Annotated in this window: 57 protein-coding genes (2 of these 57 running past the window's edge); 34 read left to right on the top strand and 23 right to left on the bottom strand. The window is 71.3% G+C overall.

The genetic code is table 11. The features are described from left to right. Together CP970_RS40985 and CP970_RS40980 are read left to right on the top strand one after the other, a co-directional pair. Window positions 1-723 carry the 3' portion of a cytochrome c oxidase assembly protein gene (locus CP970_RS40985; RefSeq protein ID WP_055546774.1) on the top strand. The gene continues 228 nt to the left of window position 1, outside the view, so the window shows 723 of its 951 coding nt (coding positions 229-951); its start codon lies off the left edge, out of view; its stop codon occupies window positions 721-723. Window positions 724-810: 87 nt separating this feature from the next. Then, window positions 811-972, top strand: coding sequence for a hypothetical protein (locus CP970_RS40980; protein ID WP_107098911.1), 162 nt, complete (start codon window positions 811-813; stop codon window positions 970-972). 28 nt (window positions 973-1000) lie between these two features. Here the strand turns inward: CP970_RS40980 and CP970_RS40975 are convergent, their stop codons facing one another. Next, window positions 1001-1390 carry an SSI family serine proteinase inhibitor gene (locus CP970_RS40975; RefSeq protein ID WP_055546776.1) on the bottom strand — a complete coding sequence of 130 codons (390 nt, stop codon included), beginning with the start codon at window positions 1388-1390 and terminating at the stop codon, window positions 1001-1003. Window positions 1391-1595: 205 nt separating this feature from the next. Between CP970_RS40975 and CP970_RS40970 the strand changes: the two genes are divergently transcribed. From CP970_RS40970 to CP970_RS40960, 3 genes are all read left to right on the top strand, one after another. Continuing rightward, window positions 1596-2330 carry a lysophospholipid acyltransferase family protein gene (locus CP970_RS40970; protein ID WP_055546778.1) on the top strand — a complete coding sequence of 245 codons (735 nt, stop codon included), beginning with the start codon at window positions 1596-1598 and terminating at the stop codon, window positions 2328-2330. Between the two features lie 81 nt (window positions 2331-2411). Next, window positions 2412-3443 (top strand): NAD-dependent epimerase/dehydratase family protein, encoded by a 1032-nt coding sequence (locus CP970_RS40965; protein WP_224058989.1) that lies wholly within the window; start codon window positions 2412-2414, stop codon window positions 3441-3443. Further along, complete coding sequence (locus CP970_RS40960) at window positions 3444-3932, top strand: YbaK/EbsC family protein (protein WP_055546780.1); 489 nt, start codon at window positions 3444-3446, stop codon at window positions 3930-3932. A gap of 32 nt (window positions 3933-3964) precedes the next feature. On the opposite strand, the gene CP970_RS40955 is transcribed toward CP970_RS40960, so the two are convergent. Then, a complete protein-coding gene (locus tag CP970_RS40955; protein WP_224059389.1) occupies window positions 3965-5482 on the bottom strand; it encodes an alpha/beta hydrolase in 1518 nt (505 codons plus the stop codon). A gap of 483 nt (window positions 5483-5965) precedes the next feature. On the opposite strand from CP970_RS40955, the gene CP970_RS44490 reads away from it, so the two are divergent. The 4 genes from CP970_RS44490 (at window position 5966) to CP970_RS40940 (ending at window position 11409) form a co-directional block, all read left to right on the top strand. Beyond that, window positions 5966-6115, top strand: coding sequence for a hypothetical protein (locus tag CP970_RS44490; RefSeq protein ID WP_157877694.1), 150 nt, complete (start codon window positions 5966-5968; stop codon window positions 6113-6115). Window positions 6116-6243: 128 nt separating this feature from the next. Beyond that, entirely contained in the window at window positions 6244-8193 is a 1950-nt protein-coding gene (locus tag CP970_RS40950) for a B12-binding domain-containing radical SAM protein (RefSeq protein WP_079043448.1), read from the top strand. 12 nt (window positions 8194-8205) lie between these two features. Beyond that, complete coding sequence (locus CP970_RS40945) at window positions 8206-10749, top strand: RiPP maturation radical SAM C-methyltransferase (RefSeq protein ID WP_063806065.1); 2544 nt, start codon at window positions 8206-8208, stop codon at window positions 10747-10749. A gap of 18 nt (window positions 10750-10767) precedes the next feature. Further along, window positions 10768-11409, top strand: coding sequence for a class I SAM-dependent methyltransferase (locus tag CP970_RS40940; RefSeq protein WP_055546786.1), 642 nt, complete (start codon window positions 10768-10770; stop codon window positions 11407-11409). A gap of 9 nt (window positions 11410-11418) precedes the next feature. Here the strand turns inward: CP970_RS40940 and CP970_RS40935 are convergent, their stop codons facing one another. The 7 genes from CP970_RS40935 to CP970_RS40905 all read right to left on the bottom strand — a co-directional run bounded on the left by CP970_RS40935 (window position 11419) and on the right by CP970_RS40905 (window position 17004). Beyond that, window positions 11419-12216: an urease accessory protein UreD gene (locus tag CP970_RS40935; RefSeq protein ID WP_055546813.1), complete on the bottom strand. Its 798-nt coding sequence runs from the start codon at window positions 12214-12216 to the stop codon at window positions 11419-11421. Beyond that, window positions 12213-12896, bottom strand: coding sequence for an urease accessory protein UreG (gene ureG / locus CP970_RS40930; RefSeq protein ID WP_055546788.1), 684 nt, complete (start codon window positions 12894-12896; stop codon window positions 12213-12215). The genes CP970_RS40935 and ureG overlap by 4 nt, the downstream gene beginning before the upstream one ends. Before the next feature lie 181 nt (window positions 12897-13077). Then, the gene (locus CP970_RS40925) at window positions 13078-13752 is read right to left on the bottom strand and encodes an urease accessory protein UreF (protein WP_055546790.1); all 675 of its coding nucleotides are present in this window, start codon (window positions 13750-13752) and stop codon (window positions 13078-13080) included. Window positions 13753-13804: 52 nt separating this feature from the next. After that, window positions 13805-15526 (bottom strand): urease subunit alpha, encoded by a 1722-nt coding sequence (locus CP970_RS40920; RefSeq protein ID WP_055546793.1) that lies wholly within the window; start codon window positions 15524-15526, stop codon window positions 13805-13807. Further along, window positions 15519-15866, bottom strand: coding sequence for an urease subunit beta (locus CP970_RS40915; protein WP_055546795.1), 348 nt, complete (start codon window positions 15864-15866; stop codon window positions 15519-15521). Before CP970_RS40915 ends, CP970_RS40920 begins: the two co-directional genes overlap by 8 nt. Window positions 15867-15882: 16 nt before the next feature. Next, window positions 15883-16185 carry an urease subunit gamma gene (locus CP970_RS40910; protein WP_055546815.1) on the bottom strand — a complete coding sequence of 101 codons (303 nt, stop codon included), beginning with the start codon at window positions 16183-16185 and terminating at the stop codon, window positions 15883-15885. Window positions 16186-16383: 198 nt separating this feature from the next. Next, entirely contained in the window at window positions 16384-17004 is a 621-nt protein-coding gene (locus CP970_RS40905) for a TetR/AcrR family transcriptional regulator (RefSeq protein ID WP_055546797.1), read from the bottom strand. Window positions 17005-17183: 179 nt separating this feature from the next. On the opposite strand from CP970_RS40905, the gene CP970_RS40900 reads away from it, so the two are divergent. Further along, window positions 17184-18200 (top strand): ABC transporter permease, encoded by a 1017-nt coding sequence (locus CP970_RS40900; RefSeq protein ID WP_150494612.1) that lies wholly within the window; start codon window positions 17184-17186, stop codon window positions 18198-18200. Between the two features lie 840 nt (window positions 18201-19040). Here CP970_RS40900 and CP970_RS40895 read toward each other — a convergent pair. Together CP970_RS40895 and CP970_RS40890 are read right to left on the bottom strand one after the other, a co-directional pair. Then, a complete protein-coding gene (locus CP970_RS40895; RefSeq protein WP_055552176.1) occupies window positions 19041-19319 on the bottom strand; it encodes a type II toxin-antitoxin system Phd/YefM family antitoxin in 279 nt (92 codons plus the stop codon). 61 nt (window positions 19320-19380) lie between these two features. Beyond that, on the bottom strand, window positions 19381-20094 hold the full coding sequence (locus CP970_RS40890) for a GNAT family N-acetyltransferase (RefSeq protein WP_055552174.1): 714 nt from the start codon (window positions 20092-20094) through the stop codon (window positions 19381-19383). A 198-nt stretch (window positions 20095-20292) separates the two neighbouring features. Here CP970_RS40890 and CP970_RS40885 point away from each other — a divergent pair, with 198 nt between their 5' ends. From CP970_RS40885 to CP970_RS40875, 3 genes are all read left to right on the top strand, one after another. Further along, a complete protein-coding gene (locus tag CP970_RS40885) occupies window positions 20293-20949 on the top strand; it encodes an ATP-dependent Clp protease proteolytic subunit (protein WP_055552178.1) in 657 nt (218 codons plus the stop codon). A gap of 7 nt (window positions 20950-20956) precedes the next feature. Continuing rightward, the gene (locus CP970_RS40880) at window positions 20957-21262 is read left to right on the top strand and encodes a hypothetical protein (protein ID WP_055552171.1); all 306 of its coding nucleotides are present in this window, start codon (window positions 20957-20959) and stop codon (window positions 21260-21262) included. Window positions 21263-21853: 591 nt separating this feature from the next. After that, entirely contained in the window at window positions 21854-22327 is a 474-nt protein-coding gene (locus tag CP970_RS40875; RefSeq protein WP_055552167.1) for a C40 family peptidase, read from the top strand. 46 nt (window positions 22328-22373) lie between these two features. Here the strand turns inward: CP970_RS40875 and CP970_RS40870 are convergent, their stop codons facing one another. Next, the gene (locus tag CP970_RS40870) at window positions 22374-22991 is read right to left on the bottom strand and encodes a LysE family translocator (protein ID WP_055552165.1); all 618 of its coding nucleotides are present in this window, start codon (window positions 22989-22991) and stop codon (window positions 22374-22376) included. Between the two features lie 150 nt (window positions 22992-23141). On the opposite strand from CP970_RS40870, the gene CP970_RS40865 reads away from it, so the two are divergent. After that, a complete protein-coding gene (locus tag CP970_RS40865; RefSeq protein ID WP_055552164.1) occupies window positions 23142-24053 on the top strand; it encodes a LysR family transcriptional regulator in 912 nt (303 codons plus the stop codon). Between the two features lie 19 nt (window positions 24054-24072). Here the strand turns inward: CP970_RS40865 and CP970_RS40860 are convergent, their stop codons facing one another. Next, a complete protein-coding gene (locus CP970_RS40860; protein WP_055552163.1) occupies window positions 24073-24525 on the bottom strand; it encodes an ATP-binding protein in 453 nt (150 codons plus the stop codon). A gap of 275 nt (window positions 24526-24800) precedes the next feature. On the opposite strand from CP970_RS40860, the gene CP970_RS40855 reads away from it, so the two are divergent. Further along, complete coding sequence (locus CP970_RS40855; protein ID WP_055552162.1) at window positions 24801-25664, top strand: helix-turn-helix domain-containing protein; 864 nt, start codon at window positions 24801-24803, stop codon at window positions 25662-25664. 9 nt (window positions 25665-25673) lie between these two features. Continuing rightward, window positions 25674-25898 carry a DUF397 domain-containing protein gene (locus CP970_RS40850; protein ID WP_055552160.1) on the top strand — a complete coding sequence of 75 codons (225 nt, stop codon included), beginning with the start codon at window positions 25674-25676 and terminating at the stop codon, window positions 25896-25898. 35 nt (window positions 25899-25933) lie between these two features. Here the strand turns inward: CP970_RS40850 and CP970_RS40845 are convergent, their stop codons facing one another. Continuing rightward, a complete protein-coding gene (locus tag CP970_RS40845) occupies window positions 25934-27106 on the bottom strand; it encodes an 8-amino-7-oxononanoate synthase (RefSeq protein WP_055552157.1) in 1173 nt (390 codons plus the stop codon). Between the two features lie 120 nt (window positions 27107-27226). Here CP970_RS40845 and bioB point away from each other — a divergent pair, with 120 nt between their 5' ends. The 4 genes from bioB to CP970_RS40825 all read left to right on the top strand — a co-directional run bounded on the left by bioB (window position 27227) and on the right by CP970_RS40825 (window position 31354). Continuing rightward, window positions 27227-28462: a biotin synthase BioB gene (bioB, locus tag CP970_RS40840; protein WP_055552155.1), complete on the top strand. Its 1236-nt coding sequence runs from the start codon at window positions 27227-27229 to the stop codon at window positions 28460-28462. Then, entirely contained in the window at window positions 28455-29744 is a 1290-nt protein-coding gene (locus CP970_RS40835) for an adenosylmethionine--8-amino-7-oxononanoate transaminase (protein WP_055552153.1), read from the top strand. Before bioB ends, CP970_RS40835 begins: the two co-directional genes overlap by 8 nt. 1 nt (window position 29745) lies before the next feature. Further along, entirely contained in the window at window positions 29746-30480 is a 735-nt protein-coding gene (gene bioD, locus CP970_RS40830; protein WP_224058986.1) for a dethiobiotin synthase, read from the top strand. A gap of 202 nt (window positions 30481-30682) precedes the next feature. Then, the gene (locus CP970_RS40825; protein ID WP_055549933.1) at window positions 30683-31354 is read left to right on the top strand and encodes a class I SAM-dependent methyltransferase; all 672 of its coding nucleotides are present in this window, start codon (window positions 30683-30685) and stop codon (window positions 31352-31354) included. 23 nt (window positions 31355-31377) lie between these two features. Here CP970_RS40825 and CP970_RS40820 read toward each other — a convergent pair whose 3' ends face one another. From CP970_RS40820 to CP970_RS40810, 3 genes are all read right to left on the bottom strand, one after another. Next, window positions 31378-31740, bottom strand: coding sequence for a VOC family protein (locus tag CP970_RS40820; RefSeq protein ID WP_055549957.1), 363 nt, complete (start codon window positions 31738-31740; stop codon window positions 31378-31380). A 106-nt stretch (window positions 31741-31846) separates the two neighbouring features. Next, window positions 31847-32218, bottom strand: coding sequence for a hypothetical protein (locus CP970_RS40815; RefSeq protein ID WP_055549935.1), 372 nt, complete (start codon window positions 32216-32218; stop codon window positions 31847-31849). Between the two features lie 3 nt (window positions 32219-32221). After that, entirely contained in the window at window positions 32222-32491 is a 270-nt protein-coding gene (locus tag CP970_RS40810) for a hypothetical protein (RefSeq protein ID WP_055549937.1), read from the bottom strand. 165 nt (window positions 32492-32656) lie between these two features. Here CP970_RS40810 and CP970_RS40805 point away from each other — a divergent pair, with 165 nt between their 5' ends. The 7 genes from CP970_RS40805 (at window position 32657) to abc-f (ending at window position 41720) form a co-directional block, all read left to right on the top strand. After that, window positions 32657-33487, top strand: a complete 831-nt coding sequence (locus tag CP970_RS40805; protein WP_055549939.1) for an ABC transporter ATP-binding protein — start codon at window positions 32657-32659, stop codon at window positions 33485-33487. Window positions 33488-33499: 12 nt separating this feature from the next. Then, complete coding sequence (locus CP970_RS40800; RefSeq protein ID WP_055549941.1) at window positions 33500-36064, top strand: ABC transporter permease; 2565 nt, start codon at window positions 33500-33502, stop codon at window positions 36062-36064. Between the two features lie 93 nt (window positions 36065-36157). Beyond that, window positions 36158-37048: an LLM class F420-dependent oxidoreductase gene (locus CP970_RS40795; protein WP_055549943.1), complete on the top strand. Its 891-nt coding sequence runs from the start codon at window positions 36158-36160 to the stop codon at window positions 37046-37048. A gap of 73 nt (window positions 37049-37121) precedes the next feature. Then, the gene (locus tag CP970_RS40790; RefSeq protein WP_055549945.1) at window positions 37122-37547 is read left to right on the top strand and encodes a GNAT family N-acetyltransferase; all 426 of its coding nucleotides are present in this window, start codon (window positions 37122-37124) and stop codon (window positions 37545-37547) included. Between the two features lie 187 nt (window positions 37548-37734). Then, window positions 37735-39069, top strand: coding sequence for a hemolysin family protein (locus CP970_RS40785; RefSeq protein WP_055549947.1), 1335 nt, complete (start codon window positions 37735-37737; stop codon window positions 39067-39069). Next, window positions 39066-40079, top strand: coding sequence for a hemolysin family protein (locus CP970_RS40780; RefSeq protein WP_055549950.1), 1014 nt, complete (start codon window positions 39066-39068; stop codon window positions 40077-40079). Before CP970_RS40785 ends, CP970_RS40780 begins: the two co-directional genes overlap by 4 nt. A 24-nt stretch (window positions 40080-40103) precedes the next feature. Beyond that, window positions 40104-41720, top strand: coding sequence for a ribosomal protection-like ABC-F family protein (gene abc-f, locus CP970_RS40775; protein ID WP_055549952.1), 1617 nt, complete (start codon window positions 40104-40106; stop codon window positions 41718-41720). Between the two features lie 10 nt (window positions 41721-41730). Here abc-f and CP970_RS40770 read toward each other — a convergent pair whose 3' ends face one another. Further along, complete coding sequence (locus CP970_RS40770; protein WP_055549953.1) at window positions 41731-42003, bottom strand: holin; 273 nt, start codon at window positions 42001-42003, stop codon at window positions 41731-41733. Window positions 42004-42244: 241 nt separating this feature from the next. On the opposite strand from CP970_RS40770, the gene CP970_RS40765 reads away from it, so the two are divergent. Further along, window positions 42245-43030, top strand: a complete 786-nt coding sequence (locus CP970_RS40765) for an SGNH/GDSL hydrolase family protein (RefSeq protein ID WP_055549958.1) — start codon at window positions 42245-42247, stop codon at window positions 43028-43030. 20 nt (window positions 43031-43050) lie between these two features. Here the strand turns inward: CP970_RS40765 and CP970_RS40760 are convergent, their stop codons facing one another. Continuing rightward, window positions 43051-43263, bottom strand: coding sequence for a DUF4287 domain-containing protein (locus CP970_RS40760; protein WP_055549955.1), 213 nt, complete (start codon window positions 43261-43263; stop codon window positions 43051-43053). Between the two features lie 171 nt (window positions 43264-43434). Here CP970_RS40760 and purB point away from each other — a divergent pair, with 171 nt between their 5' ends. Next, window positions 43435-44877 carry an adenylosuccinate lyase gene (gene purB / locus CP970_RS40755; RefSeq protein ID WP_055549960.1) on the top strand — a complete coding sequence of 481 codons (1443 nt, stop codon included), beginning with the start codon at window positions 43435-43437 and terminating at the stop codon, window positions 44875-44877. Window positions 44878-44966: 89 nt separating this feature from the next. On the opposite strand, the gene lysA is transcribed toward purB, so the two are convergent. Both lysA and CP970_RS40745 read right to left on the bottom strand, forming a co-directional pair. Further along, window positions 44967-46412 (bottom strand): diaminopimelate decarboxylase, encoded by a 1446-nt coding sequence (gene lysA / locus CP970_RS40750; RefSeq protein WP_150494608.1) that lies wholly within the window; start codon window positions 46410-46412, stop codon window positions 44967-44969. Between the two features lie 24 nt (window positions 46413-46436). Next, complete coding sequence (locus CP970_RS40745) at window positions 46437-46853, bottom strand: SAV_915 family protein (protein WP_055544428.1); 417 nt, start codon at window positions 46851-46853, stop codon at window positions 46437-46439. Window positions 46854-47236: 383 nt separating this feature from the next. Between CP970_RS40745 and CP970_RS40740 the strand changes: the two genes are divergently transcribed. The 5 genes from CP970_RS40740 to CP970_RS40720 all read left to right on the top strand — a co-directional run bounded on the left by CP970_RS40740 (window position 47237) and on the right by CP970_RS40720 (window position 54509). Then, window positions 47237-48037 (top strand): GNAT family N-acetyltransferase, encoded by an 801-nt coding sequence (locus CP970_RS40740; RefSeq protein ID WP_055544429.1) that lies wholly within the window; start codon window positions 47237-47239, stop codon window positions 48035-48037. Window positions 48038-48355: 318 nt separating this feature from the next. Continuing rightward, window positions 48356-50203, top strand: a complete 1848-nt coding sequence (locus CP970_RS40735) for a methylmalonyl-CoA mutase family protein (protein ID WP_055544430.1) — start codon at window positions 48356-48358, stop codon at window positions 50201-50203. Next, the gene (gene scpA, locus CP970_RS40730; protein ID WP_055544431.1) at window positions 50203-52404 is read left to right on the top strand and encodes a methylmalonyl-CoA mutase; all 2202 of its coding nucleotides are present in this window, start codon (window positions 50203-50205) and stop codon (window positions 52402-52404) included. The genes CP970_RS40735 and scpA overlap by 1 nt, the downstream gene beginning before the upstream one ends. A 21-nt stretch (window positions 52405-52425) precedes the next feature. Beyond that, window positions 52426-53418 carry a methylmalonyl Co-A mutase-associated GTPase MeaB gene (gene meaB / locus CP970_RS40725; RefSeq protein ID WP_055544432.1) on the top strand — a complete coding sequence of 331 codons (993 nt, stop codon included), beginning with the start codon at window positions 52426-52428 and terminating at the stop codon, window positions 53416-53418. 44 nt (window positions 53419-53462) lie between these two features. Further along, window positions 53463-54509 carry an enoyl-CoA hydratase/isomerase family protein gene (locus CP970_RS40720; RefSeq protein WP_055544491.1) on the top strand — a complete coding sequence of 349 codons (1047 nt, stop codon included), beginning with the start codon at window positions 53463-53465 and terminating at the stop codon, window positions 54507-54509. Window positions 54510-54516: 7 nt separating this feature from the next. Here the strand turns inward: CP970_RS40720 and CP970_RS40715 are convergent, their stop codons facing one another. Beyond that, window positions 54517-54987 (bottom strand): hypothetical protein, encoded by a 471-nt coding sequence (locus CP970_RS40715; RefSeq protein ID WP_055544492.1) that lies wholly within the window; start codon window positions 54985-54987, stop codon window positions 54517-54519. Between the two features lie 60 nt (window positions 54988-55047). Further along, on the bottom strand, window positions 55048-55525 hold the 3' portion of the coding sequence (locus tag CP970_RS40710) for an ABC transporter permease (protein WP_055544433.1). 269 nt of this gene lie beyond the right edge of the window; 478 of the gene's 747 nt are visible here — the last part of the coding sequence; the start codon falls outside the window, past its right edge — the gene reads right to left on this strand; its stop codon occupies window positions 55048-55050.

The raw sequence follows: 55525 nt of genomic DNA, 5'->3' as shown, positions 1-55525 counted from the left end.
CTGAACGACTACGGCATGGTCATGTTCAGCGTGCACATGGTGCAGCACATGATCATCAGCATGCTGTCGCCGATCCTGCTGCTGCTCGGCGCCCCGATCACACTGGCGCTGCGCGCGCTGCCGGTGGCGGCCCGCGGCCACAAGGGTCCCCGCGAGTGGCTGCTCTGGATCCTCCAGAGCCGGTACGTGAAGATCATCACGCATCCCGCGTTCACGATCCCGCTGTTCATCGCGAGCCTGTACGCGCTCTACTTCACGCCGCTCTTCGACACCTTGATGGGCTCCAAGGCGGGCCACATCGGGATGATGGTGCACTTCCTCGCCGTCGGCCTGGTCTTCTTCTGGCCGATCATGGGCATCGACCCGGGGCCGCACCGGCCCGGCCACATCTTCCGGATGCTGGAGCTCTTCGCGGGCATGCCGTTCCACGCGTTCTTCGGCATCGCGCTGATGATGGCGACCCAGCCGATGATCGGCACCTACATGCATCCGCCCGCCTCACTGGGCATCGATCCGCTCGCCGACCAGGAGGCGGCGGGCGGCATCGCCTGGGCCTTCAGCGAGATCCCGTCCGTGGTGGTCCTGGTGGCGCTGCTCTTCCAGTGGCGCAAGTCCGAGGACCGCGAGGCACGGCGCAAGGACCGCGCCGCCGACCGGGACGGCGACAAGGACCTCGAGGCGTACAACGCCTATCTGGCCTCACTGGCCGCACGCGGACGCTAGCGGCAACCGGGCTTCACGGGGGACGATGGCCCTCGGACCGCAGCCACCGCGCCCCGGCGCACGAGGCTGCCGGGAGGAGGCTCAGCGATGCCCGATTCCACGAAGACGATGGGCGCGTTCACCATTGGCGGCCTCGTCATGGTGACGGCCTACACGGTGACGCTCGGAAGCAACGGCTGGCTCTGGTTCGGCTGGGTCGTACTCGGCCTGATCACCCTCGCGATGGTGCTGTCCCGCAGCACCACCTGAGGCGCACACCGGCCGGGGACCCGACCGGTCAGAAGCGGAAGACGTACCCGGTGTCGGCATCCATGGTGCAGGCGTTCGGGTACGTCTTGTGCCAGCTGATCGCCCGGCCCCCGTAGGTGCCCTTCGCGCTCACGGTCACCGGGTCGAACTCCTTGGTGCACGCGTGCGGGTCGTCGGGCAGCGCGTCGAAGTCCCCCGCGGCCGCCTCGATGGCCGCACACGCCTGTGCCGCCTGCGGGTGATGGCCCGCGGGCTCGGGCGCGCAGCGAAGGAGCACACCGCGGATCCAGGTGTCGTCCGCACCCGAGACGGTCAGGAAGAGACCGCCTTGCGGGGCGGGGAGCCCCTCCGCGGCATGGGCGGGGACGGCCGCGCCGAGCGCGATCAGTACGGCGGCCGCGACGGTGGACGGGCGCATGCGAAACCTCCGGTGACGGTGACGTTCTGTGGCGTCCAGGACGCCGGGAAGAAGCCAGCGCACCCTCCGCCGGAGCGGTACTTCCAGCTGCCGCGCCGGTCGGTCCCCCGCCCGGCCGCGCGCAAGGGCCCGAACGGGCTCTCGCGTCCGCGCCGCCGATTGGCTACTCTGCGTCGGCACCGGGTCCAGGGGGAAGGCAGCCGCCATGTTCTATCTACTGCTCAAGTACGTGATCCTCGGCCCTCTCCTCCGGCTGATGTTCCGGCCGAGGATCGAGGGCCTGGAGCACATTCCGGAGTCCGGCGCGGCGATCGTCGCGGGCAACCACCTGTCCTTCTCCGACCACTTCCTGATGCCCGCCATCATCAAGCGCCGCATCACCTTCCTCGCGAAGGCCGAGTACTTCACCGGGCCCGGCGTCAAGGGCCGTCTGACGGCCGCGTTCTTCCGCAGCGCCGGGCAGATCCCGGTGGACCGCTCCGGCAAGGAGGCGGGCCAGGCCGCGATCCGCGAGGGGCTCGGCGTGCTGCGCAAGGGCGAGCTGCTCGGCATCTATCCCGAGGGCACCCGTTCGCACGACGGCCGCCTCTACAAGGGCAAGGTCGGCGTCGCCGCGATGGCGCTCAAGGCCCAGGTGCCGGTGATCCCCTGCGCGATGATCGGCACGTTCGAGGCGCAGCCGCCCGGCCAGAAGGTGCCCAACTTCCAGAAGGTGACGATTCGTTTCGGCGAACCGCTCGACTTCTCGCGCTACTCCGGCATGGACAACGAGAAGGCGGTCCTGCGGGCCGTCACCGACGAGATCATGTACGCGATCCTCGGGCTCTCCGGGCAGGAGTACGTCGACAAGTACGCGGCCGTCGTGAAGGCGGAGGAGGCCGAGCGGACGGCGGCGGGCGCCAAGGAGCCCCGCAAGTTCCCGCGGATGCCGCTGAGCTGAGCCGTTCCGCTCTGGTCTGCTCAGCTCTGCTGAGAGCAGAGCGGCCCTCCTCGGCCCGCGACTCGGGCGTACGGTCCGATCATGAAGAACGCGGTGGTGATCGGCGCGACGGGACAGACCGGGCGCGCGACGGTGCGGGCCCTCGTCGAGGACGGCTGGACGGTGACGGCGGCGTCGCGGGGCGGCGGGCGCGACGAGCGGTGGTCAGGTGACGTACAGGCGGTCAGGCTCGACCGGGAGGTCGATGCGGAGCTCGCCGGGGTGCTCGGCGACGGCGTGGACCTCGTGGTCGACATGGTGGCGTTCACGGCGGCGCACGCCCGGCAGTACGCCGCGCTCACCGATCGGATCGGGTCCGCCGTGGTGCTCTCCAGCGGTGCCGTCTACGCGGACGCACAGGGCCGGAGCTTCGACACCCAGGACGATCCTGACGGCTTTCCCCGGTACCCGGTGCCGATCCCCGAGAACCAACCCACCGTGGCGCCGGGCGACTCCACGTACGGCACCCGGAAGATAGCGCTGGAGCGGGGACTGCTCGCGCTGGGCGACCGGCTGCCGGTGACGCTGCTGCGGGCCGGGGCGATCCACGGGCCGTACTGCCGGGGGCCCCGCGAGCTGTACTTCGTGCAGCGCAACCTCGACGGCAGGCGCACCCGGGTGCTCGCCCACGGCGGCCGCAGCCGGTTCCACCCGGTGGGGGTGCGCACGCTGGCCGAGCTCGTGCGGCTCGCCGCGGCCCGGCCCGGCTCCCGGGTGCTCAACGCGGGCGACCCCGAGGCGCCGACCGTGGCCGACATCGGGGCCTCGGTGGACGCGGTGATGGGGGTCGAGACCGAGACGGTACTGGTGGAGGGCGGGCCGCCGGAGCCCGGCGTCGGCCTCACGATGTGGTCAGCCGCGCACCCGGTGGTGTACGACATGGCGGCCGCGGAGCGGGAGTTGGGGTACAGGCCCGTCACGACGTACGCCGAATCCCTTGAGGAGACGGTCCGTTGGCTCGTCGATCACCTCCGCGAGCGCGACTGGCGCGAGGCGTTCCCCAAGATGGCCGCGAACTATGATCTCTTCAACTACTCGGCGGAAGACGCCTGGTTGGCACGGCGGGAGAAGTAAGTGAGCGAGCAGCACGCCCAGTACACGAAGCTGGTGGGACTGCTCGATGAGCGGGGTGCCACGTACCGCGTCATCGAGCACGAGGCCGAGGGCGCCACGGAGGCGGTGAGCGCGCTGCGCGGCAACACGCTGGAGCAGGCCGCCAAGTGCATCGTGGTGATGGTGAAGATCGGCAAGAAGACGAAGCGGTACGTCCTGGCCGTGGTGCCCGGCGACCGGCGCGTCGACCTCAACGCGCTCAAGGCGCTGCTCGGCGGTACGTACGCGGGCTTCGCGACGCAGGAGGTGGCGGAGCGGCTCTCGGGCAGCGTGAGCGGCACCATCCTGCCGTTCTCCTTCGACCCCGAGCTCGAACTCGTCGTGGATCCGGCGCTGTTGGAGCACGAGGAGATCTTCTTCAACGCCGCGCGGCTCGACCGTTCGCTGGCGCTGCGGACGGCGGACTACCGGGAGATCGCCGGGCCTAGGACCGAGGCGATCTCCCAGTAGGAACCACGCAGGAACCCGTCAGACGCGGGGTGTTACGGCTTGGGCGTGGCGTGCGGTGCGCACGTCACGTCCTTGGCGTCCGTCTTCCCGTCGAGCAGGTAGCCGTCCACCCGGTCGTTGATGCACGGGTTGGTCAGGCCGGTGACTCCGTGGGAGCCCGCGTCCTTCTCGGTGATCAGGCGGGAGCCCTTGAAGCGCTTGTGCAGCTCGACGGCGCCCTGGTACGGGGTGGCCGCGTCACGCTGGGACTGCACGATGAGCACGGCGGGCAGGCCCTTGCCGGTCTTGACCTTCAGCGGGGTCTGCTGCTTGGTCGGCCAGGTGGCGCACGGCAGGTTCATCCACGCGTTGGACCAGGTCAGGAACGGATAGTCCTTGTGCAGGCGGGTGTTGTCCCGGTCCCACTTGCGCCAGCTGGTCGGCCACTTGGCGTCGGCGCACTCCACCGCGGTGTAGACAGCGTTGCCGTTCTCGTCGGAGATGTTGCCCGCGGTGTCGGACATGTCGGGGCCCGCCTCGTCGACGAGCGCCTTGGTGTCCCCGGCGAGGTACTTGCTCCAGGTCTCGGCGACCGGCACCCACGACGAGTCGTAGTAGGGCGCGCCCTGGAAGAAGGCGGTCAGCTCGGCGGGGCCGACGACACCGCCGATCGGGTTCTTCTTGGCGGTGGCGCGCAGCTTCTCCCACTGCTGCTGCACCTTGGCCTGGGTGTCACCGATGTGGAAGGTGGCGTCGTTCTTGGCGACCCACGCGGTCCAGTCCTTCCAGCGGCCCTCGAAGGCGACGTCCTGGTCCAGGTTGGCCTGGTACCAGATCTTCTCGCGGGAGGGGTCGACCACGCTGTCCACGACCATGCGGCGGACGTGGGCGGGGAAGAGCGTGCCGTAGACGGCGCCCAGGTAGGTGCCGTAGGACACGCCCAGGTAGTTGAGCTTCTTCTCGCCGAGGGCGGCGCGGACCACGTCGAGGTCGCGCGCCGTGTTCGGCGTGGTCATGTGCGGGAGCATCCAGCCGCTGCGCTCGGCGCAGCCGTCCGCGTACTCGGCGGCGAGCTTGCGCTGGGCGCGCTTGTCGGCCTCGGAGTCGGGCACCGGGTCGGCCTTGGGCGCCTTCACGTACTCCTGCGGGTCGACGCAGGAGATCGGCGTGGAGTGGCCGACGCCGCGCGGGTCGAACCCGACGAAGTCGTACGCCTTGGCGGTCTTGGCCCAGACCGGGTTCTTCTTGGTCACGCGCGTCGGGAAGCGCATGCCGGAGCCGCCGGGGCCGCCTGGGTTGTAGACGAGGGCGCCCTGACGCTCCTTCTCGGAACCGGTGTTGCCGATGCGGTCGACGGCTATCTTGATCTTCTTGCCGTTGGGCTTCGCGTAGTCGAGCGGCACGGAGACCCAGCCGCACTGGATCGGCTTCTCCAGGCCCCAGTCGGCGGGGCAGTCCCGCCAGTCGACGCCGGCCTTCGCTGCGCGCTGCGCGGCGAGCGCGACACCGCGCGCCTCGCGGTCCTTCCCGGAGCGGGCACCCGCGTCGGCGTTCGCCGAGGGCGCGGCCATGGCGCCCGCGATCAGCGTGGCCGTGACCAGGGTGCCCGCGGTGCCGAGCACCGCGGTCCGTCTGTTTCCTGGGGTCCGTCGCAAGTGGGGCCTCCCGCACATCGATTCGAGCAGATTCGATCAGTACGAGGGATCCTCGCGCCGCTAGGTTCCCTGCGACAGATGTGGCGGGGGTTCTTTACCAATCCGATAAACGGTGAACCCTGAACCGCTCAACGGGGAGGGTGGGTCGGTGACATCCGGACACGGGTCCGGAGGGGGGCGGCGCCCTGCTCGTCGCGGCGTACATCCGGTCGTCCGAGGTCAGCCCGAGGTCAGGACGAGGCTACGACGAGGCCGGGGCGACGGCGGCGGCGCACCGTCCAGCCGATCATGGCTCAATGGCGCCCTTGACCATGAGGAAACGTCACAGCGAGTCTGTTCGAGAACCGGAGTCCCAGAAATGCACTCCAGTTTCATGTTCCACTCACACATGGAGGTTCGATGGACATCCAGATGAGCACCGAAGTCGACAGCGACCTCGGCGAACTTGAGGTACTCGAGATGGACGAACTGCAAGTCAGCGGTTCGTCCACGGCCTACAACTACATCGCCAAGAATGCAGACCGCTCCTCGGAGATACCGGCGGGCTGATCGGCCCGGCTGAATCGCTGCATGAGGAGCTCACAAGATCTGCCGCCTGAAGGCCGCGAGGTCGGAGCGGCGCCCGCTTGTGAGCTCCTTCGGTTCTCGGTCGCACTGTCCGGATCAGGACGGATGGCATGGATCTCTTGCTGCTCTTTCCGCCGCCAACGGAGGCAACTCTCTTTCCCTATCTGAGTTTGCCCTATCTCGCCGGTCACGTCCGACGATTCGGCTACAGCGCCCATCAGGTCGATCTGGGCATCGAATTGGTCCACCGGCTTCTTGACGGCCCGGCACTCATGCGCAAGGCCCAGGCCCTGGACGAGGCACCAGATCTGCCCACTTGGTATCGAGCGGTCGTAGCCGATGCCGCCGTGCGGCATCTCGGCGAAATGCGCGACTTCGTCCTGACGAAGAACCCGGCGCCCCGCCTGGGTCCCGTACGCGCGGTGCGACTGGCCCGGCAGAGCGCCCAACTGATGATGCGCGACTCGGCGTTGTCGCAAGTGTGGGACGACTTCGACTCGCTCGACCAGGCGGTTGAACGGTTGTCGGAATCGAGGGTCGATTCCCTCGACTTCGCGACCGGGAATCTGCACACTTTGCTGACCGAGGCTCTTGACGAGTCCGCGCCGCGGGCGGTCGGCATCTCCGTCGCCTTCTTCAGCCAGCTGGCGCCCGCTCTGCTGATCGCCCAATGGATCCGCCAGCGCCACCCGGGCATGCCCATCTGCCTCGGCGGGCAGCAAGTCATGCTGCGCCACTCCGAACTGGCATCGATGGCATCGGTACGCAGGGCCGTGGACGCTCTCTGTATCACGGCGGGTGAGGAGCCCCTGGAGCGCTGGCTGGCCCACCTCCATGGAAACGCGCCGCGCTCCGACGTGCCGGGGATGCGATGGCTGAGCCCCGAGGGCGTGGCAGGCCCGAGCCGACTGCCAACCCTTCGCTTCAAGGACATCGGCCCGCCTGACTACGCCGGGTTGAAGGTGCACTCCTACCTCAATGACACCGTTGTCCTCTCCATGGTGTCCTGTGTGGGCTGCTACTGGGGACGCTGCATCTTCTGTTCCTACGGCAATCGGTCTCTCGAACGCGGGGCGTATCAGCAGGCTTCCCCCAGGCAACTCGCGGACGCGGTATGCCACATCGTAGAAAACACCGGAATCGACTTCGTCACCGTTGTCGATGAGAACACCAATCTGCGACTGCTCGCCCGCGCCATGCGCCTGGTGCGCGAGCGCGGTGTTCAGGTGCGTTTCAATACGCGCAACCGCCTTGAGCCGATCCTGCTCGATCCGGGCTTCTGCCAGGAACTGGCAGAACTGGGCTGTGAGGGAATGGCCGTCGGCTACGAAGGCGTCACACAGCGGCTGCTCGACAGACTGGACAAGGGCGTTCAGGCCGGGGACTTCCAAGTCATTCTCGACAACCTCGCAGCGGCGGACATACGGGTCAATCTCTCGATCATGGGCGGCCTTCTGGACGAGACCGAGGAGGAGTCCGAGGAATCGCTCCGCTTCCTCGAACGCAACCGCGACAAGTTCGCCATCGACGCGTTCGAGCTCATGGTGGTCGAGCCGCAAACCCGCCTGGTGGCCGATCCGCAGTCCTTCGGCGTGGTCCTCGACGGGTCCGATGCGTTCGCCGACAACCGCGAACTCAACTACTTGGGCGGCAGGGTGGGCAGGCGGCACACCGTCGTCGGCGGACCCGAGCGCCCCGACATGCTGCGGCGGCTGAAGCACGGCATGCGCCGGATCTCCGGTCCTGCGGCGGCCGGGCCCGCCGAAGCCGCGGCGCAACCCCCTGCGGAACACATCGCGCTGCGCCCGCATCCGTGGATCCGGTGCGCTCCGGCGAGGTTCGCCCCGCACGGCCCGGGCGGCGATTCCTCCTTGCTGGCCGATCCCGTACGGGAACAGGTGTACTCATTGCCGAAGAACCACGTGACCCGGAGCGCCGCGCCCGGTGGTCCCTTGATCGCGACCAGTGCGCAGGGCCGGTTCCTACTCGGCAAGCTCGCCGCCGCGGATGTCGGTGTCCTCTGCAACGAACCGCTACCGGCAACCAGTCCGTCACGCTGAAGGAGTCACACGGTGCACATCACCCTGGTCAATATGCCCTGGGCCTCAATTGACTTCCCTTCCCTGGCCCTGGGAATCCTCAAGCGTCGCGTCGCGGACGAGTTCCCGGAGAGTCGTGTCGACGTCGTGAACGCCAATCTCGACTACCTCGACTGGATCACCGAGCGAGCAGGTCTCACGCGTGAGGAGTACAACTTCTGCTGGGACTCCTACTTCACCGGCTACAGCGAGTGGATCTTCTCCTCCGCGCTGTACGACGATCCGCAGTGGCGCAACTCCGCATTCGCGGACCTCGTGGCGGGAGCGGTGCCGGGAGACATGCTCAACAAGGGGCGAGAGCTGCACGCGCTCGCCCCCGAATACATCGCGTCCCTGGTCGGCCGCATTCTCGCCGACCGGCCCGACGTCGTCGGCTTCTCGACGACCTTCGCGCAGAACAGTGCCGTTCTCGCCGCGGCCAGGCTCATCAAGAAGACCGCGCCAGAAGTGCGTGTGGTGCTGGGTGGCGGCAACTGTGACGGCCCCCAGGGCGCCGCGCTCCATCGCGGCTTCCCCTTCATCGACTACGTCAACCGCGGTGAGGGCGAGGTGTCGTTCACGCGGCTGCTCGCCTGCCTTCGCGACGAGTCGAACCCCGCGGACATTCCCGGGCTTTGCTGGCGCGATGCGGAGGGCGTCTCGCACGCCAATGCCATGCGGGCGGCCCCGTTGCCCGCGTCGGCACTGGTCACCCCGGACTACACGGACTACTTCGAGCAGCACGCGGCCTCTCGCGCCAGGGCCATGGCCGAGCCCCATCTGGTCCTGGAGAGTTCACGCGGCTGCTGGTGGGGTCAAAAGCATCACTGCACCTTCTGCGGGCTCAACGGTTCGTTCATGGAATTCCGCAGCAAGAGCCCGGACCGGTTCGTCGACGAACTGCTCGCGATGACCGAACGCCACCAGGTGCTCAACGTCGCCGTGGCCGACAACATCCTGGACATGACGTATCTGCGGTCGGTGGTCCCGAGGCTCGCGGAGGCCGAATGCGACCTGCGGATCAGTTATGAGATCAAGTCCAACATGCGCCGCGAGCAGCTCGCCTCGCTCGTCGCCGCGGGAATCCACTACGTGCAGCCGGGCATCGAAAGCCTCAGCGCCCGTGTCCTCAAGTTGATGGACAAAGGGGTGACCGGCTGCCAGAACGTCCGCATGCTGCGGGACGCGGAGTCGGTGAGCCTCGGCGTCGTGTGGAACTACCTCTTCGGCTTTCCCGCCGAGACCGAGGACGACTACGACTCGGTGATCGACCAGTTCCCCGCCATCCATCACCTCGCTCCGCCCAATGGAGTGACCCGGATAGCCATCGAACGCTTCAGCCCCTACTTCAACCGCCCGGAACTCGGCTTCGGCGACCTGCGGCCCGCCGCTCACTACGCGGTGATCTACGATCTCCCGGAGTCCGAACTCCGGGACATGGCCTATGTCTTCGACGCGGCGCACCAAGGCATCTCCACCGCGCACGCGGAGCGGTTGGAAAAGGCCGTCGAGACCTGGCGTCACGAGTTCCCCCGAGGGCGGCTGACCCAGTGCGACCTGACGGACTCCATCGTCCTCACCAACACCCGGCCCGGCTTCGCCTGGCGGACGCTGAGCATCGAGGAACCCTGGGAGATGGCCGCCTTCCGGCTCCTGGAACAGCCGTGTACGAGCGAGGTGCTGGCGAAGAAGCTCCGGGAAGCCCAGCACGACATCGCCGCGGAGGACCTGTCGGCCGTGCTCGCCCGCTGGCGCACGCTGGGGCTGCTCTTCGAGGACGGTGGCCAGACCGTGCACGTCGTACCGTTCGCCGCCAACCAGGACCTCATGCGCTGGGTGACCCGTGACAGCAGTCCCGCCCTGGTGCCCGCGCTGCTCCAGGACCCGGTGGGCCGCGTACCGGAAACGAGCACGGCGACGGCGCTCCGGTGCTGGCGGGAACGCGACGAGGAGACGCGCGCGAGGGACGGCATCTACATGGGAGAGGGTCCGTACGACGACACCGCTGTGCGGACCGTCTCGGACCTGGTCGCGCGAGGCACCCGGCACGTCGCCCTTCCGGGGCCCGTGCTCCTCGGCCACGGCGACCCCGAGAGTGACCGGGACGCGGTCCGCGGGCTCACCCATGTGCGGGAGTTGACCGGGCACGGCCTCTCCGTCGACTGGGAGCTGGACCTCGGCACCGAGATCGGACAGTGGCGGCTGTTCAGCCACCTCTACCCGCCGCGTTCGGTGGCCGGTCCCGACGGCGACGCCGTCCTCGATCAGTGGCGCGCCACGTTCCACATGAACAAGTGCGGCTACCGGCGCGGCAAGGGCTTCGTCGAGGTCACCGACCTGCGCCACGGAACGCAGCGGCGCGTCCTCATGCGCAAGGTGCACAAGGGGAAACTGGCATCACTGCTGGACGGCGCCCCCGTGTCGGATTTCCGGCAACAGGAGATCGAAGCGTTCCTGAAGTCAGGCCTCGTGCACCAGGTCGGCTCTCTGCTGTGGTGGCTGCCCTCCCGCATCTCCCGCTGGCCGGTCGTAAGTTGACGGAAGGGATCAAGGACCATGTCTCAAGGCGAAGCCACCGGGCCGCTGCGCTCCCTCAACGCGGCTGAATGGGACCACACGTACGACTCCACGACCCCTGGATGGGACGAGGAGCCGCCACCACTGCTCGGTGAACTCCTCACCGAGCACGCTCCGCCGCCGACCCACGTACTGGATGTCGGCTGCGGGCTCGGCACCACCGCGCGGTGGCTCGCCGACCGCTCCTACACGGTGACGGCCTGCGACTTCTCGCCCCGGGCGATCGCCGAGGCCCGGCGCCGCACACCGGCCGATGCGGCCGTGCGCTACGAGGTACTCGACGTCACCGCTCACCCGCCCCTGGACCCGTTCCCCGTGGTCCTCGACCGTGGCGTACTGCACACCTGCCCCACCCACCGTGAGCGCCGGACGTTCGCCGCGGCGATGGCCCGGATGTGCCGCCCCGGCGGACTGTGGATACACGTCGGAGCCGCCGCGCTCACCGAGGAGGACGCCCTGCACCAGTCCAGCGGACCGTCCTGGACCACGGAGGAGACCTTCCGCACCGCGGTGACCACCTGGTTCACCGTGCTCGACCACCGGATCTCCGATTTCGGCCGACAGCGGGGCGTGACGGACTGGGCGGCTCGGTACGTCGTGCTCCAGCGAAGGGAGAACTAAAACGGTCTGTCAGCCCAGGGTGTTCAGCGCCTCGTCCAGGGCCCTGCGCACCCGCAGCGCGTCCGGCGCCACAGCGGTGACCAGGACCGCGGGGCCCGCCAGTGGAGTGAGCGCGGCCCACTCCCCCAGTGGCGCGGGCCCGGGCATGTCCTCGGCGAACTCCGGCCGTACGACGACCAGTTGCCCGACCGCCCGGTTCCCCGCGAGGACGGCGGGGCCGTCCCAGCCCGCGAGGGCGCCTGGCCCGCAGGACAGTTCCTGGTCGAGCAGGGGGCTGCCCGCGCGGTACACCGTGAGGCGGCTGGTGAGGCGCCCCTGCGCCTCGGCCACCCGGCCCAGGACCTGTTCCTCGCGCAGCACGAGGCGGGCGCCCGGGGCGAGGTCGGCGCGGGTGGTGACGCGCAGGTCGCTGTCGCGGACCGAGATCAACTGCTCGGGCAGCCAGTGCAGTTCCGCGCCGTCCTCGACGGTCAGCCGTACGTCGTAGCGCGCGAAGTCGCCGTTCTGGCCCGGCAGCGCGATGGTGGCCGCCGCGGAGCCGATGTGCAGCGCGGCGCCCGCGCGCACGGTGGCGTCGACGGTCAGGCGGTCGCCGCCCAGGGGACCGCTCATCGCGCCGACGAGCGTGATGTGCGCCCCGGACCCGGTCGACCGGGTGCGGCGCAGCGCGAGCGGGCCCTCGCCGTCGAGCACCGGCAGCGCGGTGCCGCCACGCCCGTCGGCGCGGGCCTCCACACGGGCGGTGCCGCGGACGCCCGCGCCGCCGCCCGTTCGGGTGACGCCCCGGGGGGCGAGGTCGACCGTCACGCGGACGCGGTCCACGCGGCGTACTGCGCCCGCACCCAGGCGGCGACGGGTCCTACCCCATCCTCGGACCTCAGCGACTGGAAGACCACGGGCAGTTCGGCGCGCGCGGCCTTCGCGTCGGCGGCCATCCGGGCGAGGTCGGAGCCGACGTGCGGGGCCAGGTCGGTCTTGTTGACGACGAGCAGGTCGGCGGTGGTGACGCCGGGCCCGCCCTTGCGCGGGATGTCGTCGCCGCCCGCGACGTCGATGACGAAGATCTGCGCGTCGACGAGCCCCTTGGAGAACGTGGCGGTGAGGTTGTCGCCGCCGGACTCCACGAGGATCAGATCGACGGGGCCGACCTCGTCCTCCAGGTCCTCCACGGCCTCCAGGTTGGCGGAGATGTCGTCGCGGATGGCGGTGTGCGGGCAGGCGCCGGTCTCCACCGCGGTGATGCGCTCGGGCGGCAGCACGGCTTCGCGCAGCAGGAACTCGGCGTCCTCGCGGGTGTAGATGTCGTTGGTGACGACGGCGAGGGACAGCTCGTCGCGCAGCTCGCGGCAGAGCGCCGCGACGGTCGCGGTCTTGCCGGACCCGACGGGCCCGCCGAGACCGATGCGCAGCGCGCGGCGGCTTCCGTCGGGACGGTGGGCGTCGGCGGACACGGCGGCGGGGCCGTCGTGGGAGTGGTCGAGGTGCATGGTTACGGCTCCAGATTTCAGTGAGTAGGGATCGGACGGGGTTTTCAGCCCATCCGGCGCGGAGAGGGTCTCCAGCCCGTCCGGCACGGAGAGGGTTTTCAGCCCGTCCGGCGTTTGAGGACGAGGCCGTTCAGGCCGAAAGGGGGTCCGGGGCACAGCCCCGCGACATCAGCCAAGCCAGCTAGGAGGCGAACAACCGCACAGGCCAAGCGGCATGCGCCTCCGCCCCGATCTCCAGAAGCGGCGCCGACCCCGCGGGCAACGCGCCGACGCCGTCGTCCAGCACACGCGCCGCCGCGTCGACCGCCTGGCGCACCACGCGGTCGACGTCCGGGGCGAGCCGGGCAAGGACCGCCGTGGCGTCGAAGGGATCGAGGCTCAGCAGCCGCACCGTCGCGGTCGCGGGCCCGCTGATCCCTTCGTACGCCGAGCAGTACGCCGCGTCCTCGGGGCCGAGCCCGGCCGCGCGGGCGGTGAGGCCGAGCACGACGGGCTGATGCGCGCCCTTGGGGAACCGCCGTGCCAGCGCGTCGAGTTCCGGGTCCGGCCAGGTGGCCCGGGCGGCCCGCATCATCTGCCGCCCCAGGCGCCGCGCGGCGATGCGCAGCGCCAGGGACGGCGTACGGGCGTCCGCCGCCACGTCCAGGTCCACCGGATCGACGCCGAGGGCGGCGGCCGCCGCGAGGGCGGCCGTCACCAGGCCGGTGGTGTGCAACCGGCCCCGGCAGAAGGACTCCAGGCTCGCGGCGCCGGTGACGCGGCCCGTCTTGACGGCCTCTTCGGCCCCGCCGGAGTGGGCGTGCCCGCCGGCGGGGAAACGTCCGTCGGCCAGGACGAGAAGTGCTGCTCGTGACATGTGATCGTCGCCAGGTGAGTTGAGACCGTCGAAACCTCGGTGGTCGAAGCCGTCAGAAGAGGAAGTACCGCTGCGCGAGCGGCAGTTCCGCGGCGGGCGACGGTTCGACGAGCTCGCCGTCGATGGTGACGGCGAAGCTGTCGGGGGCGACCTCGACCCGGGGCAGCGCGTCGTTCTCGTACATGTCCGCCTTCGAGCGGCCGCGCGTCGAACGGATCGCGGTGAACTGCTTGTCCAGGCCGAGGCGTTCGGGCAGTCCGTCGTCGAGGGCCGACTGGGTGACGAAGTTGATCGAGTTGAGCGCGGGGGCCCTGCCGTGCGCGCCGTACATGCGGCGCGGCAGGATCGGCTGCGGGGTCGGGATCGACGCGTTGGCGTCGCCCATCTGCGCGTACGCGATCTGGCCGCCCTTGAGGACCACCTGCGGCTTGACGCCGAAGAACGCCGGTTCCCACAGGACCAGGTCGGCGAGCTTGCCGGACTCCACCGAGCCCAGCTCGTGGTCGATGCCCTGGGCGACGGCCGCGTTGATCGTATACTTGGCGACATAGCGACGTGCGCGGTGGTTGTCGGCGCGTATGTCTCCGGGCAGGTAGCCCCGGCGCCGCTTCATCACGTGCGCGGTCTGCCACGTACGCATGATCACTTCACCGATGCGTCCCATGGCCTGGGAGTCCGACGACATGATCGAGATGGCGCCGATGTCGTGCAGGATGTCCTCCGCCCCGATGGTCGTGGGCCGGATGCGGGACTCGGCGAAGGCGAGGTCCTCCGGGACGGCCGGGTTGAGGTGGTGACAGACCATCAGCATGTCGAGGTGTTCCTCGACGGTGTTGACGGTGTGCGGCCGGGTCGGGTTGGTGGAGCTCGGCAGCATGTTCGGCAGCGAGACGGCCGTGATCATGTCGGGGGCGTGGCCGCCGCCCGCGCCCTCGACGTGGAAGGCGTGCAGGGTGCGGCCCGCCACGGCATCGAAGGTGGCGTCGACGAAGCCCGCCTCGTTGAGGGTGTCCGTGTGGACGGCGAGCTGGGCGCCGGTCTCCTCGCAGACGTTCAGACAGGCGTCGATGGTGGCGGGGGTCGCGCCCCAGTCCTCGTGGATCTTGAAGCTGACGGCGCCCGCGCGGAGTTGGGCGTGCATGGACTCGGCGTTGACGGTGTTGCCCTTGCCGAGGAAGCCGATGTTGACCGGGCTGGATTCCAGCGCGGCGAACATCCGGGCCAGGTGCCAGGCGCCGGGCGTGATGGTGGTCGCCTTGCTGCCCTCGGCAGGGCCCGTGCCGCCGCCGAAGAGCGTGGTCACGCCGGAGGCGAGGGCCTCGTCGACGATGGTCGGCGAGATGAAGTGGATGTGGGTGTCGATGCCGCCCGCGGTGAGGATCTTGCCGTTGCCCGCGATGATCTCGGTCTCCGGGCCGATGACGAGCTCGGGGTGGACACCGTCCATCGTGTCGGGGTTGCCGGACTTGCCGATGCCGGTGATGCGGCCGTCCCTGACACCGATGTCAGCCTTGACGATGCCCCAGTGGTCGATGGTCACGGCGCCGGTGATGACGGTGTCGGGGGCGCCTTCGGCACGGGTCGTCCGCGACTGGCCCATCGACTCGCGGATCACCTTGCCGCCGCCGAACACCGACTCGTCGCCGGAGCGTCCCGGCCCGCCGGAGCGGTCCTCCTCGATCTCGATCAGCAGATCCGTGTCGGCGAGCCGGATGCGGTCGCCGGTGGTGGGGCCGAACAGATCGGCGTACGCGGCACGGGACAGCTCAGGCATCGAGGGCACCTCCGGTCTCTCCGCGTAGACCGGGCACGATGCGCTTGCCGGCCAGCGGAACGAGTTCGACGTCAACGGGAATTCCGGGCTCGAAGCGCACGGCGGTTCCCGCGGCGATGTTCAGCCGCTTTCCGTGCGCGGCGCCGCGGTCGAAGTCCAGACCCGGGTTGGCCTCGGCGAAGTGGTAGTGGGAGCCGACCTGGACGGGGCGGTCGGCGGCATTGAGGACCGTGAGGCGGGTGACCTCGCGGCCCTCGTTGAAGGAGACGGGGTCGTCGGCGAAGAGGATCTCGCCGGGGATCGTTCCCCGACCCGTGACAGCGTGCGCTGCGGCATGCATGAGGCGCGGTCCCCCGTCAGACGATCGGATCGTGGACGGTGACGAGCTTCGTGCCGTCCGGGAAGGTGGCCTCGACCTGGACGTCGTGGATCATCTCGGCGATGCCCTCCATGACGTCGTCGCGGGTGAGCACCGCGCGCCCGGAGGACATCAGTTCCGCGACGGTACGGCCGTCGCGGGCGCCTTCGAGGATGTGGGAGGTGATGAGCGCGATCGATTCGGGGTGGTTGAGCAGCAGCCCCCGCGCCCTTCGCTTCTCGGCCACATCCGCGGCCACATGGATGAGCAGTCTCTCCTGCTCGTGCGGGGTCAGTTGCACGCGTCCCACCTCACAGTCCTAGCTCCGAACCGTGCGGGGTCCGGCTGCCGCGGCCACCGCGACAGATATAGATGTAACACACAGCGAGTGCGCATGATCTACGCACCCTGGCTACGAAATCCGCTGGTGGCGTGGCATGGGAGGGTAGTTGGGAGGAGTTTCAACGAGGTTAACCAGCCATTGACCGGCTCATGACTATCAGCTGGGGAGATCCATACTCACCAGCCCTCGCAGGCCGTTCTGCAGCATGTCGACGGCGACGTCGTCGAACAGGGCATACTGGGCGGCGAAGCCCTGAGCCACGGCGATCATGGTCCGCGCGACATGGTCGGCGGGTACGTCGGAGGACATCATTCCGGCCTCCTGGTACCCCTCGACGACCCGCACCCACGCGGCCCGCACCCCGATGTACCCCTCGCGGATGAGGCCCGACAGGTCGTCGTTGCGGAGCGTCTCCGTCCACACCTGGATCATCAGCCGCGGGTAGTACGACTTGGCGCCGTCCGCGAGACCCGGCTTGAGGTCGAGGACGTTGCCGAGGACCTCGCCGACCAGCTCGTGCGGAGGGGGCGGCGGACTCTGCTCGGCGGCCGCCTCGAAGACGCCCCGGATGTCGTCGAGCACCTCGGCGACGATCGCCTCGATCAGCTCCTCCTTGCCGCGGAAGTAGCGGTAGACCGCGCCCGCCGAGAGGCCCACCTCCTTCAGCACGTCCTGCATCGACGTGGCGTGGAAGCCGTTGCGCGCGAAGCAGAGCGCCGCGCCGTCGAGGATCTGTCGACGTCGCGCGTCGAGGTGCTCTTGGGATACCCGGGCCATGGGCTCAACGTAAAACGAACATTCATTCTTGACAAGCGAGCCGCCGCCCCGGGAGAGTGAATGGCGTAAAACGAAGGTTCATTCTCTTTGCCGGTTCAGTCGCCTCGCAGGTTCAGTCGCTTCGCACGGCGGCCCGGGACCATTCGTCGCCGGGCGACCCTTTCGCGGAGGAGCACCCCATGACCACGCCGCCCGCCACCGCGCCCCCGCAGGCGCGTCAGATCGTGATGGTGGCCGTTCTCGTCCCCGTCCTCGCGGCCCTCGCGCTCTGGGCCTTCGCGTGGCCCGCCGCGCGGACGGCGCCCCGCGATCTGCCGCTCGGCGTCGCGGGACCGGCCGCGGCGGCGGGCCCTTTGACCCAGCAACTCCAGCGGCAGCAGGGGGCGTTCGAGGTCCATCGGTACGCCGATGAGGGCGCGGCCCGCGACGCCATCGAGGACCGGGCCGTGTACGGCGCGGTCGTCGCCACGCCCCAGGGGCCGAAGCTGCTGACCGCGTCAGCCGCGAGTCCCGTCGTCGCGCAACTGCTTCAGCAGGCGGTGCAGCGTCAGGCTCCGGAAGGCAGGGCGGTGCCGACGGTCGACGTGGTGCCCGCGCCCGAGGCGGATCCGCGGGGCTCTGCCCTCGGGGCCAGCGTGCTGCCGCTGGCGATCGCGGGGGTCGCGGCCGGGGCGCTCGTGACGTTGCGCGGTCTCCGTGGCATCCGTGCGGTGGTCGCCCTCGTCGTCGCCGCCGCGTTCGTGGGAGCGGTCACCGCCGCGCTCACGCACAGCTGGCTCGGCGTGCTCACCGGCAACTGGTGGGCGGAGGCGGGGGCGTTGGGCCTGTCCACTCTCGCGGTGAGCGCCACCGTCGCGGGGCTCGCCGCGCTGCTCGGACCCGTGGGGATAGGGATCGGCGCCCTGTCGATGGTGCTGCTCGGCAACCCGTTCTCCGGCGTGACGTCCGCGCCGCAGCTGCTGCCCGAACCGGTCGGCACCATCGGCCAGTTGCTGCCGCCGGGGGCGGGCGGCTCCCTCCTGCGCTCGGTCTCCTTCTTCGACGGCGCGCGAGCCTTCGGCCCTGCCCTCACGCTCGCTCTGTGGGCCGCCCTCGGCTTGACGGCCGTGGTGCTTGGCGCGGCGCTGCGGAGACGGCGTTCACCGGCGGCCGCCGAGCAGCCCTCGGCGCGGGCCGAGGCGGCGCGGGTCAGCTGAGGCGCGCCCGCGCTGCCGCGAGGACGGCGTTCCTCGGCAGCCGCCGAGCGGCCTGCGGTCCGGGCCGAGGCGGCGCGGGTTACCTGAGGCGCGCCCGCGCTGCCGCGAGGACGGCATTCCCCGGCAGCCGCCGAGCGGCCTGCGGTCTGGGCCGAGGCGGCGCGGATCAGCTGAGCCACCCCCGCGCAAGCATTCGGCCCCGCCCTGCGGGCCGCCCTCGGCCTGCCGGCCGTAGCGCTCGGCCCGCTGCCGCGAGGACGGCATTCACCAGCGGCCACCGAGCCGCCCGCGGTCCGGGCCGAGACAGCGCCAGTCGGCTGAGGCGCGCCAGCGCTGCTGCGAGAAAGGCGCCCCTCGGAGGCCACCGAGCGGCCCGCAGTCCGGCCCGAGACGGCACCGGTCAACTGAGGCACACCCCCGCGCGAGCCTTCAACCCCACCCTGTAGGCCACCCTCGGCCTGACCGCCGTGCTGCTCGGCCCGCTGCCGCGAGGACGGCACTCACCACCGGCCACCGAGCCGCCCGCGGTCCAGCCCGAGACAGCGCCGGTCAACTGAGGCGCGCCCGCACTACTGCGAGATAGATGCCCCTCGGAGGCCACCGAGCGGCCCGCAGTCCGGCCCGAGACGGCACCGGTCAACTGAGGCACACCCCCGCGCGAGCCTTCAACCCCACCCTGCAGGCCACCCTCGGCCTGACAGTCGCGCTGCTCGGCACGCTGCCGCGAGGACGGCACTCACCAGCGGCCCGTGGTCCGGCTCGAGACGGTGCCGGTTAGCCGAGGCGCACCCCTCCCCGCACCTGAACTTCCCTCTCCTAGCAGTGGAGTTGGGTGTTCAGTCAGGTCGCGCCCGGACCCCGATGCTCCGCCGCGATGCCGAATCGGTGCGGTTCGGCGGGGGACGACGACGTGCTGCCGAGCGAGGTGACCGAGCTGATGGTGTGCTCCTCCGGCTCCTGCGCGAGCCCTTCGAGGCGCTCCAGGTCGGCGGCCGAGACCAGTGCCACGAGTGGCTTGCCGTGCCGGGTCACGACGACCCGCTCGCCGCCGTAGACGACGCGGTTGATCAGCTCGGCGAGCTCTGCCCGGGCTTGCGTCACCGGAATCTCGTAGGCCATGCACCCAGCTTAAACGGCGCCTCAGAAACCCGTTCCCCGCGCGCGGGGCGTACCCCCTCGCTCAGCGCACCGTCCAGATCCACCCCAGCGGTGTGAGGCCGAGAGCGCGGGCCACGCCCCGCGAGGCGTGGTTGTCGATCGTGGTGCTGTAGAAGAGCACGTCCCTGCGCGGGCCCTCGCGGCGCGCCCATGCGGCGACCGTGGCCGGTGCGAGGCCACGGCCCCGGTGGTCCGCGCGGGTCCAGATACCCGCTTCCGCGGCGCGCGTGTTCGCGGCCGGGGTGTGACAGATCGACACGGGCTCGCCGTCGCGTACGGCCATGACCCACTCCCCCGCGGCCCCGGCGATCAGCTCCGCCCACTCGCCGGGCTGCCAGTTGTCGGGACGCCTCAACTTCCTTGCGGCGCCACGCCCTTCGGCATCCGAGACCAGCAGCGGAAAGGGCGCGGGTCGATGCGTCGCCAGGCGGTCGGGGAAGGTGAAGCACGGGCCGCCCTGGACCCCGACCGGCTCGCCCGGCGTCTGCAGGGCCGCCGCGATGCGCGTCAGTACGACGGGCGTCTCGCCCGGAGCGTACGGCTGAGCCGAGCCGTCGGCCGTCCCCGGATCCTCGACGTCCGGGCCCAGCGCCAGCAGCCGCGCTCCCGGCGACCAGGACCAGACGGCCCGCACCGACGGGTCCGTCACTCTCGCGCACACCCCGGCCCGCCCCGGAGCGAGGCCGTGGATGACGTCGACCTCCAGCGCGAGCAGGTCCTTCTCGTTCCGTTCCATGACCCGCCCCGACCCCTCTCGCCCTTCCCTCGGCATGGCCCGTCGAGCGTACGCGAGGGCTCCGCCCGCGCCACGAGGATTACGGACCCCTCCCCACCGCGAACGTACGTCCTGTACATTTTTTACAGAGTGCTGCGGAGAGATGCGAAGAGAGGCCGTCCCATGAACCGTCCGTCGAACCACCCGCTGAGCCGCCCGCTGAGCCGCCCGTCCGCCCGTTACGTCCTGCCCCAGTTCACCGAGCGCACGAGTTCGGGGACGCGGACCCTGGATCCGTACTCCAAGCTCCTCGAAGAACGGATCGTCTTCCTCGGCACCCCCATCGACGAGACGTCGGCGAACGACGTGATGGCGCAGTTCATGCACCTCGAATACCTGGCGCCGGACCGGGACATCTCGCTCTACATCAATTCCCCCGGCGGCTCCTTCAGCGCGATGACCGCCCTGTACGACACGATCCAGTTCGTCGCCTGCGACGTGGAGACGACCTGCCTGGGGCAGGCGGCGTCGTCCGCCGCCGTGCTGCTCGCCGCGGGCACGCCCGGCAAGCGTTTCGCGCTACCCGGCGCGCGCGTGCTCATCCACCAGCCGTCCGTCACCGAGCCGATCCACGGGCAGACGAGCGACCTCACGATCCAGGCCGACGAGATCCTGCGCACCCGGCGGCTCCTGGAGGAACTGCTCGTACGGCACACCGGACAGAGCCCCGAGCGGATCAGCGCCGACATCGAGCGGGACAAGATCCTCGATGCCCCCGCGGCCGTCGAGTACGGCCTGGTGGACCGCATCATCCCGAGCCGCAAGAGCACACTGACCACGCACGAGGGCGCACCGTCCGCGCGCGAGGGAAGGTGAGCCCGGCATGCTGCCCGACCTCCCGCCCCTGCCCGCGCTGACGCGCGCCGAGGCAGAGTTGGTCGACCGCTACCTCGAAGTCGTCGACCTGGTCGGCCGGATCAACCCGGCCAGGGGCGAACTCACCTACGGCGGGCTGCGCGCGGCCCAGGCGCTCGTGAGCAGCGCGACGGCCCTGCGGGACGCGCTGACGCTGATGCACCGGCGCGGCGAGAGCGAAGTGCACGCGCCGACGCTGGCCCGTGCGCTGCGCGTGCTCGACGGCGAGCGCCGGACCCGCCGGGTCACCGTGCCACCCCCGTCGCAGAGTTGATCAAGCTCTTCGCCCAGATCTCCGTGGCGGTCCGCCCGTTGGCCGCCGCCGGAGGCCCGGAATCCGCCGCGCCGCACTCTTCGGAACGTCCGGAGGCGTGTTGAAACGGACCAGACGAGCTACCCCGAACGGCGTAGCCGAGGGTCCGCCAGGGCATGGCCGAGAGTTGCGTCAGGCGCCTACGAAGAGTGCGGAACGAACCATTCCGGTGCTGGTCGAACCGTCGTCGACCACCGGGACGGCCTCCCCTTTCGGGCGGTGTCCACCTGAACGGGTCAGTCGTGAGGAGCCTCACAAAACGCCGTTTCGGCTCGGTTTTTTCGCCCTTGTCGGGTCAAGATCCTCTCCGACGACAAGCCCCCGCCACAGCGGCGGGGCGGTCCGGGCGGACGCCGAGTCCTGCCGCCACCCGGATGACCGGTCGACATCGGTGCAACGGCAGGAGTGGAGGACCCAAGCACGGCGGGCCCGTCCGGAAGGTCCGGACGACGCGCCCTTGGGGTGAAGCCGCAGAGCACGACGCGGCCGGGCATCTTCGCCTGCCCGAACCCGACAGGTCATCCTTCACAGGCGGCTGACGAAGGGTTGCGCATGACTGCGCTGAATCATGTTCCGTCGCTGCTCAGCAGGACAGGGGCCGCATCGGCCCTCACGCTCGCCGTCGTAGGCGGCACGGTGGTGGCCCCCGGGCTCACCGGGGAAGCACAAGCGGCCACTCACGGGACGAAGGCGCTCAAGATCGCGGCTTCCAAGAAGGGCTCGCCCTACCGTTACGGCGCGGTGGGACCCAACCGGTTCGACTGCTCGGGCCTGACGCTGTACTCGTTCAAGAAGACGGGCAAGAAGCTGCCGCGCACCGCCGCCGCGCAGTACAACAAGACCAAGCACATCTCCAAGTCCCAGCGGACCCGCGGCGACCTGGTGTTCTTCCACTCCGGCAGGAACGTCTACCACGTCGGGATCTACGCCGGTAACGGCCGCATCTGGCACGCGCCCAAGCGGAACACCGTGGTGCGCCTGGAGAGGATCTGGACCAAGAGCGTCTGGTACGGCAGGGTCCGCTGACCCTCGCCCCACCGGCCTGACTCCGAGCACTCCGGAGTGCTCGGAGTCAGGCCAGGACAGGCTCCACCAGGAGTACGAGACCCAGCACGCCGAGCGCCGCACCGGTCACCGCCTCGATGGCGCGGGCCGTGCGGGGCCTGCGCAGCCACCTGCCGAGCCGGTCGACGAGCAGCGCCACCACCGGGAACCACAACAGGGCGAGCGCCACGACGATGGACGCGAGCAGCAAGGTCCTGGGCATCGCGGGACTGCCCGCGGGCACGAACTGGGGCAGCACGCTCAGGAACGTGATCGACGCCTTGGGGTTGAGGGCGTTGGTCAGGAAGCCCTCCCGCAGACCGCCCGCCCGCACCGTCACCACGTCCTGCGCCATGTCGCGCGGTCGTGCCGCTGAGCGCAGCGCGCGGTAGGCGAGGTACAGCACATAGGCGGCGCCGACCAGTTGGAGCGCCCGGAAGAGCGCGGGGACCGCGGCGAGCACCGCGGCGACACCCGCGACCGCGAGGGCCGTGTGCACCAGGAGTCCGGCCGCGACCCCGATCGCACTGGCCACGCCCGCCCGCCGCGAGACGAGTGAGTTGCGTACGACGACGGTGAAGTCGGCACCGGGCATGGCGACCATGCCCGCCGCGAACAGGGTGAAGGCGACCAGTTGTGCGTCCATGCCGCCCAGCCTGCCGGTCCTGAGCCTTCAACGGGTATGTGGAATATCCTGACTGTGCCTTAAGCAGTCGTTTACCCACACCCACTCCGGGTTCCGGGCGGCCTGCCGCCCACCGCCGTACGCGCGTCCTTCGCGGCGCAGGGAGCTGCCATGTACGACCCCACGCGGCTCGCCGCACTCGTCGCGGTCTCCGAGGCCGGTTCGATCACGCGGGCCGCCGAGCGCCTCGGCTACACCGTGCCCGCCCTCTCCCAGCAACTGGCCAAGCTGGAGCGGGAGGCCGGGACGTCGTTGCTCGTACGCCATCACCGCGGGGCGCGGCTGACCGGCGCGGGCGAACTCCTCGCGGCCAGGGCCCGCCGGGTGCTCGACGAGATGGAGCGCGCCCGGCACGAACTCGCGCAGCTCGCGGGCCTGTCGGGCGGCAGGCTCCGCGTCGGCACCTTCACGACCGCCGGGATCCATCTGCTGCCGCCCGTCCTGACCGCGTTCCGCAGGGCCCACCCGGACGTGGAGCTGACCGTCGCGGGCTACGAACCGCCGTTCGGCGTCGCGGCGGTGGCGGCGGGCGAGGTCGATCTGTCCCTCACCCACGCCTACGAGCCCGCCGACACGGTGCCGCTGCCCGCCGCCGTCTCGGCCGAGCGGATCCTGGTCGAGGAGCTGGTCCTGGTGACGCAGCCGGGGCACGCCCTTGCGAGCGGGACGGCAAGGCTGCCGCTGCGGGCGCTCGCCGGGCAGCCGCTGATCAGCATGGCGCCGACGCATCCGCCCCGGCAGGCCGTGGAGCGGGCGCTCGCGCGGGCCGGTGCGACGCCCTCGGTGCTGGTCGAGACGCCGGGCTACGCCCTGGTGTGCGCGCTGGTCAGCGCCGGGCTCGGCATCGCCGTGGTGCCGGAGATGGTGGCGCGCACCGCCGCGACACCGGTCGGCATGCGCCTGCTCGAACCCGGTGACCTGCGGCGCACCATCTCCGTCGTCCACCGGACCGACGAGTCGACCGCCGCCGCGGACTCCTTCAGGGCGCTGCTGCGCGGGACCTACGGGCGTTCGGCGGGCTGAGCCGGGGCGGCGGGGGAGGTCAGTGGGCCGGGTCGCGGGGCCTGTCCTTGACCGGGGCGGTCCACGGCAGGGCGATCCAGACCGTCTTGCCGCCCTCCTCCGTGGGGCTGACCGACAGCCTGCCGCCGCACTCGGCGGCCAGCCAGCGGATGATCACCATGCCGCGGCCGTTGTCCTGCTGGACGGCGGCGGGCAGCCGCTTGGGGTAGCGGGGGTGGCTGTCGGTGACGCCGATCCGCAGCTGTTCGTCCCGGTCGAGCTCCAGGCCCACGGTGAAGGTCGGCGACTGGCCGAGGGTGTGCTGCACGGCGTTCGTGGCGAGCTCGGAGACGATCAGCCTGATCGTGTCCGCCACTTCGGCCTCTCCTGGCAGGCCCCACTCCATGAGCACCCGCGAGACGTACTTACGGGCCGCGGGGACCGAGGCAGGATCGCTCGGCAGGGTGACGGATGCTTCCTGGTGATCTGCCATGGCGACGCTGTCCCTTTCCCACCGGGACTGGTCTCGCCGACTCGTGGCGGATGACTCGAGGACAATCCCGGACTGGTGCTTCGCGCCAGCCTGCCACTCCTTGGCCGGTCACGGGTGGCGATCCACCGAGATGTGCATATATCTGTCGCTCGAAGCGGTGAACTCTGCAACGACAGACCGTATTTGGGCGGGACACCGGCACTTCCTCTACTGTCGCCTATTGCCCCCCGCCCAGCCGCCGCCTCGCCGACGGCTCCGTCCGGAAGGAGACGGACATGCAGTACGGGCCCGCGGTGCGCCGCCGCCAACTCGGCGCGGAATTACGCGCCCTGCGCGGCCTGGCCGGACTCACCAGCAGCGAGGCCGCGGCCAAGGTCGGCTGGCACCAGTCGAAGGTCAGCCGGATCGAGACGGGCCGCAGTGGCGTGAAGGCCCCCGACGTGCGCCTCTTGCTCGATGCGTACGACGTGAAGGACCCCCATCTCATCGAACGCCTGGCCGCGTTGGGCGGCTCCGAGGAAGCGGGCACGGGGCGCCACCACTGGTGGAAGGCCTACCGCGACCTGCTGCCCGCGACCTATCGCGACTTCATCAGCCTGGAATCGCAGGCGAGTTGGCTGCGCACCCTGGAGACCAGTGTCGTGCCGGGCCTGCTGCAGACCCCGGACTACGCGCGCGCGGTGACCAGGGCCGCGCTCGGCGGGCTGCCGGAGGACCAGGTGAAGGCCCTGGTGGAGGTGCGTCTGGCCCGGCAGGACGTGCTGCGCGCGGATCCGCCGCTGCGGCTGAGCGTGGTGCTCGACGAGGCGGTGCTGCGCCGCCCGGTGGGCGGGGAGCGGGTCTTCGCGGGGCAGCTGGCGCGGTTACGGGAGACAGCACACCTGCCCCACGTGCGACTTCAGGTGCTGCCGTTCGCCGCGGGAGAGCACGTGGGCCTGATCGGGCCTTTCGTTATCTTCTCATTTCCGAACATTGCTGATCTGGATCTGGTTGTTCTCGACCATTTGACGAGTAGCCTCTACCTCGAACGGAAAGAAGACCTCCAGGCATACACGGAGGCCTTCAACTCCCTTCAGGAACAGGCGCTATCACCAGAGGACTCAACGGATTTCATCGCCGGGCTAGGCGATGGCGCATAAGGAGGCACCATGACAGCACTGCCTCGACACCTACCTTCCAGCACCACACTGCACGGTGCGCGGTGGCAGCGCAGCAGTCGCAGTAATGGAATGAACAACTGTGTCGAGACGGCCACGCTCGTCTCGGGTTCGCTGACCGGCCTGCGTGCCGTGCGCGACTCGAAGGACACGGCAGGGCCCGCCCTGCTCTTCTCCCCCGGCCCCTGGGAGACATTCGTAGACAGCCTCCGGTGAGCAGACCCCGGCCCCGACCGGGCCGGGACCGGTTCTTACCCGGGTGCGTTGCGGCTGATCACTCGTACGGCATCGGCGATCTGTTCGCCGGTGAGATCCGCACGGGCGGTCAGCCGCAGTCGCGAGATGCCGTCCGGCACGGACGGCGGCCTGAAGCACCCCACCGCAAGGCCCGCGGCCCGGCAGTCGGCCGCCCACCGCACGGCCTCGTCCGGCGACGGCGCCCGTACGGACACGACGGCGGCCTCCGGACGCACCGCCGAAAGGCCCTCCGCCGTGAGCAGCCGGTACAGCTCGGCGGCGACCTCCCGCGCCCGCGCCGCACGCTCCGGCTCGGCGCGCAGCAGCCGCAGGGCGGCCAGCGCGGCGCCGGCCGACGCGGGCGCGAGCCCGGTGTCGAAGATGAAGGTGCGGGCCGCGTTCACCAGGTGCTCGATGACCTTGGCGGGACCGAGCACGGCGCCGCCCTGGCTGCCGAAGGACTTCGAGAGCGTGAGGGTCACCACGGTGTCGGGCGCACCGGCCAGCCCCGCCGCGTACGGCGCGCCCCGGCCGCCGGTCCCCAGCACGCCGAGTCCGTGGGCGTCGTCGACGACGAGCCCCGCACCGAACTCCCGGCACATGGTGGCCAGTTCGGCGAGCGGGGCGGCGTCGCCGTCCACCGAGAACACCGAGTCGGTGACCATCAGGGCGGGGCCGCCGTGGGCGTCCAGCGTCTTGCGCACCGCGTTCGGGTCGGCGTGCGGCACCACCTGCGTCGCGGCGCGGGCGAGGCGGCAGCCGTCGATCAGCGAGGCGTGGTTGCTCGCGTCGGAGACGATCAGGGAGCCGTGCGGGGCGAGCGCGGTGAGGGCCGCGAGGTTCGCCGTGTACCCGGAGGAGAACACCAGCGCCGCCTCGGCGCCGCAGAATTCCGCCAGTTCACGCTCCAGCTCGGCGTGCAGCTCCGTCGTGCCCGTCACCAGGCGCGAGCCGGTCGCGCCGCCGCCCCAGCGCCGGGCCGCCGCGGCCGCGCCCTCGGCGATCGCGGGGTGCCGGGTCAGGCCCAGGTAGTCGTTGCTCGCCAGGTCCAGGAGGCCGCCCGGGTCGGCCGCGCGGGAGCGCAGGGTGCGCACGAGACCGGCCGCCGACCGTAGCCTGGCCTGCTCGTCGAGCCAGTCGAACGGTGCGCTCGCCGGTTGCGCCACACGGGGCCTGTTTGTAGACATTGCACAGACCCTAGCCGTCCGGCCACCTGGCCAGGGTGTGGCAATACCCACACCTCAAAGCGTTTCTGTTGTACGAACTCTCCTTGGCCAGGAGGGTCGCCGTACGTAAGGATCAGCGCCATGGATCTGCTGAACACGCTGGTGGACAAGGGGCTTCGGCGCGAGCTGCCGACCCGCGAAGAGGCGCTGGCCGTACTGGCCACCTCCGACGACGACCTGCTGGACGTGGTGGCCGCCGCCGGAAAGGTGCGGCGCCACTGGTTCGGGCGACGGGTGAAACTCAACTATCTGGTCAATCTCAAGTCGGGCCTGTGCCCCGAGGACTGCTCGTACTGTTCGCAGCGGCTCGGCTCCAAGGCCGAGATCCTCAAGTACACCTGGCTCAAGCCCGACGAGGCGTCCCAGGCGGCGGCCGCCGGGGTCGCGGGCGGCGCCAAGCGGGTCTGCCTGGTGGCGAGCGGCCGCGGGCCGACGGACCGTGACGTCGACCGGGTCGCGCAGACCATCGCGGCGGTCAAGGAGGCGAACGAGGGCGTCGAGGTGTGCGCCTGTCTGGGCCTGCTCTCGGACGGCCAGGCGGAGCGCCTGCGGGGCGCGGGCGCCGATGCGTACAACCACAACCTCAACACGTCCGAGGCGACGTACGGGGACATCACCAAGACCCATACGTACGCCGACCGTGTCGACACCGTCCAGAAGGCGCACGCGGCGGGCCTCTCCGCCTGCTCGGGGCTGATCGCGGGCATGGGCGAGAGCGACGCCGACCTGGTCGACGTGGTGTACGCGCTGCGCGAACTCGACGCGGACTCCGTGCCGGTGAACTTCCTGATCCCCTTCGAGGGCACGCCGCTGGCCAAGGAGTGGAACCTCACGCCGCAGCGCTGCCTGCGCATCCTCGCCATGACCCGCTTCGTCTGCCCGGACATCGAGGTGCGCATCGCGGGTGGCCGCGAGGTCCATCTGCGCTCCATGCAGCCGCTCGCCCTGAACCTCGCCAACTCCATCTTCCTGGGCGACTACCTGACCAGTGAGGGCCAGGCGGGCCAGACGGACCTGGACATGATCGCGGACGCCGGTTTCGAGGTCGAGGGCACCGACCAGGTGACGCTGCCGAAGCACCGCGTGGACGCGGCGGCGGCCGCGGCGGCGGCCGCGGCGGCGGGCTGTGGCGGGCACGACGCGGGTGGCTGTGGTTCGCACGAGGGCGGCGGATGCGGTCCCTGCGGGAGCGCCGAGACCCCGGACGAATCGACTGCGTCCTCGAACGAGCCCGCGGCCGAAGCCAACGAGGCGCGCACGGACCTGGTGGCGGTGCGTCGCCGGGGCGCGGGAACGGACCTCGCACCCAATGCGTGACCTCTCCACCGCGGACCTGATCGCGCTCGACCGGCAGCACGTCTGGCACCCCTACGGGCCGATGCCCGGCACGCACGAGCCCTTGGTCGTCGAGTCCGCGAGCGGCGTCCGGATGCGTCTCGCGGACGGCGGGACCGAGCTCATCGACGGCATGTCGTCCTGGTGGTCGGCGATCCACGGCTACCGCCACCCCGTCCTCGACGACGCGGTGCGCGGCCAGCTGGACCGCATGAGCCACGTGATGTTCGGCGGACTCACGCACGAGCCCGCCGTCGCCCTCGCCAAGCGCCTCGTCGACATCACGCCCGAGGGCCTGGAGCACGTGTTCCTCTCCGACTCGGGTTCGGTCGCCGTCGAGGTCGCGGTGAAGATGTGCCTGCAGCACTGGCGTTCGCTCGGCCGCCCCGAGAAGCGGCGCATGCTCACGTGGCGCGGCGGCTACCACGGCGACACCTGGCAGCCGATGGCCGTCTGCGACCCCGAGGGGGGCATGCACGAGCTGTGGCAGGGCGTCCTGCCGCGGCAGGTGTTCGCGGACGCGCCGCCGCCCGGTTTCGACGCGTACGACGAGGCGTACGCCGATCACCTCCACGAGCTGATCGGGACGCACGCCGACGAACTCGCCGCCGTGATCGTCGAGCCGGTGGTGCAGGGCGCGGGCGGCATGCGGTTCCACTCCCCCGGCTACCTCCGCGCCCTTCGCGAGGCGTGCGACGCCCATGACGTCCTGCTGGTGTTCGACGAGATCGCGACGGGCTTCGGCCGTACGGGGGAGCTGTTCGCGGCCGACCATGCCGGTGTCACACCCGATGTGATGTGTGTCGGCAAGGCGCTGACCGGCGGCTATCTGTCGATGGCGGCGACGCTGTGCACACCGCGCGTGGCCGACGGCATCTCGCGGGGCGAGGTGCCGGTCCTCGCGCACGGGCCGACGTTCATGGGCAATCCGCTGGCCGCCGCGGTGGCCGGTGCCTCGATCGACCTGCTGCTCGGGCAGGACTGGCGGACCGAGGTCAAACGCATCGAGTCGGGCCTGCGCGACGGTCTGGCCGAGGCGGCCGCCCTGCCCGGCGTCAAGGAGGTCCGCGTCCTCGGGGCGATCGGCGTCGTCCAGCTCGATCACCCGGTGGACATGGCGGCGGCCACGGACGCGGCGGTACGCGCGGGTGTGTGGGTGCGGCCGTTCCGCGACCTGATCTACACGATGCCGCCGTTCGTCACGAATGACGACGACGTGGCACGGATCGCGCGCGCGGTGTGCGCGGCGGCGAAGGAGGGCTGACATGACGGTCATCGTGGTGTCCGGTACGGGCACGGAGATCGGCAAGACCGTGACGACGGCGGCGGTGGCCGCCGTCGCCCGCGCGGCCGGGCGCAGCGTCGCCGTCCTCAAACCGGCGCAGACCGGGGTCGGCCCCGACGATCCCGGCGACGCGCGGGAGGTGACGCGGCTCGCGGGCGAGGGCATCACCACCCTCGAACTCGCGCGCTACCCCGAGCCGTTGGCGCCGGACGTCGCGGCACGGCGGGCCGGACTCGCGCAGGTCCGTCCGCAGCAGGTGGCCGACGCGGCGGCGAAGCTGGCGACCGAGTACGACCTGGTCCTCGTCGAGGGCGCGGGCGGACTGCTCGTACGCCTCGACGACGAGGGCGGCACCCTCGCGGACGCCGCGCGGCTCCTGGGCGCGCCGGTCCTGATGGTCGTGACGGCGGGCCTCGGCACGCTCAACGCGACGGCGCTGACGGCCGAGGCGCTGCGGGCGCGCGGCGTGCGCCAGCTCGGCCCGCTGATCGGCAGCTGGCCGACCGCCCCCGACCTGGCATCCCGCTGCAACCTCGCCGACCTCCCCAAGGACGCGGGCACCCCGCTCCTCGGCGCGGTCCCGGCGGGCGCCGGGTCGCTCGAAGGCCCCGCCTTCCGCGCTTCGGCGGGCAGTTGGCTGGCTCCCGAGCTGGGCGGCACGTGGGACGCGAAGGCGTTCGGTGAGCGGGAGGGGGCGGGGGCGCGGGGGCGTTGAGGCCAGGGGTGAGCGGGCGCAGGCGCTGGGGCCGAGAGGCCAGGGGCACGGGCGGCTGCCGGTCACGCGGAGATTCGCCCGCAGGGGCCCGGCATGGTGGGAGCAGCCGCCCCTTCACAGGGACTCCCCGCCACCAGCAGGAGGCGAATGCCCTCCGTCGGGGCACCATGGCGGTATCCGATCGCTCCGTCGAGGAGGGTTCATGCCGCCCCGCTCCCCCAAGCCCGGCTCCCGGGACATCGTGCACCACCCCGTCTTCGCCCGCTTCTACGCCCGGCAGAGCGTGGCGGCCGAGCCCGTGATCGGCGCCCACCGCAAGGAACTGCTCGCCGGTCTGTCGGGGCGGGTGATCGAGATCGGCGCGGGCAACGGGCTCAACTTCGCGCACTACCCGGGCGCGGTCTCCGAGGTCGTGGCGATCGAGCCGGAGCGCCTGCTGCGGCGGCTCGCGGTCTCCGCCGCGCTCCGTGCCGACGTGCCGGTCGACGTCGTGCCGGGCGCCGCGGAGGCGCTGCCCGTCAAGAGCGAGGCGTTCGACGCCGCCGTCGTCTCGCTCGTGCTGTGCAGCGTGCGCGACGTGCCCCGGGCGCTCGGCGAGATCCGCCGGGTGCTGCGGCCCGGCGGCGAGCTCCGCTTCTTCGAGCACGGCAAGGCGCCGGGCACGCTGATGGCCACCACCCAGCGGATCCTCGACCGCACGGTGTGGCCGCCCCTGTTCGGCGGCTGTCACGTCGGCCGTGACCCCCTGGCGGCCCTGCGCGAGGCGGGTTTCACACTCGGCGCGCACCGGCGGTTCCTGGTGCCCGCGAAGGGGCCGCGCCTGCCTTCGTCGTACTGCGTGCTCGGCACGGCGCGCCGCCCGGACGCCTCCTGACGTCCGGGGCGGCGCGCTCTGTCTCAGAGCTCCTGGCAGAGATTGACCACGTTGCCGTCCGGGTCCTTGACGTGCGCGACGCGTTGCCCCCACGGCATGTCGTTGGGCTCCCCCGACACCGTGCCGCCCAGCGGCTCGACCCGCTTGAGCAGGTCGTCCACGCCGTCGACCCGCACGCTCAGGACGATCCGTCCGGGCTCGCCCCTCTCGGTGGCGGCGTCCGCGACGATGCCGAGCTCCGCGCCGTCGAGCGCCAGCTGGACGAAGAAGACCTGGTCGCCCTCGGGAAACCGCTCGGCCTCCTCGGCGCCGAGGAGTTCACGGTAGAAGGACACGAGGCGATCGACGTCCGGCGTCACGATGATGGGCTGGATGGCGGTGGGCATGCGTTCTCCTCCGACGAACGGGTGTGCCGCGCCCCGGAGGGCGCGGCCGGTCATCCGTAATGACCCCCGCCGGGGCGACAACTCATCGGTCGGCCGCCCCGAAAGCTCACAGGCTCCACAGGCGCAGCTGATCCGCGATGGTGTGCACGCTCGCGCCGTCCTCCTTGACCAGGCGGGCGAGATCGCGCACCTGCTCGGGCGAGGTGACGACCTTCAGGCCGCTGGAGACGAGGTAGGCGTAGGCGACGGAGGAGGCGAAGAGCGCGTTGGAGCGTTCGAGTGCGGGGATGTGGAGCAGCACCTGCAAGAGCGCCGCCGCGCGGTCGTGCGGGGTCTCGTAGACGGGCATGCCGAATATCTCGGCCTCGTGCCTGCTGATGGCGGCGACGAGGGCTCCCCAGTCGGTGACCTGGGGGTCTCCGGGCGTCTTGTGTTCGGCGATCATGAGCAGCCAGGCAAGATCGATTCTGAGGTTCAACGTTCAGTGACGACCTTCTCGGACCGGGTGGCTGCCCTCGCGGACCGGACGGCTGCCCTCGCGCTCGGGGCCGAACTCCTCGGCGAAGACGGATTCGTACTGCTTCATGAAATCGGCCGCGGCCTCGACGAACGTGTGTCCCAGTTCACCCGCGTCCTGTTTGACCAGTTCCTCGATGTAGCGGTTCACGCTCATGCCTCGGGCCAGGGCGCGCTCCCGCGCGGCCCGGGCGGTGTCCTCGTCCACCCGCACGTTCAGCTGAGTCTTCGCCATGCCATCAAGCTAGCGCCGAAACGCTAGCACCGGCAAGGGCGCCAGAACCTTGTCCCTTACATACGCTTCGGGCCACGACCTCGGAGGGATACCGGACACCCTGCGCACCCCACTACTCTCGGCGGAATTACGGGAGTTGGGACGGCCACAACCCAGGAGGCGGCCTTGTCCACACCTGCTTCGGCACCGTTCACCGGGCACTCGGGGCCCACCGCCGTCGCCGCGCGCACCCGCGGTCTGACCAAGGCCTACGGATCGGGCGAGACGACGGTGCTCGCCCTCGACTCGGTCGACGTGGACATCGCCCGCGAGCGGTTCACCGCCGTCATGGGGCCCTCCGGCTCGGGGAAATCCACACTGATGCACTGCCTGGCCGGGCTCGACAACGTATCGGCGGGCCAGGTGTGGCTCGGCGACACCGAGATCACCGGGCTCAAGGAGCGCGAGCTGACCCGGCTGCGCAGGGACCGCATCGGCTTCATGTTCCAGTCCTTCAACCTCATCCCCACGCTCAACGCCCTGGAGAACATCACGCTCCCGATGGACATCGCGGGACAGCGCCCCGACCGCGCATGGCTGGAGCACGTCATCGACACCCTCGGCCTGCGGGACCGCCTCAAGCACCGGCCCGCCCAGCTCTCGGGCGGACAGCAGCAGCGCGTCGCCTGCGCCCGCGCGCTCGCCTCCAAGCCCGAACTGATCTTCGCCGACGAACCGACGGGGAACCTCGACTCGCGCGCCGGACTCGAAGTGCTCGGCTTCCTGCGCGACGCGGTCGACAAGCTCGGCCAGAGCGTCGTGATGGTCACCCACGACCCCGGCGCGGCCGCCCACTCCGACCTGGTCCTCTTCCTGGGCGACGGACGGATCGTGGACGACATGGCGCGGCCGACGGCGGACACCGTGCTCGAGCGCATGAAGCGTTTCGACTCGCTGCACGCCGTGACACCAGGGCTGCCCCACGGACCCGCCGACAGCGCGACCGACCAGGGCTGAGGCGGGGGCGCCGTGCTGAAGGCGACGCTCAGGAGCTTCCTCGCGCACAAGGGCCGGCTGATGCTCTCCGCCCTTGCCGTCATCCTCTCGGTCGCGTTCGTCGCGGGCAGCCTGATCTTCTCGGACACCGTGACGCGCACGTTCGACCGGCTCTTCGCGTCGACGGCCGCCGATGTGACCGTCTCCCCCAAGGAGGACCTCGACGAGGCGGTGCCCTCGGGACAGACCCCGACGGTGCCCGCGAGCCTGCGGCAGCGGGTGGCGAAGGTCCCCGGTGTCGCGGACGCGCACGTCGACGCCTCGGTCCGGAACATCACGGTCGTCGACAGGAAGAACGAATCGGTCGGACCGACCACCGGCGCACCCACCATCGCCATGAACTGGTACCGCACCGACCGCAACCCCGTGGAGCTCACCTCGGGCCACGCGCCGCGCGGCAGCGGTCAGGCGATGATCGACGCGGACACGGCCGACAAGAAGGGCGTGGAGCTCGGCGACACCCTCACCGTCCTGGCGCGCCCCGGCTCGTTCAAGGTCGAGATCGTCGGCATCGCCACCTTCACCACCACCAATCCCGGCGCCGCCCTCCTGTTCCTGGACACCGCGTCCGCCCAGCGCGAGCTCCTCGGCTCGACGGACGTGGCGACGGGCATCTCGGTGACCGCCGCCGACGGCGTGAGCGACACCGCGCTCAAGCACCGGATCGCCGCCGACCTCGGCTCGCGCTACGACCTCAAGACCGCCGACGAACAGGCCGACTCCGCGGCGTCGGAGTTCGGCAGCTTCCTGGACGTCATCAAGTACGTCATGCTCGGCTTCGCCGGTGTCGCCGTGCTCGTGGGCATCTTCCTGATCGTCAACACCTTCTCGATGCTGATCGCGCAGCGCACCCGCGAACTGGGCCTGCTGCGCGCGCTCGGCGCCGACCGCAGCCAGGTGCGCCGCTCCGTACTCTTCGAGGCGCTGCTGCTCGGGCTCGTCGGCTCCACGCTCGGCCTCGCCGCGGGCATCGGCCTCGCCCTCGGGCTCATCAAGCTCATGAGCCTGCTCGGGATGAACCTGAAGTCCACGGAGATGGTCGTCGGCTGGGCGACGCCCGTCATCTCGTACGTCGTCGGCGTCGGCGTCACCTTCGTCGCCGCGTACCTGCCCGCGCGCCGGGCCGCGCACGTCTCGCCCATGGCCGCGCTCGCGGACGCCGAAATCGCCGGTGTGGGACGGCCGTTGAAGGTACGGGCGGTGGCGGGCGCGCTCGTCGGCGCGGCCGGGGCGGCCGCTCTCGTGGGCTGTGCGAGGGCGGACAAGACCTCGTCGGCGGCGTCGCTGCTGGGGCTCGGTGTCGTACTGACCCTGATCGCCACCGTCATCGCGGGCCCGCTCCTGGTGCGTCCGGTGATCCGGGTCCTCGGCGGTGCCTTCCCCGCCGTGTTCGGTTCGATCGGCCGGATGAGCCAGCGCAACGCGCTGCGCAATCCGCGGCGCACCGGCGCCACGGCCGCCGCGCTGATGGTGGGCCTCGCCCTGGTCGGCGGGCTCTCGGTGGCGAGCGCGTCGATGACCAAGTCGTTCGACCGGCAGATCGACAAAACGCTCGGCGCCGACTTCGTCGTGCAGAACAGCAACTTCATGCCGTTCCCGCAGGAGATCACGGGGAAGGTCAAGGACACCGAGGGTGCGGGACTCGTCGTACGCCAGCGGTTCACGCCCGTCAAACTGGCGATGCCCGACGGCAAGAACGTCAAGACGACCGCGTCCGGCTACGATCAGCGGCTCGACGACGTCGCCCACATCCCGTACGAGCAGGGCAGTTCGCGGGCCGCGCTCGCCACGGGCCACATCGGCATGGACGCGGACTTCGCCGCGAAGCACAAGGTCCGCATGGGCGAGGAACTGCCCGTCACCTTCCCCGGCGGGCGCACGACGAAGCTGACGGTGGGCGCGCTCACCGACGTGGACACGGCCGAGGGCTTCGGCGTCGAGGGCGGAATCTTCGTCGGGTTCGGCACGGTCGAGAAGTACGTGCCGGGCGGCCAGGACTCCGCGCTGTACGTCAACGCCGCCTCCGGCACCGGCGCGGACACCCTGCGCGACCGCCTGGAGAAGACCCTCGACCCCTATCCGCAGGTCCAGGTCCGCGACCAGGCCGACTACAAGGAGCTGATCCGCCAGCAGATCGCCGTCATGCTCTACCTCGTCTACGCCCTGCTCGGCCTGGCGATCGTCATCGCGGTGCTCGGCGTGGTCAACACCCTCGCCCTGTCCGTCGTGGAACGCACCCGCGAGATCGGCCTGCTGCGCGCCATCGGCCTCGGCCGGCGTCAGCTGCGCCGGATGATCCGCCTTGAATCCGTGGTCATCGCGGTGTTCGGGGCACTGCTCGGGCTGGCGCTCGGCCTGGTCTGGGGCGTCGCCGTACAACAGGTCCTCGCGCTCCAGGGCATGAAGGAACTCGCGATCCCGTGGAGCACGATCGTCGCGGTGGTGATCGGTTCGGTCGTCGTGGGCCTCGCGGCGGCGCTGCTGCCCGCGCTGCGCGCGTCGCGCATGAACGTACTCGCGGCCATCGCGCACGAGTGAGCGCATCGTGCGTGAACGCACTGGCCGCGCGAGTGCGCCCAGTGGTGGACTGACAGCGGAAGCACCCAAGTACCCGACGCGCGAGGAGATTTCATGACCCGGCCGTTCCGCTTCGGCGTCAACATGGTCAGCCTGTCGACCGGCGACGACTGGCGTGAGAAGTGCCGCACGGCGGAACGGCTCGGGTACGACGTGATCCTGGTGCCCGACCACCTCGGCGCGCCCTCGCCGTTCCCCGCGCTCGTGGCCGCCGCCGAGGCCACCGAGCGGCCCCGGGTCGGCACGTTCGTCCTCAACGCCGGATTCTGGAATCCGGCCCTGCTCGCGCGCGAGGTCGCCACGACGGACGCGCTGACCGGCGGGCGGCTCGAACTCGGCCTCGGCACCGGTTACGTCAAGCCGGAGCACGACGCGGCGGGCCTGCCCTGGGGCACACCGGGCGAGCGCGTCGACCATCTCCGGCGCGCCATCGAGGAGTTGGACAAGCTGCTCGGCGCCGACGAGCACCAGCCACAGCCGCTCCAGAAGCCACGGCCGCCCCTCCTGATCGGCGGCAACGGCGACCGCATGCTCCAACTCACTTCCCAGCACGCCGACATCGCCGCCTTCACGGGGGCCAAGGCGGCCCCGGGAGACAGCAGCGGGACGCTGCGTCACCTCACCGCGGAGGAACTGGACGAGCGGATCGCCGCCTACCACCGCTTCGCCGCCGACCGCGCCGCACCGGCCGAGCTGAACCTGCTGATCCAGATGGTGGAGGTGACGGACGACCGACGCGCGGCGGTCCGCCCGGTCGTGGAGTACATCCCGCGCCTCACCGAGGACACCGCACTCGAACTCCCGATCGTCCTCATCGGCACCGTGCGCCAGATCGCCGACCAGCTGCGCGCCCAGCGCGAGCGCTACGGCTTCTCGTACATCACGGTCCTGGAACCGTACTTCGAGGCGTTCGGGCCGGTCATCGAGGAGCTGTCCGGCAGTTGAGCGCCGTGGCGCCCCGTTGTCCGCATGCTGAAAATCGCGCGTGCAGGGCCCCAGGCGGTGATGGAATGCCCGCATGGACGATCTTCGGATACGGGCCGCGACGCCCGAGGACCTAGATGCCGTGCTCGCCTTCTGGAAGGTGGCCGCGGAGGGCACCAGCATCAGCGACGACCGCTCCGGAGTGGAGCGACTCGTCGGCCGCGACCCCGAGGCGCTGATCCTCGCCGAGCGCGGGGGCGACCTCGCGGGCACGGTCATCGCGGGCTTCGACGGCTGGCGCTGCCACCTCTACCGCCTCGCCGTGCACCCCGAGCACCGCCGCCGGGGTGTGGGCGCGGCGCTCCTCGCCGCCGCCGAGGAGCGTTTCGTACGGCTCGGCGGGCGCCGCGGCGACGCCATGGTCCTGGACCGCAACGACCTCGCCCAGCACGCCTGGCGCGCGGCGGGCTACGCGCCCGAGCCGCAGTGGAGCCGATGGGTCAAGCCGCTCGGCGGCTGAGGGGCGGGCGGCTCCTGGGAGGCAGGCGGGCGGTCCGGGCGCCGGGGCGGCCTCGCCGGGGAATTAACATGGTGGGACCACTCGTCTCCACGGAAAGGTGTGAGCGTCCGCCCATGGGCGAGCCTCCCAGTACCCGACATCGCGCGTTCCTCCCGCCACTGCCCGATCATGGGACGGAGGTGACCCGATGACCGAAGTGCTCCTGCTCCTCGTGGCGGTGCTGCTCAGTCTGGCGTGTGGGGTCTTCGTCGCGGCGGAGTTCTCCCTCACGACGGTCGAGCGCAGCGAGCTCGAACAGGCCGTCGAACGCGGCGAGCGGGGCGCCGCGGGCGCCCTCAAGTCCGTCAAGAACCTCACCTTCCAGCTCTCCGGCGCCCAGCTCGGCATCACGGTCACCAATCTGGTCGTCGGCATGCTCTCCGAGCCGTCCATCGCCAAGCTGATCGCGGGCCCGCTGCGCGGCCTCGGCGTGCCGTCGTCGGCCGCCTCCTCGGTGGCCCTGGTCATCGGCACGGCCCTTTCGACCGTCTTCCTGATGGTCATCGGCGAGCTGGTCCCCAAGAACTGGGCGATCTCGTCGCCGCTGGCGGTCGCCAAGCGGGTGGCGACGCCGCAGCGCCTGTTCAGCGCCGCTTTCCGGCCCTTCATCGCGCATCTGAACAACACCGCGAACCGTTCGGTACGCCGCTTCGGCATCGAACCCACCGAGGAGCTGGCCTCCGCGCGCGGCCCCAAGGAGCTGATCGCCCTGGCCCGCCACTCCGCCAAGGAGGGCGCGCTGGAGGCGGACACCGCCGAGCTGTTCATGCGCACGCTGAACCTCGCCGATCTGACCGCGGAGAACGTGATGACGCCGCGCGTCCAGGTCATGGCCCTCGACGCGCACGCCACCTGCGAGGACGTCGCGAACGCCACGCGCGCGACCGGCCTGTCCCGCTTCCCCGTCTACCGCGGCAACCTCGACTCGGTGGTCGGTGTCGCGCACATCAAGGACGTCCTCGCGGTGCCCGCCGAGCGCAGGGCCCGCTACCCCGTGGCCGAACTGATGCGCGAGCCGCTGCTCGTACCGGAGACGCTGACGGTCGACCGACTGCTCGACCGGCTCTCCGGCAAGCGCACGATGGCCGTGGTCATCGACGAGTACGGCGGCACCGCGGGGGTCGCCACCCTGGAGGACATCGTCGAGGAGGTCGTCGGCGAGGTGCGGGACGAGCACGACCCGCACGAGACGCCCGACATCGCCGCCGCGGGCACGGACGACGACGGCAGGACGCTCTACTCCGCCGACGGAGCCGCGCGCACCGACCAGCTGGCGCGGGTCGGCCTCCGCACACCCGAGGGCCCCTACGAAACGCTCGCCGGACTCGTCGCCACCGAGCTCGGCAGGATCCCGGCCGTCGGCGACACCATCGAGGCCGGCGGCTGGCGGCTCGACGTGGTGGACGCCTCCGGGCGGCGCGCCGCGCGCGTGCTCCTGCACGCCCCCCTGACCGCGGACGAGCCCGAGGAGGATGCCCGATGATCGCCGTCCAGTTGCTGATCGGCCTCGCGACGCTCGTCGTGAACGCCTTCTTCGTAGGCGCCGAGTTCGCGCTCATCTCCGTACGCCGCAGCCAGATCGAGCCCTACGCGGAGGACGGGAACAAGCGCGCGAAGAGCGTGCTGTGGGGGCTGCGGCACGTGTCGGCGCTGCTCGCCGCGGCGCAGCTCGGCATCACCCTGTGCACCCTCGTGCTCGGCATCGTCGCCGAGCCCGCCATCGCCCATCTCCTGGAGCCCGTCTTCGACGCGGTGGGCGTCCCGCACGGCCTGGTGCACCCGATCTCCTTCGTGATCGCGCTGACCGTGGCGACGTATCTGCACATGCTGCTCGGCGAGATGGTCCCCAAGAACATCTCGCTGGCCGAGCCGGTGCGCACGGCGCTGCTGCTCGGGCCGCCGCTGGTGACGCTCGCGCGGGCGCTGCGTCCGGTGATCTTCGCGATCAACGCGTTCGCCAACGGCCTGCTGAAGCTCCTGCGCGTCGAGGTGAAGGACGAGGTGTCCGCGAGCTTCTCCGACGACGAGCTGGCCCGCATGGTCAAGGACTCCGGAGACGCGGGTCTCATCGACGACCGCGCGCAGGAACGGCTGCACGACGCCCTCGAACTGGGCCGCCGCCCGGTCAGGGATGTGGTGCTGCCGCTCCAGGACGTGGTCTACGCGCGCGTGGGCGTCACGCCGGAGCAGTTGGAGCAGCTCTCGGCCGAGTCCGGTTTCTCGCGTTTCCCCGTCGTCGACGAGGGTCGCAGGATCGTCGGCTATCTGCACGTCAAGGACGCCCTCGACCGGTCGCCGCGCGATCTGCCGTTCCGGGTCCCCGACATGCGCAAGATCGCCCAGGTCCGCGAGACGACGCCGCTCGACGACGTGCTGACCGCCATGCGCCGCAGCCGTACGCACGTGGCCGCGGTGCTCGGCTCTGACGGCAGGCTCGCCGGGATGGTCACGATGGAGGACGTGCTGAGGGAGCTGTTCGGCCAGCCCGTGTGAGTCAGTCGTACGCGTCCGAGGGAGCTGCCCGCAGTGAGTCAACTCGTCCTGTGCGACGTGTCGTACGGCTATCCGGACCGGCCCGTCCTCGACCGGGTCTCCCTCTCGGTGCGCCCCGGCGAGAAGGCCGGGGTCATCGGCGAGAACGGCTCGGGCAAGTCGACGCTGCTGCGGCTGATCGCGGGTGAGTACGTGCCCGCGGAGGGCGAGGTGTCCGTCGTGTCCGACGGCGGCACCGGCCATCTCGCCCAGGTGCCCCGGCTGCCGCCGCACGCCACCGTGCAGGACGCGGTGGACGACGCGCTCGCCGAACTGCGCGATCTGGAGCGGCGCATCCACGAGGCGGAGGCCGCACTCGGCTCCGCCACCGCCGCGGATCTCGCCGCGTACGGCGACCTCGTCGCCGCCTTCGAGGCACGGGACGGCTATCGGGCGGACGCGCGCCTTGAGGCGGCCCTGCACGGGCTCGGTCTACCGGGCCTGGCGCGCTCGCGGACGCTCGGTTCGCTGTCCGGCGGCGAGGCCGCGCGGCTCGCGCTGGCCTGCGTCCTCGCGCCGCGGCCCGAACTGCTGCTGCTCGACGAGCCGACCAACCACCTGGACGACCAGGCGCTCGGCTGGCTGGAGGAGCGGCTGCGGGCGCATCGCGGCACCGTCGTCGCCGTCACCCACGACCGGGTCTTCCTCGACCGCGTGGCGGAGTCGATCGTCGAGGTCGACGGGGACCGCAGGTCCGTGGCGCGGTACGGCGGCGGCTGGCACGGCTATCTGGAACAGCGCACCGCGGTCAGGCGCCGCTGGGAGGAGCGCCACCGCGCGTGGTCCGACGAGGTGGCCCGCCAGGAGCGGCTCGCGCAGGGCGGCTCCGAGCGGCTCTCGACGGGCTGGCGGATGAGCGAGCGGCCCGCGTTCACCAAGCACCAGCGGTCGGTGGAGGGGCAGCTCTCCGGTGCCGTACGCAATGCGCGCGAGCGGCTGAAGCGGCTGCGCGCCGAGCCGGTGCCACGGCCCCCGGACCCGCTGCGGTTCGCGGCGGCGGTGGCGGGCGGCGACCACCCCTTCGTACGTCCCGTGGAGCTTGCGGACGTGGCGGTCGGCGACCGCCTCTCCGTCCAGGACCTGACCCTGGAGCCGGGCTCACGGACGCTGGTGACCGGGCCGAACGGCGCGGGCAAGTCGATGCTGCTGCGCGTCCTCGCGGGTCTGCTCACGCCCGACCGCGGCACGGTCGACCTCCCGGCGCGGATCGGCCACCTGCCCCAGGAGGTCGTGCACGAGGACACGTCGCTGCCGCTCCTGGAGGCGTTCGCCGCCGGGCTCGGCGGGCTGCCCGACGACCACGCCGAGGCGCTGCTCGCCCTCGGGCTGTTCCGCGCTCAGGACCTGGCCGTACCGGTACGGGGTCTCTCCGTGGGCCAGCGCCGCCGTCTCGCCCTGGCCCGCCTGGTGACCCGCCCCGCCGATCTGCTGCTCCTCGACGAGCCGACGAACCACCTCTCCCCCGCGCTGGTCGAGGAGCTCGACGAGGCGCTCGGCGACTACGCGGGAACGCTGGTGGTCGTCTCCCACGACCGCAGGCTCCGGGAGCGGTTTCGCGGGGACGAGGTGCGGGTGGATTCGGGGCGGGTGCTGCGCGCGTAAGGGCCCGGTGTCACGCGCCACCGGTCGTCGGGGTGGTGGCCGTGGGGGTCGGCGCCGGGGCGGTCGGGCTCTCGGTGATGCCGGGGCCCTTCGCTCCGGCCTCCGACGCGCCGATCGCCGTCAGGACCGCGAGCAGCGCCGCGAGGCCGGCCGTCGCGAAGGCGGCGCCCCACGGGACGTCCAGCAGGCTGGTCGCCCCCGCGACCAGGACGGCGGCGAGCGCCTGGGCGAAGGTGCGGATCGCACGCTCCGCGGTGGCCTTCCAGAAGGCTGCGGTCCACATGGCGGGCTCGCTCTCTCGTGACGACGGCGTGCCTATGACATACCGCCGTCACACCGTCCTGCCCAGCACCTCCGCGCCGCCCCCGGAACGCCTTAGGCCGCCCGGTTCAGCGGGCGAGCAGATCGAGGCGTTCGCGGGCGCCGCCGAGACCGTGGTGGCGCGGCCCGCCGAACCCCGCGCCGACCGAGACCCGGCGGCCCCCGTCCACGACGCGCACCGGCGGGATACGATCGCTTCCGCCATGCAGATGAATGCCAACTACACCAGTCTCGTCGCGGTCGGCGACTCCTTCACCGAAGGCATGTCGGACCTGCTGCCCGACGGCAGCTACCGCGGCTGGGCCGACCTCCTGGCCGGTCGGATGGCCGCCGAGGCGCCCGGTTTCCGCTACGCGAACCTCGCGGTGCGCGGCAAGCTCATCGGTCAGATCGTCGAGGAGCAGGTGGACGTCGCGGCCGCCATGCAGCCCGACGTGATCACCCTGGTGGGCGGCCTCAACGACACGCTGCGCCCCAAGTGCGACATGGACCGCGTGCGCGGCCTGCTCGACGAGGCCGTCGAGCGTCTCGCCCCCGCCTGCAAGCAGCTCGTCCTGATGCGCAGCCCCGGCCGCAACGGCCCGGTGATGGAACGCTTCCGTCCGCGCATGGAGGAGCTCTTCGACCACATCGAAGGCCTTGCGGCACGGCACGGCGCCGTCGTCGTGGACCTCTACGGCGCGGCCGTGCTCGGCGACCAGCGCATGTGGGACGTGGACCGGCTGCACCCCACCGCCGAAGGCCACCGCAGGGTCGCCGAGGCCGTCTGGCAGGCGCTCGGCTATCCGCCCGAGGACGACTGGCGCACGCCCCTGCCCGCCGCGCTGCCGCCGCGCTGGGCCGCGCGCCGCGTCGCCGACGCCCGGTTCGCCAGGCAGCACCTCATGCCGTGGATCGGCCGCCGCCTCACGGGCCGCTCGTCCGGCGACGGCCGCCCGCCCAAGCGTCCCGACCTGCTGCCGTACGACGGACCGGCTCAGGGGCGGTAGCCGTCGACGACCGGTCGCCGCTACTTGCCCGCTCCCTCCGCGAGGGTGTGGGCGACCAGGGCGTTGGCGTGGCCGTGACCGAGAGCGTGCTCGGTCTTGAGCCAGCTCACCAGCTCCATGTGCTTGGTCAGCGGTGAGGTGCGGATGAGGTCCTGCCACTCGGCTATCGGCCGCCCGTACTTCTTCTCGATCGACGGAAAGTAGCTCGCGGGGCCCTTCACGGTCTCAGTCATGGACGCAGCATGGCAGTCGCCACTGACAACGCGGTCCAGCGAGCACCCACGCCCGGGTGACGGACGGCTCACGCTGCGTGGAAATCCCTGGACGATGCTCCAACGATCCCCGCCCTACGGGCTGTAGGGACGGTCAAAGTGCAGGTCGGAGGCCAGGTAAACTCCGTGCACGTGACTGCTGCGCCTGCAAAGCCCCGTATCCCGAACGTCCTCGCCGGACGTTATGCCTCCGCCGAGCTCGCCACCCTCTGGTCGCCCGAGCAGAAGGTGAAGCTGGAGCGTCAGCTCTGGCTTGCCGTGCTGCGCGCGCAGAAGGACCTGGGGATCGAGGTTCCGGACGCCGCCATCGCCGACTACGAGCGCGTGCTCGACCAGGTCGACCTGGCCTCCATCGCCGAGCGCGAGAAGGTCACGCGCCATGATGTGAAGGCCCGCATCGAGGAGTTCAACGCCCTCGCCGGGCACGAGCACGTGCACAAGGGCATGACCTCGCGCGACCTCACCGAGAACGTCGAGCAGCTGCAGATCCGGCTCTCCCTGGAGCTGATCCGCAACCGCACGGTCGCGGTCCTCGCCCGGCTCGGAAAGCTCGCCGGTGAGTACGCCGAGCTGGTCATGGCGGGCCGCTCCCACAACGTCGCCGCCCAGGCGACCACGCTGGGCAAGCGTTTCGCGACCGGCGCCGACGAGCTCCTGGTCGCGTACCGCCGCCTCGACGAACTCATCGACCGCTACCCGCTGCGCGGCATCAAGGGCCCGGTCGGCACCGCCCAGGACATGCTCGACCTGCTCGGCGGCGACGCCGCGAAGCTGGCCGACCTGGAGCAGCGCATCGCCTCGCACCTGGGCTTCGACGCGGCCTTCACCTCGGTCGGCCAGGTCTACCCGCGCTCCCTCGACTACGACGTGGTCACCGCGCTCGTGCAGGTCGCGGCCGCGCCGTCCTCGATCGCCAAGACGGTCCGCCTGATGGCCGGGCACGAGCTGGTCACCGAGGGCTTCAAGCCCGGCCAGGTCGGCTCGTCCGCGATGCCGCACAAGATGAACACCCGCTCCTGCGAGCGCGTCAACGGCCTCACCGTCATCCTGCGCGGCTACGCCTCGATGACCGGCGAGCTGGCGGGCGACCAGTGGAACGAGGGCGACGTCTCCTGCTCCGTCGTACGCCGGGTCGCGCTGCCCGACGCGTTCTTCGCGCTCGACGGTCTCCTGGAGACCTTCCTGACCGTGCTCGACGAGTTCGGCGCCTTCCCCGCCGTCGTGGCGCGCGAGCTGGACCGCTACCTCCCCTTCCTCGCCACCACCAAGGTCCTGATGGCCTCGGTGCGCGCGGGCGTCGGCCGCGAGGAGGCCCACGAGGCCATCAAGGAGAACGCGGTCGCCTCCGCGCTCGCCATGCGCGAGCAGGGCGCCGAGCGCAACGAACTGCTCGACAAGCTCGCCGCCGACTCCCGCATTCCGCTGGATCGCGCGCAGCTCGACGAGCTGATGGCCGACAAGCTGTCCTTCACCGGTGCCGCCAGTGACCAGGTCGCCGCGGTCGTCGCGCGGATCGAGGCACTCCTGAAGGAGCACCCCGAGGCCGCGGCCTACGCGCCGGGCGCCATTCTCTGACGGTTCCACCACCACGCGGTTCCACCACCGCATCGTCGCGACGGCGGCCCCGGGGCATCGCGCCCCGGGGCCGCCGTCACGTCCGCGCCCTACAGACCCACGTCCCTGCTGCGGAAGTCCTCCAGGGATTCCCGGCGCACCAGGAGCCGTGCGTGTCCATCGGCCACCGCGACCACGGGCGGGCGGCCCACGAGGTTGTAGCCCGAGGCCATCGAGAGGTGGTACGCCCCGGCGACCGGGACGGCGAGCAGGTCCCCCGGTCGTACGTCCCCCGGCAGCGGCACGTCCGTCGCCAGGATGTCGCCCGCCTCGCAGTGCCGCCCCACGACGGTCACGGGCACGGCCTCTGCCGTGGCGCTCCGGCCGACCAGACGGGGCACGTACCGCACCCCGTACAGCGCCGGGCGCGGGTTGTCGCTCATGCCGCCGTCGACGGCGACGAAAGTCTGCCCGCCGGTCCGCTTCACCGCGAGCACCCGGTAGAGCGCCACTCCGGAGGGGCCCGCGATCGCGCGGCCCGGTTCCAGGATCAGGTGCGGCACGGTGAGTCCGGCCGCCGCGCAGCTCTCGATCAGCTCGGCCCGAACCTTGCGGGCCAGGCAGGCGATGTCGAGCGCGTCCTCGCCGGGCCGGTAGGCGATGCCGTGGCCGCCGCCGAGGTCCAGTTCGGGGAGCGTGATGCCGTGCTGGTCCTTGATCCGGGCCATCAGGCCGACCAGCCTGCGCACCGCGGCGAGGAACGGCTTCTCCGTGGTGATCTGTGAACCCAGATGGCAGTGCAGGCCCACCAGTTCGAGCGCGGGCTGGCCCAGGATGCGGGCGACGGCGTGCTGCGCGGAGCCGTCCGTGATGGACAGGCCGAACTTCTGGTCGTCGGTGCCCGTGCGGATCTTGGCGTGCCCGCCCGCCGCGATGCCGGGTACCACCCGGACCATCACCTTCTGCCTGCTGCCCGTCGGCACGGCGGCGGCGAGGCGGGCGATCTCGGACGCGCTGTCGATGACGATGCGGCCGACGCCGAGCCGGAGCGCGGCCGACAGGTCGTGCGGGCTCTTGGCGTTGCCGTGCAGCACGATGCGTTCGGCGGGGAACCCGGTGGTGACGGCGAGCTCCAGCTCACCGGCCGAGCAGACGTCGAGGCCCAGGCCCTCCTCGGCCATCCAGTGCGCCATGGCGCGGCACAGGAACGCCTTGGCGGCGTAGAGGACTTCGGCCTCGGGGAAGGCGCGCAGATAGCCGCGGCAGCGTGCGCGCACCTCGCCCTCGTCCAGGAGGTAGGCGGGGGTGCCGAAGCGCTCGGCGACCTCGGTGAGCGGGACGCCGCCCACGGAGAGGTCACCGCGTCCGAGGGGCCTGGTGGAGGCGGGCCAGATGGACAGCTCCTCGTCGGACGGGGCGAGTGCGTCGACGGGGCCCGGCAGCACCGGGAGAGGGGGCGCGGGGGTCTTGGGGGCCGCTACTGCCGGGGCGCCTGCCGACGGCGTCGACGACGACGGGCCAGGTGCCGGGAACGGAGGTACGTGCAGGGTGGTCATGACAGGTCTCTTTTCGCCTCGTCCTCAGCCGATCCAGGGGGTCGGCGCGCCCGCCAGGGCCGCCGCGGAGGTGACGCGCGGCGCGCCCACCGCCTGCCGGTCCCGGTCGCGCCGGGGGGCCGCGTACCGCTCGCCGGGCCGCAGCGGCGGCCCGACGGGATGCGCGGCCAGCCGTGGGTCGACGGTGACGTCACCGACGCCGAGCGGCTCGACGAGTGCCCGCAGCGCCGGTGTGGAAAGCCTGATCCACGGCTGCGTGTCGCCGAGGGCGGCGCCGAGGCGCTCCTCGGTGGTGAAGGCGACGGCGGTGCGTCCGCCGACGGCTGTGCGGAACAGGCGGGCCACGCAGCCCGCGGGTCCCGGCCGGACGGGAACGAAAAGCGGCCCGGCCGGGCCGGGTTCACAGGGCTCGGGGTCCTCGCCGCACGGGAGCTCTGCCATGGGTTCCTCCGATGGAGACAGATGAGGCAGGTGAGAAGTGAAGCAGGTGACGGACGGAGACGGGCGGAGCCCACAGGGAACTCCGCGGGTCCGATCGGCGACCTGCGGCATACGGTGACGTTATGCCCGGCACGAGGTGCCAACCGACCCTCCATGACGCGACGTTGACGCGACGGCGCCCCACCCTGACGCGATGCTGTCGCCGGGCCCCTTCGGCCGTCAGTGCGACGTCAAAGCCGACGCCATGCTCTTGAGCCCGCGCCCCCGGCCCAGTTGGATGTCGCTCGGGACGGGAACCCGCTGACGCCGACACGGGCTGCCGTTCAGGGGTCGGCCGGTGTCACGCCCAGTTCACTCGAAGGTCGCACTCCGGAGGAACCCTCATGCTTCAGCTCCCCCAGCAGCCGCTGCCCGCCGTGAGCCGCTGGTTCACCGCGGGGGAACCCGGGACCGCCTCCCTGCCCGAGCACGTCGCCGCCGGCGGTGTGGGCGACTGGTGGGTGGACCGCGCCCTGAGCCCGCGCGTCGCGGCCGTCTCGTGCGCGGGCCACGTGCTGCTCAGCGGCGATCCGTACAGCCTCACCCCGGGCCTGCTCGCGCCCTTCGCGCACAGCCGCGTGGAGGCTCCGGTGCGCTTCCTGCCCGTGCTCGGCGCCGCGTTCGACCGCCTCGTACCGGTGGAGCGCATGGTGTACGTCCACCGTGAACCGGTGGCCGCGCCGCGGCCGCCGCGCGGGGTGACCGTGCGGCGCCTCGAGCCGCGTGACGCCGACGCGCTCACCGCGCTCGGCGACGACTCCGCGTGGATCCACAGCAGTTGGGGCGGCCCTTCGGGGCTCGCGGCCGCCGGGCACGGCTGGGGCGCCTTCGACCGGGCGGGCCGGGTCGCGGCCGTGGCCTGCGGATACTTCGTCGGTGACACGTTCGAGGACGTGGCCGTGCTCACCGCTCCCGAACGCCGCAGGGAGGGTCTGGCGCTGGCCTGTGTGACGGCCCTTTGCGCGGACATCACCGCGCGCGGGCGCACCGCGAGCTGGTCCTGCGGGCGCGACAACCGGCCCAGCCGACTGCTCGGCTGGACGGCCGGTTTCCGGCTGCATCGGGAGTACGTCCAGTACGCCACAGGGAAGCCCTCCGTCCAGCCGCCGCGGGTGCCCCGTCCCGCCTCACGCACCTCGGTGTGAACCCGCTCCGCACCGCGCCCCCTATCCGCCCCCTCATCGCACCCCTGTCCGCTGTCCAACGCGCCCCTTGAGTGCGGCCGAAGCTCCCCTTGAGCGCGGCTGAACCTCCCCTAGTTCCCCCCTAAGCCTTTCCAATGCCGTTCTGAAGCGATGCCACCGGCACCGCCGCTGCATCACCGTCTGGGCCGAAATGTGCCGGTAGATGCCTTCGGCAAGCACTAGCCGTCCGCCCGTTCCAGATCAAGGGAGTTCAGAAGAGGGCAAGGTCACAGCCCCTTTCGGCACCGCGTGCCAGGGGTTGGGTCCTAGCATCGGGGCATGACGGTCCTGCCTGACGACGGGCTTTCCCTGGCCGCCGAGTTCCCTGATGCGACCCATGAGCAGTGGCAGCGCCTGGTGGAAGGCGTGCTGCGCAAGTCGGGTAAGGACGTATCGGGCACGGCCGCCGAGGAAGCGCTCTCCACCGCACTCGAGGACGGGCTCACCACCCGCCCCCTGTACACCTCCCACGACACCGCGCCCGATGTGGGCCACCCCGGTTTCGCCCCCTTCGTACGGGGCGGCACGGCCGGTGGCAGCGCAGCCGCGGGCTGGGACGTGCGGCAGCGGCACGCGGGCACCGACCCCGCCCGCACGAACGAAGCCGTACTGGGCGACCTGGAGCACGGCGTCACCTCGCTCTGGCTGAGCGTGGGCGCGAGCGGCATCCCGGTGTCCGGTCTGGCGCGGGCCCTGGACGGCGTCTTCCTCGACCTCGCGCCCATCGCGCTCGACGCGGGCGCCGCATACGACTCCGCCGCTCGCGAGTTGCTCCGTCTGTACGAGGCGGCGGGCGTGTCGAAGGAGTCGGCGCACGGCAACCTCGGCGCCGACGTCCTTGGCCACGAGGCCCGCACCGGCGAAGAGTTGGACCCCGCGGCCGCGGTGGAGCTCGCCAGGCTCTGCGGGCGCGAGTACCCGGGTCTGCGGGCACTCGTCGTCGACGCGGGGCCCTACCACGAGGCGGGCGGTTCGGCCGCGCAGGAGCTGGGCAGCTCGCTGGCCACCGGCGTCGCCTATCTGCGCGAGCTGACCGCCGCCGGGCTCTCGGTCGAAGAGGCCTGCGCGCAGCTGGAGTTCCGCTACGCGGTGACGGCCGATCAGTTCCTGTCCATCGCCAAGTTGCGGGCGGCGCGCCGCCTTTGGGCCAGGGTCGCCGAGGCGTGCGGCGCGCCGGGCGCCGGTGCGCAGCGCCAGCACGCGGTGACCTCGCCGGTGATGATGACCCGCCGTGACCCGTGGGTGAACATGCTGCGCACGACGGTTGCCTGTCTGAGCGCGGGCGTCGGCGGCGCCGATGCCGTGACCGTCCTGCCCTTCGACCACTCCCTCGGGCTGCCCGACGCGTTCGCGCGCCGCATCGCCCGGAACACCTCGACGATCCTGATCGACGAGTCGCATCTGGCCCGGGTGATCGACCCCGCGGGCGGCTCCTGGTACGTGGAGCGCCTCACCGATGAACTGGCCCACGCGGGCTGGGAGTTCTTCCAGGAGATCGAGCGCGCGGGCGGCCAGGCGGCGGCCCTGCGGTCCGGTCTGGTCGGCGAACGCCTCGCGGCCACCTGGGCGGAGCGCCGCAAGAAGTTGGCGAAGCGGCGCGAACCGATCACCGGCATCAGCGAGTTCCCGCAGCTGACCGAGCGCCCCGTGGAGCGGGACGCGGCCCCCGAGGCACCCACCGGAGGGCTGCCCCGAGTGCGTCGCGACGAGGCGTACGAACAGCTGCGCACCCGCTCCGACGCGCACCTGGCGAAGACCGGCACCCGGCCCCGGGTGTTCCTCGCGGCGCTCGGCCCGGCCGCCGCGCACACGGCGCGGGCGACGTTCGCCGCCAACCTCTTCCAGGCGGGCGGCATCGAGGCCGTGCACGACCCGGCGACGGTGGACCCGGAGACGGCCGCCGAGGCGTTCAGGGCCAGCGGTGCGACAGTGGCGTGCGTGTGTTCCAGCGACGCGCTCTACGCCGAGCAGGCCGAACCGGTCGCGCGGGCCCTCAAGTCGGCGGGCGCCGAGCGGGTGTTCCTCGCCGGGCGCGGTGAGTACGCCGATGTCGACGCGTACGTCTTCGCGGGCTGCGACGCCGTTGCCGTGCTCTCCTCCACCCTCGACCGCATGGGAGTGGCGTAATGCGGATCCCCGACTTCTCCTCCATCGACCTGGGGCCCGGCGCCGACGCCGAGGGCTCGCACGAGCAGTGGCGCACCGCCGTCAAGGAGTCCACCGGCAGGTCCGAGAGCGACCTGCTGTGGGAGACGCCCGAGGGGATCGCGGTCAAGCCGCTGTACACCGGGGCCGATCTGGAGGGCCTCGACTTCCTCGGCACGTACCCGGGTGTGGCCCCGTATCTGCGCGGGCCGTACCCGACGATGTACGTCAACCAGCCCTGGACGATCCGGCAGTACGCGGGATTCTCCACCGCCGAGGAGTCCAACGCCTTCTACCGGCGCAACCTCGCCGCCGGGCAGAAGGGCCTCTCGGTCGCCTTCGACCTGCCCACGCACCGCGGTTACGACAGTGACCACCCGCGCGTGACCGGCGACGTCGGCATGGCGGGCGTCGCCATCGACTCCATCTACGACATGCGCCAGCTCTTCGACGGCATCCCGCTGGACAAGATGACGGTGTCGATGACGATGAACGGCGCGGTGCTCCCCGTGCTCGCGCTCTACATCGTGGCGGCCGAGGAACAGGGCGTGGCGCCCGAGAAGCTGGCCGGGACCATCCAGAACGACATCCTCAAAGAGTTCATGGTCCGCAACACCTACATCTATCCGCCGAAGCCCTCGATGCGGATCATCTCCGACATCTTCGCGTACACCTCGCAGAAGATGCCGCGCTACAACTCCATCTCGATCTCCGGCTATCACATCCAAGAGGCGGGTGCGACGGCCGACTTGGAGCTGGCGTACACGCTCGCCGACGGCGTGGAGTACCTGCGGGCGGGCCAGCAGGCCGGGCTCGACGTGGACGCGTTCGCGCCGCGCCTTTCGTTCTTCTGGGCGATCGGGATGAACTTCTTCATGGAGGTCGCCAAGCTCCGTGCGGCGCGCCTGCTGTGGGCCAAGCTCGTCAAGCAGTTCGACCCGCAGAACGCCAAGTCGCTCTCCCTGCGCACCCATTCGCAGACCTCGGGCTGGTCGCTGACGGCGCAGGACGTGTTCAACAACGTCACGCGCACCTGCGTGGAGGCGATGGCGGCGACCCAGGGCCACACCCAGTCGCTGCACACCAACGCCCTGGACGAGGCCCTCGCCCTGCCCACCGACTTCTCCGCGCGCATCGCCCGCAACACCCAGCTCCTGATCCAGCAGGAATCGGGCACCACGCGCTCGATCGACCCGTGGGGCGGCAGCGCCTACGTCGAGAAGCTGACGTACGACCTGGCACGCCGTGCCTGGCAGCACATCGAGGAGGTCGAGGCGGCGGGCGGCATGGCGCAGGCCATCGACGCGGGCATCCCCAAGCTCCGTGTGGAGGAGGCAGCGGCCCGTACGCAGGCGCGCATCGACTCGGGGCGCCAGCCCGTCATCGGCGTCAACAAGTACCGGGTCGACAGCGACGAGCAGATCGAGGTCCGCGCGGTCGACAACTCCTCGGTGCGCGCCCAGCAGATCGCCAAGCTCCGGCGGCTGCGCGAGGAGCGCGACGAGAACGTCTGCCAGGACGCCCTGCGCGCGCTCACCTCGGCCGCCGAGCGCGGCTCGGGCCCCGGCCTGGAGGGCAACCTGCTCGCGCTCGCCGTCGACGCGGCCCGCGCCAAGGCCACCGTCGGTGAGATCTCCGACGCACTGGAGAAGGTCTACGGGCGGCACGCGGGCCAGATCCGTACGATCTCCGGTGTGTACCGCACCGAAGCAGGCCAGTCGCCGTCCGTCGAGCGCACCCGCACCCTCGTGGACTCCTTCGAGGAGTCCGAGGGCCGCAGGCCCCGCATCCTGGTCGCCAAGATGGGCCAGGACGGTCACGACCGCGGCCAGAAGGTGATCGCCACCGCCTTCGCCGACCTGGGCTTCGACGTCGACGTCGGCCCGCTGTTCCAGACGCCCGCGGAGGTCGCCCGGCAGGCGGTCGAGGCGGACGTGCACATCGTGGGTGTCTCCTCGCTCGCGGCAGGGCACCTCACGCTCGTTCCCGCGCTGCGCGAGGAGCTCGCCGCCGAGGGCCGCGAGGACATCATGATCGTGGTGGGCGGGGTGATCCCCCCGCAGGACATCGAGGCGCTGCACGAAGCGGGTGCCACGGCGGTCTTCCCGCCCGGCACGGTCATTCCCGACGCCGCGTACGACCTGGTGAAGCGCCTGGCGGCCGAGCTCGGCCACGAACTGTGAGTCGGTGAGTTCCTCAATCCCATGCCTGTGACGATCGACATCGACACGTATGTGAAGGGCGTCCTCGACGGGAAGCGCGCGTTCGTCGCGCGCGCCATCACCCTCGTCGAGTCGACCAGGCCGCAGCACAGGGAACTGGCGCAGCGGCTGCTCACCGAGCTGCTTCCGCACAGCGGGCGGGCGCGCCGGATCGGCATCAGCGGGGTGCCGGGCGTGGGCAAGTCCACGTTCATCGACGCGCTCGGCACGATGCTCACCGCGCTCGGGCACCGGGTCGCGGTGCTCGCCGTGGACCCGTCGTCCACCCGCACGGGCGGTTCCATCCTGGGCGACAAGACCAGGATGGAGCGGCTCTCGCTCGACCCGGCGGCCTTCGTGCGGCCCTCGCCCTCCGCCGGGACGCTCGGCGGTGTCGCCAAGGCGACCCGCGAGTCGATCGTGGTGATGGAGGCCGCGGGGTACGACGTGGTGCTCGTGGAGACCGTGGGCGTCGGCCAGTCCGAGACGGCCGTCGCGAACATGGTCGACACGTTCCTGCTGCTCACCCTCGCGCGCACCGGTGACCAGCTGCAGGGCATCAAGAAGGGCGTCCTGGAGCTGGCGGACGTGATCGCCGTGAACAAGGCGGACGGACCGCACGAGCGGGACGCGCGCTCGGCGGCGCGTGAACTCGCGGGCGCCCTGCGCCTGATGCACCCGGCCGACGCCGCGTGGACCCCGCCCGTGCTGACGTGCAGCGCCCGCGAGTCGAGCGGTCTCGACACCCTCTGGGAACGGATCGAGCAGCACCGTACGCTGCTCGACTCCACGGGCCGCCTGGCCGCCAAGCGCCGTGACCAGCAGGTCGACTGGACCTGGGCGATGGTCCGCGACGAACTGCTCGGCAGGCTGCTCGGCCACGCGGAGGTGCAGCGGGTGGCGCCGGAGCTGGAACAGCGTGTCCGGGAGGGCACGGTGACGGCGACGTCCGCCGCCGAGCGGATCCTCGACGCGTTCCAGGGCGAGCGCCCCTGACCACGCCCCCAGGCACGCCCCACATGAACGGAGCCACCCGCACCATGAACGCCACTTCCGGCGAAGCCCCCGTACTGTCGCGCCGCGAAGGCCGCGCCGGGCACATCGTCCTGAACCGGCCGCGCGCCATCAACGCCCTCAACCACGCGATGGTCGGCCTCGTCGACGAGGCCCTCACCGCGTGGGAGCGGGCGGACTCGGTCACCACGGTGGTGCTCACCGGCGCCGGTGAGCGCGGGCTGTGCGCGGGCGGCGACATCCGCTCCATCCATGACGACGTCAGGGCGGGCGGCCGCGCGGCGTCGGCCGCGTTCTGGCACGACGAGTACCGGCTCAACGCCCGGATCGCCCGCTATCCCAAGCCGTACGTCGCGGTGATGGACGGCATCGTGATGGGCGGTGGCGTCGGCGTCTCCGCGCACGGCGACGTGCGCGTCGTCACCGAACGGTCCAGGATCGCCATGCCCGAGACCGGCATCGGCTTCGTACCCGACGTGGGCGGCACCTACCTGCTGACGCGCACGCCCGGCGAGCTGGGCACGCATCTGGCGCTGACGGGATCGGCCGTGGGCGCGGGCGACGCGCTGCTGTGCGGGCTCGCCGACCACTACGTGCCGTCCGAGCGCCTCGCGGAGTTCACCGCGGCCCTCGCCGACCTCACCGCGGCCGACGCCGTACGGCAGTACGCGACGGAGCCCCCCGCGGGCGAACTGGCCGGGCACCGCGAGTGGATCGACCACTGCTACGCGGCCGACTCCGTCGAGGAGATCGTCGAGCGGCTGCACGCCTACGGTGACCGGCACGCGAAGGAGGCGGCCGAGACGATCCTGGCGAAGTCGCCGACGTCGCTGAAGGTCACCCTCGCCGCCCTGCGCAGGGCGCGCGAACTGCCGTCCCTCGATGCCGTCCTCGCGCAGGAGTACCGCGTGTCCTGCGCCGCGCTCTCCTCGCCCGATCTGCCCGAGGGCATCCGTGCGCAGGTCGTCGACAAGGACCGCACCCCGCGCTGGTCCCCCGCCGAGCTCTCCCAGGTGACGGACGCGGACGTGGCCCGCTACTTCGAGGAACCGGCCGCCGGTACGGACGCCTGAGGGGCCCTCACGGCGGGTCGGTCTCGGTGACCACCGCGAGGAGCTGGAACGGCTGCTCCCTGTCCCACTGCGAGACACCGAGGGCTATCCAGCGCCCTTCGACCCGCCACAGGTGGAGATCCGGCACGGACGCGCTCAACTGCGCCCACGGCTCCGGTATCACCTCATCCCCTCCTCCGTCCTCCAGGTCACCGAAGTCCGCGTCCACGACGCGGTCGAACAGGCTGTGGAGACTGAAGGTCTGCGGCGGTCCCCACCGGTCGGCGAGGAGCACCGCGAGGCCGTCGCGCTCGGCCTCGAACTGCTCCTCGGCCACCTCCCAGCGCATGCCGTCGTCCTCCCAGAAGGTGTCGCTCGTCAGTAACTCCGCGATGTGGTACCCGGGCCCCTGTGAGCCGCGCTCCGACCTGCCGTGCGCCGCGGGGAATTCCCGGGAGCGCAGCAGGTCGATCGCGGCGAGATGCTGTGCGGTACTCATGACGTCCAGTAAAGCGGGCGCCACTGACAATCGGTCATGCGTCGTTATGTCCCGCCAGGGTCACGCGTCGCGGCGCCGCACCGCCCACCAGCCCGCGATGAGCGCCGCGGCCGTCCAGGCGGCCGTCACCGCAAGTCCGGTCCAGGGTCCGAGGGTTCCCGTCGGGTCCTCGTGGAGGACCTGCTGGCCCGCCTTGTCGGGCAGGAAGGCGGCGGCTCCGCTCGCCACGTCGCCGACCACGAACGACACGATCAGCGTGAAGGGGATGAGCACGCTCAGGACGGCGACTCCGCTGCGCAGCACGGCCGTCAGGCCCGCCGCGAGGAGCGTCATCAGCGCCAGATAGATGCCGCCGCCGACGCAGGCCCGCACGGCACCGGGGTGACCGAGCCCGATCGCGTCCTCCCCCAGGAAGGCCTGGCCGATCAGGAAGGTCCCGAAGCCGGTGACGAGCCCCACCAGCAGCGCGAGGCCCCCGACGACGGCCATCTTGGCGCCGTAGAAGAGCCCGCGGCGCGGTACGGCGGCGAGCGAGATC

This window comes from Streptomyces kanamyceticus (genome assembly GCF_008704495.1).
Classification (GTDB): domain Bacteria; phylum Actinomycetota; class Actinomycetes; order Streptomycetales; family Streptomycetaceae; genus Streptomyces; species Streptomyces kanamyceticus.
The sequence above is the reverse complement of the archived record's forward strand: the minus strand, read 5'-3'. Positions and strand labels throughout refer to the sequence as shown.

Coding starts and splice junctions, on each gene's coding strand:
- CP970_RS40790 (WP_055549945.1), top strand. CDS start 37,122: ATGGACGATCTTCGGATACGGGCCGCGACGCCCGAGGACCTAGATGCC.
- CP970_RS40760 (WP_055549955.1), bottom strand. CDS start 43,263: ATGACTGAGACCGTGAAGGGCCCCGCGAGCTACTTTCCGTCGATCGAG.
- CP970_RS40920 (WP_055546793.1), bottom strand. CDS start 15,526: ATGCCTGAGCTGTCCCGTGCCGCGTACGCCGATCTGTTCGGCCCCACC.
- CP970_RS40795 (WP_055549943.1), top strand. CDS start 36,158: ATGACCCGGCCGTTCCGCTTCGGCGTCAACATGGTCAGCCTGTCGACC.
- CP970_RS40850 (WP_055552160.1), top strand. CDS start 25,674: ATGACAGCACTGCCTCGACACCTACCTTCCAGCACCACACTGCACGGT.
- CP970_RS40915 (WP_055546795.1), bottom strand. CDS start 15,866: ATGCATGCCGCAGCGCACGCTGTCACGGGTCGGGGAACGATCCCCGGC.
- CP970_RS40940 (WP_055546786.1), top strand. CDS start 10,768: ATGTCTCAAGGCGAAGCCACCGGGCCGCTGCGCTCCCTCAACGCGGCT.
- scpA (WP_055544431.1), top strand. CDS start 50,203: ATGCGGATCCCCGACTTCTCCTCCATCGACCTGGGGCCCGGCGCCGAC.
- CP970_RS40965 (WP_224058989.1), top strand. CDS start 2,412: ATGAAGAACGCGGTGGTGATCGGCGCGACGGGACAGACCGGGCGCGCG.
- CP970_RS40820 (WP_055549957.1), bottom strand. CDS start 31,740: ATGCCCACCGCCATCCAGCCCATCATCGTGACGCCGGACGTCGATCGC.
- ureG (WP_055546788.1), bottom strand. CDS start 12,896: ATGCACCTCGACCACTCCCACGACGGCCCCGCCGCCGTGTCCGCCGAC.
- CP970_RS40785 (WP_055549947.1), top strand. CDS start 37,735: ATGACCGAAGTGCTCCTGCTCCTCGTGGCGGTGCTGCTCAGTCTGGCG.
- lysA (WP_150494608.1), bottom strand. CDS start 46,412: ATGACCACCCTGCACGTACCTCCGTTCCCGGCACCTGGCCCGTCGTCG.
- CP970_RS40765 (WP_055549958.1), top strand. CDS start 42,245: ATGCAGATGAATGCCAACTACACCAGTCTCGTCGCGGTCGGCGACTCC.
- bioB (WP_055552155.1), top strand. CDS start 27,227: ATGGATCTGCTGAACACGCTGGTGGACAAGGGGCTTCGGCGCGAGCTG.
- CP970_RS40890 (WP_055552174.1), bottom strand. CDS start 20,094: ATGGAACGGAACGAGAAGGACCTGCTCGCGCTGGAGGTCGACGTCATC.
- CP970_RS40715 (WP_055544492.1), bottom strand. CDS start 54,987: ATGAGTACCGCACAGCATCTCGCCGCGATCGACCTGCTGCGCTCCCGG.
- CP970_RS40770 (WP_055549953.1), bottom strand. CDS start 42,003: ATGTGGACCGCAGCCTTCTGGAAGGCCACCGCGGAGCGTGCGATCCGC.
- CP970_RS40845 (WP_055552157.1), bottom strand. CDS start 27,106: ATGTCTACAAACAGGCCCCGTGTGGCGCAACCGGCGAGCGCACCGTTC.
- CP970_RS40835 (WP_055552153.1), top strand. CDS start 28,455: ATGCGTGACCTCTCCACCGCGGACCTGATCGCGCTCGACCGGCAGCAC.
- CP970_RS40740 (WP_055544429.1), top strand. CDS start 47,237: ATGCTTCAGCTCCCCCAGCAGCCGCTGCCCGCCGTGAGCCGCTGGTTC.
- CP970_RS40980 (WP_107098911.1), top strand. CDS start 811: ATGCCCGATTCCACGAAGACGATGGGCGCGTTCACCATTGGCGGCCTC.
- CP970_RS40875 (WP_055552167.1), top strand. CDS start 21,854: ATGACTGCGCTGAATCATGTTCCGTCGCTGCTCAGCAGGACAGGGGCC.
- CP970_RS40720 (WP_055544491.1), top strand. CDS start 53,463: ATGAACGCCACTTCCGGCGAAGCCCCCGTACTGTCGCGCCGCGAAGGC.
- CP970_RS40895 (WP_055552176.1), bottom strand. CDS start 19,319: ATGGCCTACGAGATTCCGGTGACGCAAGCCCGGGCAGAGCTCGCCGAG.
- bioD (WP_224058986.1), top strand. CDS start 29,746: ATGACGGTCATCGTGGTGTCCGGTACGGGCACGGAGATCGGCAAGACC.
- CP970_RS40975 (WP_055546776.1), bottom strand. CDS start 1,390: ATGCGCCCGTCCACCGTCGCGGCCGCCGTACTGATCGCGCTCGGCGCG.
- CP970_RS40825 (WP_055549933.1), top strand. CDS start 30,683: ATGCCGCCCCGCTCCCCCAAGCCCGGCTCCCGGGACATCGTGCACCAC.
- CP970_RS40900 (WP_150494612.1), top strand. CDS start 17,184: ATGACCACGCCGCCCGCCACCGCGCCCCCGCAGGCGCGTCAGATCGTG.
- CP970_RS40735 (WP_055544430.1), top strand. CDS start 48,356: ATGACGGTCCTGCCTGACGACGGGCTTTCCCTGGCCGCCGAGTTCCCT.
- CP970_RS40950 (WP_079043448.1), top strand. CDS start 6,244: ATGGATCTCTTGCTGCTCTTTCCGCCGCCAACGGAGGCAACTCTCTTT.
- CP970_RS40855 (WP_055552162.1), top strand. CDS start 24,801: ATGCAGTACGGGCCCGCGGTGCGCCGCCGCCAACTCGGCGCGGAATTA.
- CP970_RS40860 (WP_055552163.1), bottom strand. CDS start 24,525: ATGGCAGATCACCAGGAAGCATCCGTCACCCTGCCGAGCGATCCTGCC.
- CP970_RS44490 (WP_157877694.1), top strand. CDS start 5,966: ATGGACATCCAGATGAGCACCGAAGTCGACAGCGACCTCGGCGAACTT.
- CP970_RS40865 (WP_055552164.1), top strand. CDS start 23,142: ATGTACGACCCCACGCGGCTCGCCGCACTCGTCGCGGTCTCCGAGGCC.
- CP970_RS40870 (WP_055552165.1), bottom strand. CDS start 22,991: ATGGACGCACAACTGGTCGCCTTCACCCTGTTCGCGGCGGGCATGGTC.
- CP970_RS40905 (WP_055546797.1), bottom strand. CDS start 17,004: ATGGCCCGGGTATCCCAAGAGCACCTCGACGCGCGACGTCGACAGATC.
- meaB (WP_055544432.1), top strand. CDS start 52,426: ATGCCTGTGACGATCGACATCGACACGTATGTGAAGGGCGTCCTCGAC.
- CP970_RS40810 (WP_055549937.1), bottom strand. CDS start 32,491: ATGGCGAAGACTCAGCTGAACGTGCGGGTGGACGAGGACACCGCCCGG.
- CP970_RS40880 (WP_055552171.1), top strand. CDS start 20,957: ATGCTGCCCGACCTCCCGCCCCTGCCCGCGCTGACGCGCGCCGAGGCA.
- CP970_RS40955 (WP_224059389.1), bottom strand. CDS start 5,482: ATGGCCGCGCCCTCGGCGAACGCCGACGCGGGTGCCCGCTCCGGGAAG.
- CP970_RS40780 (WP_055549950.1), top strand. CDS start 39,066: ATGATCGCCGTCCAGTTGCTGATCGGCCTCGCGACGCTCGTCGTGAAC.
- CP970_RS40745 (WP_055544428.1), bottom strand. CDS start 46,853: ATGGCAGAGCTCCCGTGCGGCGAGGACCCCGAGCCCTGTGAACCCGGC.
- CP970_RS40970 (WP_055546778.1), top strand. CDS start 1,596: ATGTTCTATCTACTGCTCAAGTACGTGATCCTCGGCCCTCTCCTCCGG.
- CP970_RS40925 (WP_055546790.1), bottom strand. CDS start 13,752: ATGTCACGAGCAGCACTTCTCGTCCTGGCCGACGGACGTTTCCCCGCC.